Annotated in this window: 52 protein-coding genes and 1 pseudogene (1 of these 53 running past the window's edge); 29 read left to right on the top strand and 24 right to left on the bottom strand. The window is 48.8% G+C overall.

Annotated elements, in window-relative coordinates; genetic code table 11:
• Positions 1 to 207: 207 nt before the first annotated feature.
• The 5 genes from A6301_RS09505 to udp form a co-directional block, all read right to left on the bottom strand.
• Positions 208 to 948, bottom strand: coding sequence for a DUF1266 domain-containing protein (locus tag A6301_RS09505; RefSeq protein WP_234257648.1), 741 nt, complete (start codon positions 946 to 948; stop codon positions 208 to 210).
• Positions 945 to 2,996, bottom strand: coding sequence for a tetratricopeptide repeat protein (locus tag A6301_RS09510; RefSeq protein ID WP_234257649.1), 2,052 nt, complete (start codon positions 2,994 to 2,996; stop codon positions 945 to 947). The genes A6301_RS09505 and A6301_RS09510 overlap by 4 nt, the downstream gene beginning before the upstream one ends.
• Entirely contained in the window at positions 2,993 to 4,690 is a 1,698-nt protein-coding gene (locus tag A6301_RS09515; RefSeq protein ID WP_234257651.1) for an Hsp70 family protein, read from the bottom strand. Before A6301_RS09515 ends, A6301_RS09510 begins: the two co-directional genes overlap by 4 nt.
• 145 nt (positions 4,691 to 4,835) lie before the next feature.
• Positions 4,836 to 5,624, bottom strand: coding sequence for a tyrosine-protein phosphatase (locus A6301_RS09520; protein ID WP_107169103.1), 789 nt, complete (start codon positions 5,622 to 5,624; stop codon positions 4,836 to 4,838).
• 149 nt (positions 5,625 to 5,773) lie between these two features.
• Complete coding sequence (gene udp / locus A6301_RS09525) at positions 5,774 to 6,544, bottom strand: uridine phosphorylase (RefSeq protein ID WP_107169102.1); 771 nt, start codon at positions 6,542 to 6,544, stop codon at positions 5,774 to 5,776.
• A 327-nt stretch (positions 6,545 to 6,871) separates the two neighbouring features.
• On the opposite strand from udp, the gene A6301_RS09530 reads away from it, so the two are divergent.
• Entirely contained in the window at positions 6,872 to 7,699 is an 828-nt protein-coding gene (locus A6301_RS09530) for a dienelactone hydrolase family protein (protein WP_234257652.1), read from the top strand.
• A gap of 89 nt (positions 7,700 to 7,788) precedes the next feature.
• On the opposite strand, the gene A6301_RS09535 is transcribed toward A6301_RS09530, so the two are convergent.
• The 3 genes from A6301_RS09535 to metE form a co-directional block, all read right to left on the bottom strand.
• Positions 7,789 to 9,453 carry a methyl-accepting chemotaxis protein gene (locus A6301_RS09535; RefSeq protein ID WP_234257654.1) on the bottom strand — a complete coding sequence of 555 codons (1,665 nt, stop codon included), beginning with the start codon at positions 9,451 to 9,453 and terminating at the stop codon, positions 7,789 to 7,791.
• A 687-nt stretch (positions 9,454 to 10,140) separates the two neighbouring features.
• Positions 10,141 to 11,763, bottom strand: a complete 1,623-nt coding sequence (locus A6301_RS09540) for a methyl-accepting chemotaxis protein (RefSeq protein WP_234257655.1) — start codon at positions 11,761 to 11,763, stop codon at positions 10,141 to 10,143.
• A 546-nt stretch (positions 11,764 to 12,309) separates the two neighbouring features.
• On the bottom strand, positions 12,310 to 14,574 hold the full coding sequence (metE, locus tag A6301_RS09545) for a 5-methyltetrahydropteroyltriglutamate--homocysteine S-methyltransferase (protein WP_234257657.1): 2,265 nt from the start codon (positions 14,572 to 14,574) through the stop codon (positions 12,310 to 12,312).
• Positions 14,575 to 14,678: 104 nt separating this feature from the next.
• On the opposite strand from metE, the gene metR reads away from it, so the two are divergent.
• Positions 14,679 to 15,614 (top strand): HTH-type transcriptional regulator MetR, encoded by a 936-nt coding sequence (gene metR / locus A6301_RS09550; RefSeq protein ID WP_107169097.1) that lies wholly within the window; start codon positions 14,679 to 14,681, stop codon positions 15,612 to 15,614.
• Here metR and A6301_RS09555 read toward each other — a convergent pair.
• The 6 genes from A6301_RS09555 to A6301_RS09580 all read right to left on the bottom strand — a co-directional run bounded on the left by A6301_RS09555 (position 15,520) and on the right by A6301_RS09580 (position 20,737).
• Positions 15,520 to 16,419, bottom strand: coding sequence for a carboxylate/amino acid/amine transporter (locus A6301_RS09555; RefSeq protein WP_205540496.1), 900 nt, complete (start codon positions 16,417 to 16,419; stop codon positions 15,520 to 15,522). The two genes, metR and A6301_RS09555, sit on opposite strands and share 95 nt — an antisense overlap.
• A gap of 247 nt (positions 16,420 to 16,666) precedes the next feature.
• The gene (pagP, locus tag A6301_RS09560) at positions 16,667 to 17,305 is read right to left on the bottom strand and encodes a lipid IV(A) palmitoyltransferase PagP (RefSeq protein ID WP_205540497.1); all 639 of its coding nucleotides are present in this window, start codon (positions 17,303 to 17,305) and stop codon (positions 16,667 to 16,669) included.
• Positions 17,306 to 17,592: 287 nt separating this feature from the next.
• The gene (cysE, locus tag A6301_RS09565; protein ID WP_014701938.1) at positions 17,593 to 18,414 is read right to left on the bottom strand and encodes a serine O-acetyltransferase; all 822 of its coding nucleotides are present in this window, start codon (positions 18,412 to 18,414) and stop codon (positions 17,593 to 17,595) included.
• A gap of 214 nt (positions 18,415 to 18,628) precedes the next feature.
• Positions 18,629 to 19,648, bottom strand: a complete 1,020-nt coding sequence (gene gpsA, locus A6301_RS09570; RefSeq protein ID WP_107169093.1) for an NAD(P)H-dependent glycerol-3-phosphate dehydrogenase — start codon at positions 19,646 to 19,648, stop codon at positions 18,629 to 18,631.
• Entirely contained in the window at positions 19,648 to 20,118 is a 471-nt protein-coding gene (gene secB / locus A6301_RS09575) for a protein-export chaperone SecB (protein ID WP_014913761.1), read from the bottom strand. Before secB ends, gpsA begins: the two co-directional genes overlap by 1 nt.
• 187 nt (positions 20,119 to 20,305) lie before the next feature.
• On the bottom strand, positions 20,306 to 20,737 hold the full coding sequence (locus A6301_RS09580) for a rhodanese-like domain-containing protein (protein ID WP_015842174.1): 432 nt from the start codon (positions 20,735 to 20,737) through the stop codon (positions 20,306 to 20,308).
• A gap of 244 nt (positions 20,738 to 20,981) precedes the next feature.
• Here A6301_RS09580 and envC point away from each other — a divergent pair, with 244 nt between their 5' ends.
• Positions 20,982 to 22,283 carry a murein hydrolase activator EnvC gene (gene envC, locus A6301_RS09585; RefSeq protein WP_107169092.1) on the top strand — a complete coding sequence of 434 codons (1,302 nt, stop codon included), beginning with the start codon at positions 20,982 to 20,984 and terminating at the stop codon, positions 22,281 to 22,283.
• A gap of 2 nt (positions 22,284 to 22,285) precedes the next feature.
• On the top strand, positions 22,286 to 23,233 hold the full coding sequence (locus A6301_RS09590; protein WP_234257658.1) for a divergent polysaccharide deacetylase family protein: 948 nt from the start codon (positions 22,286 to 22,288) through the stop codon (positions 23,231 to 23,233).
• Between the two features lie 26 nt (positions 23,234 to 23,259).
• On the opposite strand, the gene tdh is transcribed toward A6301_RS09590, so the two are convergent.
• Positions 23,260 to 24,291 (bottom strand): L-threonine 3-dehydrogenase, encoded by a 1,032-nt coding sequence (gene tdh / locus A6301_RS09595; RefSeq protein ID WP_234257660.1) that lies wholly within the window; start codon positions 24,289 to 24,291, stop codon positions 23,260 to 23,262.
• A 10-nt stretch (positions 24,292 to 24,301) separates the two neighbouring features.
• Positions 24,302 to 25,498 carry a glycine C-acetyltransferase gene (locus A6301_RS09600; RefSeq protein WP_234257661.1) on the bottom strand — a complete coding sequence of 399 codons (1,197 nt, stop codon included), beginning with the start codon at positions 25,496 to 25,498 and terminating at the stop codon, positions 24,302 to 24,304.
• A gap of 242 nt (positions 25,499 to 25,740) precedes the next feature.
• Between A6301_RS09600 and rfaD the strand changes: the two genes are divergently transcribed.
• From rfaD to A6301_RS09660, 12 genes and pseudogenes are all read left to right on the top strand, one after another.
• Entirely contained in the window at positions 25,741 to 26,673 is a 933-nt protein-coding gene (gene rfaD, locus A6301_RS09605; RefSeq protein ID WP_107169088.1) for an ADP-glyceromanno-heptose 6-epimerase, read from the top strand.
• Between the two features lie 23 nt (positions 26,674 to 26,696).
• Positions 26,697 to 27,746 (top strand): ADP-heptose--LPS heptosyltransferase RfaF, encoded by a 1,050-nt coding sequence (gene rfaF, locus A6301_RS09610; protein ID WP_234257662.1) that lies wholly within the window; start codon positions 26,697 to 26,699, stop codon positions 27,744 to 27,746.
• Complete coding sequence (gene rfaC, locus A6301_RS09615) at positions 27,743 to 28,726, top strand: lipopolysaccharide heptosyltransferase RfaC (protein WP_234257663.1); 984 nt, start codon at positions 27,743 to 27,745, stop codon at positions 28,724 to 28,726. The genes rfaF and rfaC overlap by 4 nt, the downstream gene beginning before the upstream one ends.
• Before the next feature lie 26 nt (positions 28,727 to 28,752).
• Positions 28,753 to 30,006, top strand: a complete 1,254-nt coding sequence (locus tag A6301_RS09620; RefSeq protein WP_234257664.1) for an O-antigen ligase family protein — start codon at positions 28,753 to 28,755, stop codon at positions 30,004 to 30,006.
• A gap of 235 nt (positions 30,007 to 30,241) precedes the next feature.
• Positions 30,242 to 31,312 (top strand): lipopolysaccharide core heptosyltransferase RfaQ, encoded by a 1,071-nt coding sequence (rfaQ, locus tag A6301_RS09625; RefSeq protein ID WP_234257665.1) that lies wholly within the window; start codon positions 30,242 to 30,244, stop codon positions 31,310 to 31,312.
• Positions 31,309 to 32,424, top strand: coding sequence for a glycosyltransferase family 4 protein (locus A6301_RS09630; RefSeq protein WP_234257666.1), 1,116 nt, complete (start codon positions 31,309 to 31,311; stop codon positions 32,422 to 32,424). Before rfaQ ends, A6301_RS09630 begins: the two co-directional genes overlap by 4 nt.
• Positions 32,425 to 32,501: 77 nt before the next feature.
• A complete protein-coding gene (gene waaO / locus A6301_RS09635; RefSeq protein ID WP_234257667.1) occupies positions 32,502 to 33,512 on the top strand; it encodes a lipopolysaccharide 3-alpha-galactosyltransferase in 1,011 nt (336 codons plus the stop codon).
• Positions 33,513 to 33,564: 52 nt separating this feature from the next.
• Positions 33,565 to 34,581 carry a glycosyltransferase gene (locus tag A6301_RS09640; RefSeq protein ID WP_234257668.1) on the top strand — a complete coding sequence of 339 codons (1,017 nt, stop codon included), beginning with the start codon at positions 33,565 to 33,567 and terminating at the stop codon, positions 34,579 to 34,581.
• 20 nt (positions 34,582 to 34,601) lie between these two features.
• Positions 34,602 to 35,498: a protein YibB gene (yibB, locus tag A6301_RS09645; protein WP_205540508.1), complete on the top strand. Its 897-nt coding sequence runs from the start codon at positions 34,602 to 34,604 to the stop codon at positions 35,496 to 35,498.
• 81 nt (positions 35,499 to 35,579) lie between these two features.
• Positions 35,580 to 36,387, top strand: a pseudogene (locus A6301_RS09650) (CatB-related O-acetyltransferase).
• A gap of 189 nt (positions 36,388 to 36,576) precedes the next feature.
• On the top strand, positions 36,577 to 37,365 hold the full coding sequence (locus A6301_RS09655) for a hypothetical protein (protein ID WP_205540509.1): 789 nt from the start codon (positions 36,577 to 36,579) through the stop codon (positions 37,363 to 37,365).
• 64 nt (positions 37,366 to 37,429) lie between these two features.
• Complete coding sequence (locus A6301_RS09660; protein WP_205540510.1) at positions 37,430 to 38,404, top strand: hypothetical protein; 975 nt, start codon at positions 37,430 to 37,432, stop codon at positions 38,402 to 38,404.
• A 140-nt stretch (positions 38,405 to 38,544) separates the two neighbouring features.
• Here A6301_RS09660 and A6301_RS09665 read toward each other — a convergent pair whose 3' ends face one another.
• A complete protein-coding gene (locus A6301_RS09665; RefSeq protein WP_205540511.1) occupies positions 38,545 to 39,294 on the bottom strand; it encodes a glycosyltransferase family 25 protein in 750 nt (249 codons plus the stop codon).
• Between the two features lie 86 nt (positions 39,295 to 39,380).
• Here A6301_RS09665 and A6301_RS09670 point away from each other — a divergent pair, with 86 nt between their 5' ends.
• From A6301_RS09670 to coaD, 4 genes are all read left to right on the top strand, one after another.
• The gene (locus A6301_RS09670) at positions 39,381 to 40,145 is read left to right on the top strand and encodes a glycosyltransferase family 2 protein (protein WP_205540512.1); all 765 of its coding nucleotides are present in this window, start codon (positions 39,381 to 39,383) and stop codon (positions 40,143 to 40,145) included.
• Positions 40,146 to 40,238: 93 nt separating this feature from the next.
• The gene (locus A6301_RS09675; RefSeq protein ID WP_234257670.1) at positions 40,239 to 41,099 is read left to right on the top strand and encodes a glycosyltransferase family 32 protein; all 861 of its coding nucleotides are present in this window, start codon (positions 40,239 to 40,241) and stop codon (positions 41,097 to 41,099) included.
• Positions 41,100 to 41,328: 229 nt separating this feature from the next.
• Positions 41,329 to 42,606, top strand: a complete 1,278-nt coding sequence (gene waaA / locus A6301_RS09680) for a lipid IV(A) 3-deoxy-D-manno-octulosonic acid transferase (protein ID WP_234257671.1) — start codon at positions 41,329 to 41,331, stop codon at positions 42,604 to 42,606.
• 39 nt (positions 42,607 to 42,645) lie between these two features.
• A complete protein-coding gene (gene coaD, locus A6301_RS09685) occupies positions 42,646 to 43,134 on the top strand; it encodes a pantetheine-phosphate adenylyltransferase (protein WP_107169073.1) in 489 nt (162 codons plus the stop codon).
• A 5-nt stretch (positions 43,135 to 43,139) separates the two neighbouring features.
• Here coaD and A6301_RS09690 read toward each other — a convergent pair whose 3' ends face one another.
• The 5 genes from A6301_RS09690 to radC form a co-directional block, all read right to left on the bottom strand.
• A complete protein-coding gene (locus A6301_RS09690) occupies positions 43,140 to 44,129 on the bottom strand; it encodes a glycosyltransferase (protein ID WP_234257672.1) in 990 nt (329 codons plus the stop codon).
• A gap of 53 nt (positions 44,130 to 44,182) precedes the next feature.
• Positions 44,183 to 44,992, bottom strand: a complete 810-nt coding sequence (gene mutM, locus A6301_RS09695) for a bifunctional DNA-formamidopyrimidine glycosylase/DNA-(apurinic or apyrimidinic site) lyase (protein ID WP_234257673.1) — start codon at positions 44,990 to 44,992, stop codon at positions 44,183 to 44,185.
• 219 nt (positions 44,993 to 45,211) lie between these two features.
• Positions 45,212 to 45,379, bottom strand: a complete 168-nt coding sequence (gene rpmG, locus A6301_RS09700) for a 50S ribosomal protein L33 (protein ID WP_002208990.1) — start codon at positions 45,377 to 45,379, stop codon at positions 45,212 to 45,214.
• Between the two features lie 11 nt (positions 45,380 to 45,390).
• Positions 45,391 to 45,627, bottom strand: a complete 237-nt coding sequence (gene rpmB, locus A6301_RS09705) for a 50S ribosomal protein L28 (protein WP_005967968.1) — start codon at positions 45,625 to 45,627, stop codon at positions 45,391 to 45,393.
• A gap of 237 nt (positions 45,628 to 45,864) precedes the next feature.
• Positions 45,865 to 46,530, bottom strand: a complete 666-nt coding sequence (gene radC / locus A6301_RS09710; RefSeq protein WP_107169070.1) for a DNA repair protein RadC — start codon at positions 46,528 to 46,530, stop codon at positions 45,865 to 45,867.
• Positions 46,531 to 46,683: 153 nt separating this feature from the next.
• On the opposite strand from radC, the gene coaBC reads away from it, so the two are divergent.
• From coaBC to slmA, 3 genes are all read left to right on the top strand, one after another.
• Positions 46,684 to 47,961, top strand: a complete 1,278-nt coding sequence (gene coaBC, locus A6301_RS09715; RefSeq protein WP_370642208.1) for a bifunctional phosphopantothenoylcysteine decarboxylase/phosphopantothenate--cysteine ligase CoaBC — start codon at positions 46,684 to 46,686, stop codon at positions 47,959 to 47,961.
• Positions 47,939 to 48,397 carry a dUTP diphosphatase gene (gene dut, locus A6301_RS09720; RefSeq protein WP_005967975.1) on the top strand — a complete coding sequence of 153 codons (459 nt, stop codon included), beginning with the start codon at positions 47,939 to 47,941 and terminating at the stop codon, positions 48,395 to 48,397. The genes coaBC and dut overlap by 23 nt, the downstream gene beginning before the upstream one ends.
• 128 nt (positions 48,398 to 48,525) lie before the next feature.
• A complete protein-coding gene (gene slmA, locus A6301_RS09725; protein ID WP_005967978.1) occupies positions 48,526 to 49,122 on the top strand; it encodes a nucleoid occlusion factor SlmA in 597 nt (198 codons plus the stop codon).
• A gap of 44 nt (positions 49,123 to 49,166) precedes the next feature.
• Here slmA and pyrE read toward each other — a convergent pair whose 3' ends face one another.
• Both pyrE and rph read right to left on the bottom strand, forming a co-directional pair.
• Positions 49,167 to 49,808 carry an orotate phosphoribosyltransferase gene (gene pyrE / locus A6301_RS09730; RefSeq protein WP_137741229.1) on the bottom strand — a complete coding sequence of 214 codons (642 nt, stop codon included), beginning with the start codon at positions 49,806 to 49,808 and terminating at the stop codon, positions 49,167 to 49,169.
• A gap of 221 nt (positions 49,809 to 50,029) precedes the next feature.
• Positions 50,030 to 50,746: a ribonuclease PH gene (rph, locus tag A6301_RS09735; protein ID WP_205540517.1), complete on the bottom strand. Its 717-nt coding sequence runs from the start codon at positions 50,744 to 50,746 to the stop codon at positions 50,030 to 50,032.
• 244 nt (positions 50,747 to 50,990) lie between these two features.
• On the opposite strand from rph, the gene ycjG reads away from it, so the two are divergent.
• From ycjG to A6301_RS09765, 6 genes are all read left to right on the top strand, one after another.
• Positions 50,991 to 51,956 carry an L-Ala-D/L-Glu epimerase gene (gene ycjG, locus A6301_RS09740; RefSeq protein ID WP_234257681.1) on the top strand — a complete coding sequence of 322 codons (966 nt, stop codon included), beginning with the start codon at positions 50,991 to 50,993 and terminating at the stop codon, positions 51,954 to 51,956.
• A 44-nt stretch (positions 51,957 to 52,000) separates the two neighbouring features.
• Positions 52,001 to 53,872 (top strand): ABC transporter ATP-binding protein, encoded by a 1,872-nt coding sequence (locus A6301_RS09745; protein ID WP_234257674.1) that lies wholly within the window; start codon positions 52,001 to 52,003, stop codon positions 53,870 to 53,872.
• A gap of 87 nt (positions 53,873 to 53,959) precedes the next feature.
• The gene (locus tag A6301_RS09750) at positions 53,960 to 55,501 is read left to right on the top strand and encodes a glutathione ABC transporter substrate-binding protein (RefSeq protein ID WP_107169065.1); all 1,542 of its coding nucleotides are present in this window, start codon (positions 53,960 to 53,962) and stop codon (positions 55,499 to 55,501) included.
• Positions 55,502 to 55,519: 18 nt separating this feature from the next.
• Positions 55,520 to 56,440 (top strand): ABC transporter permease, encoded by a 921-nt coding sequence (locus A6301_RS09755; RefSeq protein ID WP_014913740.1) that lies wholly within the window; start codon positions 55,520 to 55,522, stop codon positions 56,438 to 56,440.
• Between the two features lie 8 nt (positions 56,441 to 56,448).
• Positions 56,449 to 57,348: an ABC transporter permease subunit gene (locus A6301_RS09760; protein ID WP_234257675.1), complete on the top strand. Its 900-nt coding sequence runs from the start codon at positions 56,449 to 56,451 to the stop codon at positions 57,346 to 57,348.
• An 8-nt stretch (positions 57,349 to 57,356) separates the two neighbouring features.
• Positions 57,357 to 57,671 carry the 5' portion of a P1 family peptidase gene (locus A6301_RS09765; protein WP_370642210.1) on the top strand. It continues 786 nt past the right edge of the window, so only the first 315 of its 1,101 coding nucleotides appear in the window; it begins with the start codon at positions 57,357 to 57,359; the stop codon falls past the right edge of the window.

A 57,671-nucleotide genomic window follows, 5' to 3' on the forward strand; every position in this document is an offset into this window, starting at 1 on the left:
GATGCGCCAATGGGCATGATAGCCCGTAGTGGATGCTTGGTACTCACCTGGCGGATTTCATCATGGTTCGGGGCGCAGAAGCTCCATCAGAAACCGGATATATGCCTGCAGTTACCGATTTTACATCTTGCTGAAAAACGCCTTGTTCAACCGGGAGCGTCCATATATGGCGCAAGCCGAGCGCACAAGGACGTGTTTACAGCGTCTTTACGATCTATCCGTTACCCCCGCTCTGCGGACTTTGTCAGCAACCTCGATAACCGCCGTGACGTCATCTAACGGTAAATGCCAGTCCAACGTGTTCCACGGGCTTTCTGGATTACCCGTTAAACGACGCAGAATATCCATCTGATCGTTAACAAAATCTTCCGTCGCCAGTGAACGCCAATATTGCCGCCCAACCACGTAGCTAATGGCAAAGTGATACCAGCTGTCATATTTCTGTTGCGCATTCCGCGCCATAGACATGATCATATCCCATCCTTCCTCTTCGCCCACCATACCCACCGCCATCCCCCAGCGGCACAGATTGACGCTACGCCCTTCGTCCCAGGCATCAATCCCGGTACGATCCAACGCAAACCGATTGAGCCTCACGATCAGTAATTCACTGTGATGTTCTTCATCATGTTGATGGCGCTGGATATACGCATCCATCTCCGCTTCAGACATCGCAGACAGCCGATGCTGTAGACGGCGGTAACCCGGCCCGTGTCCGTGACCATTGAGCAGGCGATGGATCTGGCGCAGCAGCGCTTCACGCGTTTCAATGCCCCAATCCCGTTTCAGAATATGTCGAATCGCCCTCAGCGCTTCCTGTTTATCACCACCACCATCCAGCACATCATGCCGATCGTAATTCATTTCCGTCAGAATGGCTGACAGCGCCAGCCCCCATAGCTGAGTTTTGGATAAAGGCTGCGTATTTTCCTGATTTTCTACGGTCATGCGTTATCTACTCCCTGCCGCCCCGGTGCTATCTGCTCCAGCTTCATCAACCACTCGCCGATCTCATCCATATCGCCGCCGTATTCCTGATATAGCTTCACGCCACGCTGAGCCTTGTCATACAGGCCTAATTCGCAGGCAGATTTCAACAATTCTAACGCGGCATCAGGATCCTTAATATTCCAGTCGATAGCTTCTTCCAGGCTCTCTATCGCCTCTCGATGGCGTCCTAAACGACTCAGACAGATCCCACGTCGATACCATACCGAAGAGAAAGATGGCTTACATCGCACAATAAAATTCAGGTCCGACAAGGCTTCCTCATAGCGCTCAAAGATATAGTGCAAAACGATCGAACGAACAGAAAAATACACCCAGTGCGATGCATCCAGTGCAATAGCCTGATTCACATATTCCAGCGATTTGTCATATTCATCCGTAAAACGAAAAGCCTCTGATAGCATGAAGCAGATTTCAGAATCATTACGGTGGTAGCCCTGTGCCTTTTCCAATAGAGGGATAACATCTTGGTAGATTTTCAGCTTCAACAGAACACGCGCTAAACAAACACTCGCACCGTAGCCATTTTCGCCTTGTCGTTGCGCTTCCTCCAGCGCCCAGGTATATGCCTGCCGGGCATCCTCATATTGATCCAGTTGATAATGAACATCACCGAGCGTCATGTAGAGCGTAGAGGAAAGCGTGCGCTCATTGAAATCGCCATGTTTGACAAAAAACGAGCGGTATATCACCTCAAAAATACTGCCTCTGATTAAGCGCGGCAGCGGCTTGGCATTATATTCAGCACGAGCCATCAGGTGTTGTATAAAATCGATACACAGAGTGTAAGCCCCATTTTGCAGATAACATTCTGCGACTTCTTCACAGTACTCCATGCTGTAACGCTTTGGTTTAATCGTCGCGAAACCACCAGCAATGGTTTGCGCATTGATTTTCAGCACCTGAATCTGCGCTTCTACGTCATACGGCACCAAGGTGCAGAGATAGCGATACAGTTCCCGAGCTTCAAAGAGCATCCCTTGAGCCAGGAAACAGCCAGCCAATCCCTTCAACGCCACGGCATGGTCGCTTTGCATCTCCAGCACCTGATTAAACGCATCGGCAGCGCGTAGGTACTGTCGGTCATCCAGCTCAATCTGCGCTAACCGCAAATAACCGTCTATTTGCTCCGGCACCATTGCAATTAACTGACGACAGCATTCACGAGCAGGGGAAAAATCACCAAGGCGATGGTAGTGGGCGATAGCCCAACAGAGCAGCTCTGGATCGCAGATCTGTCGGGATAACATCTGCGCCAGTTGCCGATCAAATGCGGCATTGTCATGTTGATAAACGATGCGAACCAGCTGCTCCCGGTCGTGAAAATAGCGGTCTACGTCTTCACCAGTTATACCGGAAGGAAACCGCAACCCCCGCACAGGGATATGCCAGACATCTTCGTCATTCAGCCATTCCAGTACATCTTCCACCTGCTGTGAAGAATAGTGTCGCCTGAGCAACAGCAAGTTGTGTTCCCAGTCAAACGTCTCCAATAAGCATTGCTTCACCGAGTCTGGCAAGAAAGCACAGTGGCCTAAAAAGCCAAACAGCCACAGTGAAACAGGCTGTTTGATTTCAAGACGATCGAGTACCGATGTTGATAGCACGTCACGCCAAACCCCATCGTCGATACGGCACTGAACATCCGCATAGATTGCCGCCACACGCTGCTTTATCGCTTCAATTTGCTGCATCGTATCCTGCATTACAGCAATGTCATCATTCGCCGTGTTAGCCGCAGGATTGCTCATCTTCTCAGCCTCTGCTGCCACCTCTGACGCAGGGTTTTCCTGCTGCTCGGCATCCCCTTTAGCCACCAGATAGCGCGCCTGTAAGAGCGCGTCTTCATACGCTGCACGGAGCGCCTTAAACGCTTCGGCGTCATCTTCTGGATTATGCTGCCGCAACAAACGCGCATACGCACGTCGAATGGCCATTTGGTCGACCGTTTCCTCAATCCCTAAAAATACCCAGCACGACGTTTTCATAACGAATGAGGCTCCATCTCATCAAATACGCTCTGTATCTCTTTTGTTACCCGGCGAATGTGCAAGGAGTCCTGCGTTTCCAATGCATCTTCAAAGGCTTGCAATTCATGTGCGATACGCTCTCGCGCTTCACCCATCAATTGCTCATATAAACGCTCACCGCGCGCCAGTAACAGTCGACTTTCCATACGCTCACGCGGGTGTATTTTTATCTCTGCCAACTGCTGTAAGCGCGCCTGTATCTCAGCGTCCGACAAATCACAGCTATCATTGCGGATAATCGTTGATTTACTGTTGCCCTCATGGAGGTCTGTCGCCTGCACTTCCAAAATGCCGTTGATATCGTAGGTATAACGCACACGCACAATGGGTTCGTCTTCCGGTGTGGGCGGAAACTCAATTTCCAGCTCACCCAATTTGACGTTATTGCGCGTCAGGCGACTTTCCCCCTGATAGATTTGCAGCAGCATGTTGGTTTGCCCTTCATGACAGGTGCTGAACACTTTTTCCCGGCTCACGGGGACGACCGTATTACGATCAATAATCGGCGTATAATAACCGCTTTCCAGATGTCCATTCGGTAAGCGGCGTGCCGTTTCTAATCCTAGGGTAAACGGGCAGACGTCAGTCAGCACGACCTCCGCTAGCCCTTGGCTACGCGCCTTGAGCCCAGCCTGCACAGCCGCACCCAACGCCACGATTTCATCAGGATTTAGCGTCGCGATCGGGTACTGACCAAATAGTCTGGCAGCCAGGCTTCTCACCACGGGCATACGGCTGGCTCCCCCGACCAGAATGACGCAATTCAAATCACGCGGGGTAATAGCCGCATCATTCAATGCCCGCTCGATAGGCTGCCGTAACGCATCAATTAAAGGGGCACAAAGTGATTCGAAATCATCGCGGGTAAGGTGCCACGGATACGCTACGCCACCGAACTCTGGCGCTATCGTCGCCTCATGTTGCAGCGTTAACTCCCGTTTCATCCCTTCGATATGCTGGCGCAGGCGACTCATTTCTGACAAGTCGAGCGACGTCAGCGTATGCGCATTCAGAAACGCTTTTACCAGCGTATCGACAAAATCTTCGCCCCCCAGTGTGTTGTGCCCTGCTGTGGCGTTCACTTCCATAATGCCGTCAAATAGCGTCAGGACTGACACATCGAAGGTGCCACCGCCTAGGTCGAAGACTAAAAAACGGCTTTCTGGATCATTAACATGCAATCCGTAACTTAGCGCAGCCGCTGTCGGTTCATTCACCAGGCGCTCCACCTTAAGACCGGCTAGCTGCCCTGCAATCTGCGTTGCTTTACGCTGTTTATCATTAAAGTAGGCAGGCACGCTGATGACCGCTTCTGTCACAGGCGCACCAAGAAATGCCTCAGCATCGGCTTTCAGCACGCGTAGCAGAAAAGAAGATAATTCTTCAGGCTGGTAGGTTTGTACACCGCCGAGCGAGTAGGCCTTTTTCGTCCCCATGTAGCGTTTGAACAACGCTGCGGTTTTAAGTGGGTGGGTAATCAAGCGTTCTTTGGCAACACGCCCTACCAATAGATCGCCGTTATCATCAAGGCCGATAACTGAAGGAGTGAGGTAATCACCGTGTGCATTGGGAATCAGTACGGCTTTCTCGCCATCCCAGAATGAAACCAAACTGTTTGTCGTGCCTAAATCTATCCCTATGATATGAGACATGTTCCTCCCTGATTTAACAAACGCAAAACGCCTGATGAAATTCATCGGGCGTTGGTTAGACTGAGTAAAATTAACCGATAAGAGAACTAATTATGACCACAATAACGGATTCGAAAAACGCATTATTGTAAAGTAAAGCAGGTAATTATCCTGCAATCAGGTATTTATCTTGTAAATAATTCCGTGCGTGATTATCCAGACCGTATTCCACTTCAAGCCAGCTATCGATAGAACCATGTCGTTCATAGATCGCCTGCAACGCCGTCACAATGAACTCTTCCTGCACAGAGAGCACATAAGAAAACTGTCCTAATGCTTTCTCATTCAGCGTTTCTGACAAATGTGCCAGTAACTGCTGACGGAATGGCGTCAGCGTCGTATCCGTGAGCAGGTAATCTTCCATCACGGTCTGCTCATCGGCCCCCAGCGCAAACATCACCAGCGCAGAACCGATACCTGTGCGATCTTTACCGACGGCGCAGTGCTGCACCAGCCCGCCCTCATCCGGCCGCAATAGCAGCGATACCAGCTGTTTATAGGCTGAGTTATTGAAAGGCAGACGGCGGTAGAGTTCCAACATAAACGCACGGGAATCAAACGCTGCCAGCACATCGGATCCCAATGAATCCAGATTGGCTGTTACTTCGTGGCGCAATGGGTTGGCTGGGTAAGCGTGATAATTAGCCCCCGTCCACAAGACGTCGGGCTTCTGCGCAATTTCATCGGCATCCCGATAGTCCACCACGTGAGAAATAGGCACGCCAGCAAGGTGTTCACAATCCGCCTGGCTCAGCAAATCCAGCGAACCGGAGCGAAAAAGTTTACCGTGTCGGATAAGCCGCCCATCAGCAGCCCGGTTACCACCTAAATCACGGAAGTTGATTCCACCGTCCAGCGGTAATAAAGAGGGATGAAGCAACGTTGGTTCGGTCATACATCTCCTTGCGAGGTTGAAAGGCGAGCAAGGCAACCATATTACATACGCAGGCGCGTCGCAGGTTAACCCAATAAACCAGAACAAGTTTATTAGGATAAAGGCTGGCCTCTGCGATGACCAGCCCAAAATACCATCAATTTTTGTACTTATTCAGCGGCTAACAAACGGCGTGTCGCGTCCAGCAACACCTTGATGACGGTGGTTTCGGCCAGCTTCATGGTCGCCGCATCCGGGATTTCCTGCTGAGTACGGTTCACGATCACACCCGCGATCATGCCCGCTTTTAGCCCCTGGCTGGCGCACATGGTCAGCAGCGTAGCAGACTCCATTTCATAGTTCAGCACCCCCATGCTCTGCCACTCCTCCATCGAACCGCGGAAGCGACGAACCACGCGTCCAGAGAAGGTGTCATAGCGTTCCTGACCAGGATAGAACGTATCGGAAGATGCCGTGATGCCAACGTGCAACGCGGCACCCGACGCTTTCGCGGCTTCCACCAACGCGGTAGTACAGCCGAAATCAGCCACAGCAGGGAACTCCATTGGCGCGAAGTGCAGACTCGCACCGTCAAGGCGGACGGCTGCGGTGGTCACTAACACATCACCGACATTGATACCGGACTGAATCGCCCCCGTCGTACCAACGCGCAGAAACGTGCGGATGCCAAGCTGCGCCAATTCTTCTACCGCGATTGACGTTGACGGACCACCGATACCGGTCGAGCAGACAATGATTGCCTTGCCGTCCAGTTCTGCACGCCAGGAGGTAAATTCACGGTGTGATGCCAGATGAACCGGGTTATCCATCAGGCGGGCAATTTTTTCGACACGCTCAGGATCGCCGGGCACGATAGCCAGCGTCGCGCCCTGTAAATCGTTCTTAACCAGACCAAGATGGAACACATCAGATGTAGACATAACTGCCTCCCGGGCAATCAATTGGGTATTCAGAGAAATCGTGCCGAATGCCTCATCTATGCTGCTTGTCGCAGTCTGTAAGCATCCGCGTTATAAAAAGACTCTAGCGCATCATTGCGTTTTTTTAAGTGACAGGAGTCACCTATAAAAAAGAAACAAACATAAACATACATAAAAAATGTGATTTAAATCACTATTTATTGGGTGAGGAATTCATTTTTGCCGATTAATTGTCTTCTAGTGTAGATTCTTTAATCATTGATAGTATTTATCATGACATCCCTCTTTCACATGAAACTCGGCAGACCGATAACAGGAGAGCGCGTAATGAAGACTGATGAACAGACGACCTTCAAACATCTTCCTCAAGGGTTATCCCCGGCGGTAAAACCGCAGGGCTTCTCCATCATTACAACGGATTCTGTCGGTATCGTTGCCAGTGAAACCACCATTCCTTCCCAAGGTGAACAGCTACCTGCCTATATCGCCAGGCCAGCGAACCATAATGGGCCGCTCCCTATCGTCCTGGTGGTACAGGAAATTTTCGGCGTTCATCAACACATTCAGGATGTGTGCCGCAGGCTAGCTAAGCAGGGCTATATAGCCATCGCCCCAGAGCTGTATTTCCGTCAGGGCGACCCCAGCCACTATAACGACATTCAGCAAATCCTGACCGAGCTGGTGCATAAGGTTCCTGATTCACAGGTGCTGTCCGATCTCGATCACACAGCCAACTGGGCGATTAAACAGGGCGGCGATGCCAGCAAGCTGGCGATAACGGGATTTTGTTGGGGCGGGCGTATCACCTGGCTCTACGCCGCGCACAATCCACAACTCAAAGCGGCCGTGGCCTGGTACGGCAAATTTACCGGTGAGAAAACGCTGAACAGCCCCAAACATCCGGTCGATATTGCAACGGAGTTGGAAGCGCCCGTGTTGGGGCTATACGGAGCGAAAGACGAGAGTATTCCGCAGGAAAAAGTGGATATTATGCGACAGGCGCTACGCGCTGCGAACGCGGCGGCAGAAATCATCGTCTACCCCGATGCCGGCCATGCTTTCCATGCCGATTACCGTCCCAGCTATCATGAAGAATCCGCACGTGACGGCTGGCAACGGATGCTGGCATGGTTCCAGAAAAACGGTGTAGCGTAGCGCCATCACACGCGTCCGTTCTTACCTACGATCTAAAACGCCACCGAACAACGGTGGCGTTTGTGTTTCAGCGTGTTACACCGACGGCCTTAGAACGTCGTCCAGTCACCGTTGTTGCCTTGATCTTTCGCAGGCGTCACGGGTGCTAAAGACAGCGTTGGGGTACGTGTTGGGGACGATGCATAAGAAGCGGCTTTGCCGTTGCCATATGACAGCAGTTTAAACGCGCTCACCGCTTCCGCCAGCACGGAAGCCTGTGCTTGCAGAGAAAGTGCCGCAGAGGCAGATTCTTCAACCAGAGCCGCATTCTGCTGGGTCGTGGTATCAATTTGCCCAACCGCCAAATTCATCTGGTTAATCCCGTCGCTCTGCTCACGACTGGCCTGCGAGATTTCACTGATGATCTCATTCACATCCCGCACATAGCCGGTTAATCCGCCCATGGTTTCTTCAGCAGTATCAACCAGCGACATGCCTTCCTGGATTTTGCTCACGGAGTCGTCGATCAAATCCTTGATCTCACGCGCGGCTGTCGCACTGCGCTGTGCCAGAGAACGCACTTCACCTGCTACCACCGCAAAACCACGCCCTTGTTCGCCCGCTCGCGCCGCTTCAACCGCCGCGTTCAATGCCAGGATATTGGTCTGGAAGGCAATACCATCGATCACACCAATGATTTCCGCCATTCGCTGGGATGAATCACGAATACCGCGCATTTTCTGCGTAACAGAAACCATGACGTCACCGCTTTGCTTGGCAGCACCAGAAGCTTTATTCGCTATGTCTGTTGCCTGCTGCGTATTTTCCGCCGTATTTTTAATGGTAGAAGTCAGCTGTTCCATTGAAGCTGCCGTTTCTTCCAGCGAGCTGGCCTGTTCTTCGGTGCGTGCTGACAAATCCTGATTACCCGCGGCAATCTGCGAGGCGGCCGTCGAGATCGTTTCCGCTCCGTCACGTACCTGCCCAACAATTTCGCTCAGGCTGGTGTTCATATGATCCAACGATTGCAGCAGTTGTCCCGTTTCATCTTTGCTGGTAACAGTAATGCGTGAGGTCAGGTCGCCCTGCGCTACTCTATCTGCCACTTGCAAAGCCTGCTGTATCGGCCGGGTTACGCTGCGCGTAATCGACCACGCAATCAATGCGCCAAATACGACACCCAGCGCTAAAATGAGCAACAGAATAATACGCGTCTCGCTGTATACCTCAGCCATAGCTTCAACGGAGGTGTCCATCGCATCATCTTGGTAGTTCACTAATTGTTTCACTGCATCACGATATTGGCGTTGAACCACGTTCAGGTTGTTGTTGAACTCATCGATCGCCGCTTCCCGATTGCCCGCCACCACTTCACTAATGATTTTATCGCCAGATTTCAGAAACTCGGTACGAATCGCGCGAATCGCCCGTAGCTGGCTAACCGAACGATCTTCAACCGTTTGGCTTTCTAGTTTATCCAGCAGGCGACCAATTTCCTGACGGAACTCATTCACGCGAGTCACGTTTGTCTGGATCTGTTCCTCACCCGAAACCAGCATCAGCCGCTGATACGCCACCAGAATACCATTTACATTGTCGATGAGATTATTGGCATCAATCGTTTGTGGATAGACGTCTTTGACAATGCCTCTGGCACCGTCCTGAAAGCCGGACAACTTAGACAGGGAAAAAATACTTACGGCAAATAACATCAGAATCAGGATGGCAAATCCAGCCCCCAATCGATAACCAATACGCCAGTTTGCTAAATTCATGTCTCACTCCTTTTAGGTAATGCATAGCAAGGTCAGTTGCGCACATGTCGCAACTTGATGGACCACAGGGCGGAGAATGGCTGGTTATCCAAAGGAAAAAGCGGTTTCCTTCTGACATACCAGAGATACCTTGAGGCAGGCATTTTTACGCACGCTCTCAGCATGAGAGGTGCGATCAAAAATCAAATAATTTTCCTCAGGTGTTGAGGTGCAAAAGTGGCAATAAATCTAACAGTGGTACAAATACGATTGATAAGACCGAGGAGACGTTATCGAGGTGAGATGATGACCTTCCCTCTCCGTATTCGTGCATCCATAGCCGTTCCTGTGTGATCCATTTTATCGGCAACTTGTTTCTGAACTTTACAAATTGATCGTTTAAATCATTCAAAAACATATAATAAATAGACTGCAACTATCAAAAATTAAGTTTCGATCGGAAAAATCACAGATTAATTCAACGGCGATTAACAAAAATAACACCACAACTACATTAAATGATAGTCAGACATATTTGATATTAAAAATAAAGAGAGGGAATTTTTCTTAAAAAAGGACAACAAACTGAATAAGCAAAGGAAAAAACAGATTTGCTCTATATCGCGAGATAACGGAATCAGGGAGGCCATTACCCCCCCTGATGAAATAGACGTTGCACAGCAACACAGGCAAATTATGGCAGCAAATTTACTCTTTATTTGCCAGCGCCAGCAGTGGTGTACTCATCGGCCTCGGTGCATAAGACCCGGCATCACTACGGCTAGATGACTGTACTTTAAACGCGCTCACGGCTTCTGCCAGAACGGAGGCCTGCGCTTGCAAGGACAAAGCAGCAGAAGCGGATTCTTCAACCAAGGCCGCATTCTGCTGGGTCGTGGTATCAATCTGCCCAATCGCCAGATTCATCTGGTTAATCCCGTCGCTCTGTTCACGGCTAGCCTGTGAAATCTCAGTGATAATGTCGTGCACATCCTTCACATGGGATGTTAAGCCACCCATGGTTTCTTCGGCGGTATCGACAAGCTCCATGCCTTCGCGAATTTTGCTGACGGAGTCGTCGATCAAATCCTTGATCTCCCGCGCGGCTGTCGCACTGCGCTGTGCCAGCGAGCGGACCTCTCCTGCCACTACCGCAAAGCCGCGCCCCTGCTCACCCGCACGCGCAGCTTCAACCGCCGCGTTCAGTGCCAGGATATTGGTCTGAAACGCAATACCGTCAATCACACCAATGATTTCTGCCATACGCTGGGATGAATCGCGAATACCGCGCATTTTCTGCGTCACGGAAAGCATGACATCACCACTTTTTTTCGCGGCACCGGTCGCCTTATTGGCAATCTCCGTCGCCTGCTGAGTATTTTCCGCCGTGTTTTTAATGGTCGATGCCAGTTGTTCCATTGAGGCTGCCGTTTCTTCCAGTGAGCTGGCCTGTTCCTCTGTGCGTGATGACAGATCCTGATTCCCTGCGGTGATTTGCGATGCCGCCGTCGAAATGGTTTCTGCACCATCACGCACCTGGCCAACAATCGAGCTCAGGCTGGTATTCATACGATCCAACGATTGCAGCAGCAATCCGGTTTCATCCTTGCTGGTTACAGTGATACGTGAGGTCAGATCGCCCTCCGCCACTCTATCCGCGACTTGCAAAGCCTGCTCAATCGGTCGGGTAACGCTACGCGTGATTGCCCAGGCAATCAGCGCGCCAAAAGCCGCACCCGACAGCAAAACAAGCAGTAAAATTATGCGAGTACTGCTATACACCTCTGCCATGGTCTCGACAGAGTTATCCATCGCTTCATTTTGGTAATTCACCAACTGCTTCACCGAGTCACGGTAATTGCGCTGAATCACATTCAGGGTGTTATTGAATTCCGCTACGGCGACGTCGTTATTACCCGCCAGCGCATCACTAATAATTTTATCGCCGGATTTGATAAACTCAGCACGAAACCCACGGACAACCCCCACCTGTGTGCGAGCACGCTCTCCTGAGGCATTGTTTTCCAGGTTATCAAGCAGGCGGCTAATTTCCTTGCGGTACGCCATAATCCGATCGACATATCCCTGACGCTGCTCCTGACCGGATACCAGCATCATCTGCAAATAAGCGACAAAATGCCCATTCACGTTATCAATGAGATCATTAGCCTCTACCGTTTGTGGGTAAACCTCTTTGACGATATCTCTGGCACCATCCTGAAAACTGGACAGTTTAGACAGGGAAAATAAACTCACGGCAAATAACATCAAAATCAGAACGGCAAACCCGCCTCCTAATCGATAGCCAATACGCCAATTCGCTAAGTTCACATCTCACTCCTTTTAGGTAATAAATAATAATGACTACTGCGCACAGCACGCCGTCGAATAACGTCGCAGAGTGGGGAAATAATCGTTTTTCGGGAAAGGAAATATGCTTTATAGGTATATTTAATCTACCCATAAGAGAGTAATTACAGGTGCACTTCCAACATAAAGAAAATATTAAAAATAAAAAATCCTCGCGCTATTGGTACGTCCTGAGCCGCCTCCATGCCGTTTACCTTATCGGCACAATATTCTCTAGCTTTATGACCGTGTCGATTTACCCCAGCGAAAAATAGAGACATAGATAGCGGATGAATATTCATTTTCGGAAGATAACCTACCAGTTGATGCAGAAAAACAAGGGGGATAGCGCGGCGATTTTATTAAAGAAAAGACAATATAGTTAATTTTTAGGAAGAGAGAATATTTGCAGTGAGAAATAATGAAGAAGCGTGAGGAAAAGCAAAATGACGCGTATTTTATCTATTCGTGAAGGGTACAAAAAATCAGGGAGAGCATAGCCTCCCTGATTTCATCAGTCATTAACGATTACTGGGTTTCACGCAGACGCTGTGCTGCCTGAACCATGTTTGCCAAGGCCTGACGCGTTTCCGGCCAGCCACGCGTTTTCAGACCGCAGTCTGGGTTCACCCACAGGCGCTCAGCAGGAATACGCTGAGCCGCTTTTTTCAGCAGGGCTTCCATCCATTCCACACTCGGTACGTTCGGAGAGTGAATGTCGTAGACGCCTGGACCAATTTCATTCGGGTATTCGAACTCTTCAAACGACTCCAGCAACTCCATATCGGAGCGAGAGGTTTCAATCGTAATCACGTCTGCATCCAACGCGGCGATAGAATCCATGATGTCGTTGAACTCGCAATAACACATGTGAGTATGGATTTGCGTATCATCTTTCGCTACAGCGGCATTCAGACGGAAAGCATCCACTGCCCAGGCCAGATAAGCGTCCCAATCAGAGCGGTGCAGCGGCAGACCTTCACGCAGCGCCGGTTCATCAATCTGGATGATACCAATGCCTGCGGCTTCCAAATCGGCCACTTCATCACGCAGCGCCAGCGCAATCTGCTTGGCAATGGTTTCACGCGTGACGTCTTCGCGCGGGAAGGACCAGCACAGGATGGTTACTGGACCTGTCAACATGCCTTTCATCGGCTTGTCAGTCAGGGACTGTGCGTATTTCGCCCACTCAACGGTAATCGCTTCTGGACGGCTCACATCACCAATGATAACTGGCGGTTTCACACAGCGAGAACCGTAGCTCTGCACCCAGCCATTCTGGGTAAAGACAAACCCATCAAGATGCTCACCGAAGTATTCCACCATGTCGTTACGTTCAGCTTCACCGTGCACCAGTACGTCAAGCCCCAGACGCTCTTGCTCAACGACAGCTTGCTTGATGTGCTCGGCAATGCCGGTGCGGTAGTTATTACCGTCCAGACGACCCTGCTTGAAATCCAGACGCAGACCGCGAATTTCGGTGGTTTGCGGGAAAGAACCAATCGTCGTGGTCGGCCATGCTGGCAGATTAAAGCGCTCACGCTGAGCATCGGCACGCACGGAATACACGTTCTGACGCTGGCTGTCCTGTGCGGTGATGGCCGCCAGACGCTGCGCAACAGCGGCGTTGTTGACACGCGTAGAGGTACGACGAGCACGAATCGGCGCGCTGTAGGCTTCCAGTGCCTGACCGTTGCCGCTGTTAAGTGCCTGAGACAGCAGTGACAACTCCGCACATTTCTGAATCGCAAAGGCAAACCAGCTCTTCACTTCATCATCCAGGCGCACTTCCACACTCAGATCGATAGGGCTATGCAGCAGTGAGCATGAACTTCCCAGCCATAGAGCGCGCGTCCCCACCAGCGGTTGCAAACGCTCGAACCAACTGCTCAGGTCAGCACGCCATACGTTACGGCCGTTAATCACCCCCAGCGACAATACCCAGTTAGCTGGCAGTTGGGCGCTCAACGTCGCGGCATCGTCCTTCCCATGAACCAGATCGATATGCAGCCCCTGAACCGGCAGCGCTTTGATCGTTTCCAGATTCTGGCTAACGCTGTCGAAATAGGTCGTCAGCAGCAATTTCACCTGACCTTGCAGCGCATCGTAAGCGGGTTTAAACGCGGCCAGCCACGCTTGCGGCAGTTCCAGTGCTAGTGCCGGCTCATCAATCTGCACCCACTCAATGCCACGCTTCGCCAGTTCAGCCAGCACTTGCTGGTAAACGGGCAGAATGCCTTGCAGCAGTGATAAACGGTCAAATTGATCGCCTTTCACTTTGCCCAGCCACAGGTAGGTAACCGGGCCTAACAGAACAGGCTTCACCTTATGGCCCAGCGCCAGTGCTTCATCCACTTCATCCAGCAACTGCGTCCAGGTCAGCGCAAACTGCTGCCCTTGAGTGAATTCTGGTACCATGTAGTGATAGTTCGTGTTAAACCATTTGGTCATTTCTGCCGCAGCGGCAGGCTGACCGGTTGGTGCCCGTCCACGGCCAATACGGAACAGCGTGTCCAGATCGACCGATCCATCTTCATTCTGATGACGCGCAGGTACATTACCCAGCAGCAGACTCGTGGTCAGCACATGGTCGTACCAGGCGAAATCACCCACTGGCAGCAGATCAACGCCAGCATCCTTCTGTTGTTGCCAATGACGCGCACGCAGCTCACGTCCAACGGTCAGCAACTCTTCCTGTGTTGCGTTACCTGCCCAATAGCTTTCCTGCGCTTTTTTCAGTTCACGGCGTAACCCAACGCGCGGAAAACCCAGTGTGTGATTCACAATCGTCATCGTTAATTCCTCATTTAGCCGTCCAGATGTTTACACATCCATAATCCGCAGGTACTGTAGTAAGCACAAGCGCAATTTATTCACTGTCACTGTGAAGGACTCTCATGATCGAATTTAAACACCTGCGAACGCTGCAAGCACTGCGCAATACGGGATCGTTAGCCGCCGCTGCCGCTGCACTTCACCAAACCCAATCGGCGTTATCCCACCAGTTCAGCGATCTGGAACAGCGTCTTGGGTTCAGACTATTCGTGCGTAAAAGCCAGCCGTTGCGCTTTACGCCTCAGGGAGAAATTCTGTTGCAGTTGGCAGAGCAGGTGTTACCGCAAATTCAGCAGGCGTTGCAGGCGTGCCATGAGCCGCACCAAACCATGCTGCGTCTGGCCATCGAGTGCCATAGCTGCATTCAGTGGCTGACGCCTGCGCTAGATGAGTTTCATCAGCACTGGCCACAGGTCGCGATGGATTTTAAATCAGGCGTCACGTTCGACCCTCAGCCCGCACTCCAGCAAGGCGAATTGGATCTGGTTATGACCTCCGACATCATGCCTCGCAGTGGGCTGCACTATTCACCTCTGTTTGATTTTGAAGTCCGACTGGTACTGGCTCCCGAGCACCCACTGGCAAAAAAAGAAAAAATCGAACCGGAAGATTTCAGCGCAGAAACCCTAATGATCTACCCGGTACAACGGCAGCGGTTGGACGTCTGGCGTCATTTTTTACAACCCGCAGGCATCAGCCCTGCGCTGAAAAGCGTGGATAACACACTGCTGCTGATTCAGATGGTTGCCGCCCGTATGGGCATTGCCGCGCTCCCCCACTGGGTGGTGGAAAGTTTTGAACGCCAAGGGCTGATTGTGACCAAATCGTTGGGTGATGGGCTTTGGAGCCGGTTGTACGCCGCCGTCCGCGACGGAGAACAGCGCCAACCGGTCATTGATGCGTTTATTCGTTCGGCGCGCCAGCACGCTTGTGATCATTTACCGTTCGTGAAGGATGCTTCACGACCCAATGCTGGTGTACCCACAACGAGGACGTAATGATTGCTGTCCCTATGATAAAGCTCAGCCAGTCTGGCGTTTTATGCCAGATGGCGAAGTTGACCAGTAGCCCAGCCGGCACGTGAAAGTTATTCATTATGCTGAGCGTTCCGGCATCCACTTGGGTTGCGCCATAGTTCCACATAAAATAACCCAAGCCTGAAGCGCCAATCCCCAGCCAGGCCAGCACACCCCACTGCAAGGTTGTGGTGGGTAACTTAGCCATGTTGCCGAAGAGCAACCACGCGGCTATCGTCACGATCGCGGCTCCCAGATAAAACCAGGAAAACGCGCAGTGCTGCGGTACAGGATGAATCTCCATCAGACGCTTATAGCCAACCTGACCTGCGGCAAAACACACGTTCGCCACCTGCACCAGCAGGAATCCCCACCAGAAATGCTCACTCACGCCGTGATAGTGGATTACGGCTGCGCCGAATACTGCCAGAAGCGCACTCATCGCGTAGCCCCAGCGTAGGCGCTGTCGGGCAAGCAGATCGTAAATCAGCGTGACGTACAACGGCGTCATCACCGTGAAGAGTAAAAACTCAGGCACAGTCAGGTACAGGTAAGCCTGGAATACGAACAGGTACATGATACCCAGTTGGCAAGCGCCCACTAACATATACAAGAAAATGACGCGCGGCGCGTAGCCCCGCCAGCGTAAGAACGGCAAAAATACCACTGCCGCTGCCGTCAGACGAAACATCGCAGAAAACCAGCTATCGACCTGACCCGCCAGATATTCGCCAATCAGGCTGAATGAAAATGCCCACAAGATCGTGGTGATAATAAGTAATGGCACGACAGCATCCACTGAGAAAAAAGTATCGCCATTGTAGCGGAGATGGCTGAATGAACATCAGTCAATATGGTTTACATCAGGATAAATAACGAGCAAATAGAAAGTAAACGTAGAGAAGAAAAGATGTGACGTTAAATACCTTTATCCAGATAACACTTACGCCATTCAATATATTTCATCAATGCGCGATCTACAGAATAAACAGAGCCTCGTTTTGTAAAACAAAAGAGGCTCGTTAATCTAAGAATTAAATCTGCCACCTGAGCCAGGCAAAGAAAACATTACCGTTATTGTATGTTCCGGGAATATACGTCGCCTGAAAAGAAAGTTTGCTATAACTTATTGACGCCAAAGGCAACAATACAGGGATCGGGATATAGTTCCAGTTATCACGCATCGTGAAACCTGCCGTAAAGCCCAGACCCAGTTGAAAATCCTGATCGCGGGTGGGTCGCCAACGCTTTTCATAACCGTAGCCACCAATAGGCTCCCATTTGTTATAGGAGTCTTTGAACGCCATGAGATAAAGCCCGTGCCAGTCCCCATCCTGATCCAGGCGAGAAACACCGTAACCCGCGCCCCATGGTCTTTCATTATATCTGTCAGTCTTTTCTTTATCGTACGTCCAGCGGTTATGCCAGGTGATAGCAGGGATATAAATATCGTGACTCTGCGGCGCATTCCAGGTCGTAGACAGGTTATTTTTACTTCTCTGCCACCAACTTTCATCCTGCTTATTCGACGCAGAATCAGTAGAGTCCGCCGTGACGGATACAGGGTTTTCCATGCTGCCCGTATTATTTATGCTTTCTACTGCGTAACTCGAAAAAGGGATGATGGGTAGTGTAATCAAACTCAACGTGATTAAAGTTCGCTTCAAATGCATATAAGGTTCTCTGTAACAGCGTCACGATTCCATTCAAACAAAGGTGATCCAAGCAAAGCTATTCTGATGGTTACCAAAATATATATAGTTTAGTTCACGTAATCTGCCTATATAACCGATGAAAAACTCAAACGACCTATTATGAAGGGTTAAACAGCGGCAGTGCTTAAATAGATAGCGAACCAAGCGTTGCTTTCAGACGTTTCTTAGCTGCAATAACAAAAAACCACCTTATTTGTCGGTGGTTTATATTCAGCAGAGGGTAATGAAGAACCTATGTCGCGAGGTTAGATACCATCACCGTATTCGAAACCGCGGTTGATACCGTTGAAATACTGATCCATATCCATCGCAGGTTTATCGCTTTCCGGGCGACCGACGATACGCGCCGGAACCCCTGCCGCCGTCGTGTGTGGTGGAACGGATTGCAACACGACAGAGCCAGCACCAATTTTTGCGCCACAACCGACCTCAATATTCCCCAGAATTTTAGCGCCAGCGCCAATCATCACGCCTTCGCGAATTTTAGGGTGACGATCGCCACTGGTTTTACCCGTTCCGCCCAGCGTGACGGATTGCAGAATGGAGACATCATTTTCAACCACAGCGGTTTCGCCGATCACAATACCTGTTGCATGATCGAGCATGATCCCGCAGCCGATTCTCGCCGCCGGGTGAATATCCACGCCGAAAGAAACCGATATCTGGTTCTGGAAATAGACCGCCAACGCTTTACGATCCTGAGACCAAAGCCAGTGACCAATGCGATAAGCCTGCAATGCATGAAACCCTTTCAGGTAGAGCAATGGCGTCGAGTATTTATCCACCGCAGGATCGCGCAGACAGACAGCCTGAATATCGCGTGCGGCAGAAACGATCATCTGCGGCTCGGCGCGGTAGGCTTCTTCCACCACCTCACGGATAGCGATCGCGGGCATAATAGAATTGGCTAGCTTGTTCGCCAGCATGTAGCTCAGCGCACTACCTAAATTCTCGTGCTTCAGCAATGTGGCATGAAAAAAGCTGGCCAGCATCGGTTCACAGTCCGCGAGATTGCGCGCTTCTGTTTTGATATTGCTCCAGACCAGCTCCAATTCTTCTGTCGACATTGCCTTACTCTCCGAGACACCACAACATATATCTGTTCTAAAACAACAGGCTTATTAGCACTACCGCGCGTATACAAGAAAATGAAGATACTATGAGCCCCCAGGATTAGGAAGCCCAGCATAGACTCGTCATACTTCGAGTTGCATGTACATTATTAAAAACGTTAACATTTTTAATAAAACTCGAATTATTTAGAGCATAGAACGACGTGTTTTATAATTTGGCGGTTTCGTCTTTACGCGTACGTCCTAACAGACTCAGCGCGGCCTCTCGGGCATCTTTCCCACAATACAGAACCTGCCAGAGTTGCTCCGTAATCGGCATTTCAACGCCGTAGCGCTGCGCCAATGCCAGAACCTCTTTCGTATTGCGGTATCCTTCAACAACCTGACCAATGCTATCCTGCGCGCTCTGCACATCCATTCCCTGCCCCAACATCATGCCAAAGCGTCGGTTACGGGACTGATTATCAGTACAGGTCAGCACCAGATCGCCAAGCCCAGCCATCCCCATGAAAGTGGTAGGGTCTGCACCCAGTGCGGCTCCAAGCCGGGTCATTTCCGCCAATCCGCGAGTAATCAAAGCGGTACGTGCATTAGCACCAAACCCAATGCCGTCAGACATTCCGGCACCGATAGCAATGACGTTCTTCACCGCGCCGCCCAACTGCACCCCGATAAAATCCGGGTTGCTGTAAACACGGAAGCTCTTCCCGCAATGTAGTAGCCGTTGCAGGTCGTCGGCAAACTCACTGTCCGTTGATGCCAGCGCAATCGCCGTCGGCATACCCGCCGCTAATTCTTTGGCAAATGTCGGACCAGAGACCACCGCAAGCGGAATAGCTTCGCCCAATGCTTCGCGTGCGACATCCTGTAACAAGCGCCCCGTTTCCGCTTCCAGCCCTTTGGTCGCCCACACGATACGCGCATCGGCACGCAAGTGAGGTTTCAACTGACGCAGAACATCACCGAATACGTGGCTCGGCACAACAACCAGCACGTTTCTGCTGGCAGCGAGCGCCTGTGCCAAATTAGTTTCCAACTGTAGGGAATCAGGAAAAGGCACATCAGGCAGGAATGCCTGATTACAGCGAGCGGCCTGTAACGCCTGAATGTGCGTAGGGTTGTGGCCCCACAGCACGACTCGATGGCCATTACGCGCCAGCGTAATGGCTAATGCGGTGCCGTATGAACCGGCACCGATGACGGTCATGGAAGCGTCAGACGCGTTCATCAGGCATCCTGATGCTGCGCAGCGCCTTCACCTTCGGTCTGCTGTTGCAGGTAATTCATGAACAGCGCATCAAAGTTAACCGGCGCCAGGTTCAATTGCGGGAAAGTACCGCGAGAAACCAGGCTGGTGATGCACTCACGCGCGTAAGGGAACAGAATGTTCGGGCAGTATGCGCCCAGGCAGTGCGCCAACTGAGTCCCTTCGATACCGCCAACGGTAAAGATACCACCTTGTTGAACTTCACACAGAAATGCCGTTTCTTCGCCCAGAGATGCCGTTACGGTCACACGCAGTACGACTTCATAGATGTCATCAGCCAGTTGGCTAGAAGCCGTATCCAGATCCAGTTTTACTTCTGGCTGCCATTCCTGTTGGAACACCTGAGGCGCATTCGGCGCTTCGAAAGAGATATCTTTGGTGTAGATACGCTGGATTTGGAAAGCCATTTCTGTGTTGTTTTGTTCAGACATGTTAAGTAATACCCTTTTGTTGGATTTTCTTGACGTCTTCCGTCGTCATAAGTAGGCGGACGTCAGCACATTTTTGTCATTGTCGTACTGCAATCAGCCTGTCGGTTATCCTGCAAAATCGTCGCCATTTTCGCAGTGTATAACTGACGCACATGGCACGATGCGGATAGTTTTACCACAAACCGTTTTATTTGCCGCGGACTAAAGGCAGATTCTCACCGCTCCAGCCAGCCAAACCGTCTTTCAGTACCTGCACACGCTCAAAACCCGCTTTATGCAAGTTCTCGGCCGCTTCGCGTGAAGAGAGGCCGTTGGCGCAGACCACGATAATCGGCTGCGACTTATGTTTTTCAAGTTCACCTACGCTGCCGTTTTTAATGTCGTTCGGCAACAGGTTAAATGCGCTGGCAATATGGCCACGGCGATAGTCGTCACGGTTACGGATATCAACGACGACAGCATCTTCTTTATTAATCAGTCGGATCGCTTCACCACGAACCACTTCTTTCACGTTCGACAGTTTACTCTTCACAGTAAGTACAATTACCGCAACCAACAGCGCAACCCAGGCGATGCTCAAAATAGGGTTCTTGCTAACGAATGGCATAATCTCTTGCATGGGGTGTAACGGCTCCCGGATCAGTTAAGCAACAAAAATATAAGGTTCCTGAGTATACCTGCGCGATACGGCAATTACAGCCAGTAAGCCAACATAGCGTATCGAATCTGCGGCGCGCTTTCCATTTATCTATCATTGATACGCATAGACATGCGCCTTTGTGCCATGCTTGTCACGTCTGGAAATAGAAATCAGACAAGAGACAACTGGTAAGCCGCTGTTCATCGTGGAATAATTTATCGATATGAGTAAAAACGCGTTATTTGTACAGAGTCGAGTAGCATGTAGCGCCGATCGCCAGTTATCCGCATTACACAGGCTACTCACCCGCTGCGTCAGCGCGCTCTGCGTTGGCGTTTTGCTGTTGCCCGCGCTCGGCCAAGCGGAAGATAACCAGGCACAGCTTAAGACCCTGCAACAAGATATCGCCGCGAAAGAAAAAAGCGTCCAACAGCAGCAACAGCAGCGCAGCACCTTAGTGCAGCAGTTGAAAAAGCAGGAGCAGTCTATCTCTCAGGCCAGTCGTCAACTGCATGAAACGCGCAATACGCTGTCTACGCTCAATAAAGAATTAACCAGCCTCAGTGCCTCTATCGCAAAACTGCAATCTCAGCAGGATAAGCAACAAACGCTTCTCTCCCGTCAGTTGGATGCCGCCTTCCGACAAGGCCAGCACAGTGCGCTGCAGCTCATGCTGAGCGGAGAAGAAAGTCAGCGCAATGAGCGCATCCTCGCTTACTTCGGCTACCTGAATGAAGCACGGCAGAAATCTATCAACGAATTGCAGCAAACCCGCGTAGAGCTGGCTAATCAAAAACGTCAGTTGGAACAAAAACAGACGCAGCAAAAAACGCTATTAAGTGACCAACAACAGCAACAGCAAACGCTGGAACAGGCACAGTCCGACCGGAAGAAAACGCTGTCGACGCTGGAAAGCTCGCTGGAAAAAGATCAGCAGCAGTTGACGGAACTGCGCCAGAATGAAACCCGCTTACGCGACCAGATCGCCCGCGCCGAGCGAGAAGCAAAAGCCCGTGCCGAACGGGAGGCACGCGAGGCCGCCAAGGTTCGTGCCAAAGAAGAGCAGGCCAAACGCAGTGGGAGCAGTTACAAACCCACTGAAGGTGAGCGCTCACTTATGGCGCGCACTGGCGGTTTAGGCCGACCTTCTGGTCAAGCTATCTGGCCAGTTAACGGGCGTATTGAGCACCGTTTCGGCGAGCCGCTACAGGGTGAGCTACGCTGGAAAGGTCTGGTCATTACCGCACCGGAAGGGACTGAAGTGAAATCTATCGCCGATGGCACGGTGTTGATGGCCGACTGGCTACAAGGTTACGGACTGGTGGTGGTCGTGCAGCATGGTAAAGGTGATATGAGCCTGTATGGCTATAACCAGAGCGCGTTGGTTTCCGTTGGTACTCAGGTCAAGGCCGGTCAAGCCATTGCGTTAGTCGGCACCAGCGGCGGGCAGAGCAAACCTGGACTGTATTTTGAAATCCGTCGCCAGGGTCAGGCGGTCAATCCACAACCTTGGCTGGGAAGATAGTCTTGTCTTATTTAACCAAAACACCGTTATTGGCATTGAGTCTGTTAGCGCTTTCTCCTTTGGCACTGGCCGGAAAGCTTTCCATCGTGATCGATGATTTTGGCTATCGCCCACATAATGAGAACCAGATTCTGGCGATGCCGACGGCAATTTCCGTCGCGGTATTGCCCAACGCACCGTATGCCCGTGAGATGGCAACCAAAGCCCACCAGCAAGGGCGCGAAGTGCTAATCCACCTACCGATGGCGCCAATGAGCAAGCAGCCGCTGGAGCGTGACACGCTACGCCCAGATATGAGCAGTGACGAAATTCAGCGCATCATTCGCCAATCGGTCAATAACGTGCCTTACGCCGTGGGGTTGAATAACCATATGGGCAGCGCGATGACCGCCAGCCTGCCCGGTATGCAAAAAGTCATGCAGGCGCTGAGTGCCTATCAGCTCTACTTCCTTGATAGCATGACCATTGGCAGCAGCCAATCGAGTCAGGCTGCGGCAGGAACGGGCGTCAAAGTCATCAAACGCAAAGTCTTTCTGGATGACTCGCAAAACGAAGCCGAGATTCGCAAACAGTTTACCCGTGCGGTGCAAATCGCCCGTCGTAGCGGTTCCGCTATCGCTATCGGGCACCCACATCCTTCAACCATCCGTGTCTTGCAGCAGATGCTGCCCACGCTGGATGCCGATATTGTCTTAGTGCGTCCCAGCCAGTTGCTGAATGAACCAACGCGGCAGTATGAACCTCAGCCGCAGCCGCCAGTCAAACCGCGTAACCCGTTCCGTGGCATACCGCAGTGCCAAGTCAAACAGCCGCCGGAACCGGTGAAGAACGATGTGTTCTTCAAGCTAGTGAGCAGTAGCATTCAGGAAAGTGCACCCGTGCTGTTTATCAAGCACCGCTGGCAGACCTGGATTGCCCCAGCCGACACCGAAACACACAAGCAGCCGTAATGCCGCGTGGACTCGCTACGGCAGGGTTACTCTTCATCCCAATTGAGAATAACCTTGCCCGACTGACCCGAGCGCATGGCATCGAACCCTTTCTGAAATTCATCAATGGGAAAGCGGTGGGTGATAATCGGTGACAAATCCAGCCCAGACTGAATCAGTGCCGACATTTTGTACCAGGTTTCGAACATTTCCCGTCCGTAGATCCCTTTGATAAATAGCCCTTTAAAAATCACCTCTCCCCAATCAATCGACATCGGTTCATGCGGAATGCCCAGCATGGCAATGCGACCACCGTGATTCATCGCTTTCAGCATGGCACGAAAGGCCGAGGGTGCGCCCGACATCTCTAACCCAATATCAAACCCCTCGGTCATGCCTAGTTCTATCATTACATCGGCCAGTTTTTCCTCTGCCACATTGACGGCGCGCGTTGCGCCCATTTTGCTGGCTAACGCCAGGCGATACGCGTTCACATCGGTAATCACGACATTCCTTGCGCCAACGTGACGGCACACCGCCGCCGCCATCATGCCGATCGGTCCCGCTCCGGCAATCAACACATCTTCTCCCACTAAGTCGAAGGAAAGTGCGGTATGCACGGCGTTGCCGAAAGGATCGAAAATGGCAGCCAGCTCGTCAGAAATATTGTCGGGAATACGAAATGCGTTGTAGGCAGGGATCACCAGATATTCCGCGAACGAACCGGGACGGTTTACTCCAACACCGATGGCATTACGGCATAAGTGACGTCGCCCGGCACGGCAATTGCGACAGTAGCCGCAGGTAATATGCCCTTCGCCCGAGACTCTGTCGCCAATATGAAAGCCGTTAACTTCCTGACCGATAGCGACAATTTCCCCCACGTACTCATGTCCGACGACCATCGGAACGGGAATGGTCTTCTGTGACCATTCGTCCCAGTTATAGATATGCACATCCGTTCCGCAAATCGCGCTTTTGCGGATTTTAATCATGATATCGTTATGTCCGAGCTCCGGCGTGGGGGAATCCACCATCCAGACACCCTCTTCTGGCCGCAGTTTTGCCAATGCTTTCATGACGATATCCTCAGATGATCACACCCAGGCGTTTGCCCACGCGGATAAACGCCTCGACGGCGAATTGGATTTGCTGCGGTGTATGAGCAGCCGACATTTGGGTACGAATACGCGCCTGGCCAAGGGGAACAACAGGGTAGAAAAAGCCCGTGACATAAACGCCTTCCCGCTGTAGTGCCTGCGCAAAATCCTGTGCCAACTGTGCCTCACCCAGCATAACGGGAATAATGGCGTGATCGGCTCCCGCCAGCGTGAACCCTGCGGCGGTCATCTTTTCACGGAATAAACGAGCGTTTGCCCACAGACGCTCACGCCGTTCTCCGCCATGTTCCAACAGAGCCAGCACCTTGAGCGACGCGGTGACAATGGCTGGCGCAAGTGAATTGGAAAACAGATAGGGCCGCGAGCGCTGGCGCAACCAGTCGATCACTTCACGCCTGCCCGCCGTATAGCCGCCTGACGCACCGCCCAGTGCCTTGCCTAACGTGCCAGTGATGATATCGACACGCCCCATTACTCCGCGATGTTCATGCGTCCCACGACCATGTTCACCGACAAACCCCACCGCATGGGAATCATCAACCATCACGAGCGCGTCATAACGATCGGCCAGATCGCAAATTTCCTGCAAATCCGCAATCACGCCGTCCATCGAGAAAACGCCGTCGGTGGCAATCATGATGTGTTTCGCTCCTTCCGCTCTGGCCAATTGCAGCTGTGCTTCCAGTTGGTTCATATCGTTATTGGCGTAACGGTAGCGCCGCGCCTTCGATAGCCGAACACCATCAATGATCGAAGCATGATTGAGCGCATCGGAAATAATCGCATCCTCCGGCCCCATCAGCGTTTCAAACAGCCCGCCGTTGGCATCAAAGCAGGAGGAATAGAGAATCGCGTCCTCCATGCCCAGAAACTCCGCCAGCTTACGCTCCAGCTGTTTGTGGATATCCTGCGTTCCACAGATGAAACGCACCGAAGCCATACCAAAACCGTGGCTGTCCAATCCAGACTTTGCGGCGGTAATCAACTCAGGGCTGTCCGCCAGGCCAAGATAATTATTGGCGCAGAAGTTGAGCAGGCGGTCGCTGCCCATTACCCCGATTTCAGCCTGCTGCGCAGAGGTAATGATGCGCTCCTCCTTGAACACGCCTTCGGTGCGTGCAGCCATAATTTGTGCAGTAAGTTGTTGATAAAACGCGGCAGGCATAGCGTCACTCTCCCATAAAAAGATTGCGTTATGGTTTTTAAGCTAGCGGATGTGGGCAAAAATGCGGGGTAAACAGTCTGAAAATGCTGGCGTCGTCACGGCCTGAATCATCTTAAAAAAGTTGGCGCAACACGGGATAAATTAAGCTCTGGCTGCTTGCGGTAAAATGAAATGCTATTATAGCGGTCATAAACAGTGTGGGGCGCGGTGCCTCACCGGCAAGATTAACAAAGGTCGCGCCCATGATTATCGTTACTGGCGGTGCCGGTTTTATCGGCAGCAATATCGTAAAATCTCTGAATGACATCGGCTATCGGGACATTCTGGTTGTCGATAACCTGAAAGACGGCACCAAATTCGTCAATCTGGTCGATCTGGACATCGCAGATTACATGGATAAAGAAGACTTTATCGCCAGCATCGTTGCAGGTGACGATCTGGGTGATATCGATGCCGTATTCCATGAAGGTGCTTGCTCTTCCACGACAGAGTGGGATGGCAAATACATGATGGATAACAACTATCAGTATTCCAAAGATGTGCTGCACTATTGCCTCGATCGCAGTATTCCGTTCTTGTATGCCTCTTCTGCCGCGACCTACGGTGGTCGCAACGATAACTTCGTCGAAGACCGTCAATACGAGCAGCCGCTGAACGTCTATGGCTATTCCAAATTCCTGTTCGATCAATACGTGCGTGAGATTCTGCCGGAAGCGGAATCACAGATCTGCGGTTTCCGCTATTTCAACGTCTACGGACCGCGTGAAGGTCACAAAGGCAGCATGGCGAGCGTCGCGTTTCACCTGAACAACCAGATCAATCAGGGTGAAAATCCGAAGCTGTTCTCCGGTAGCGAAAATTTCAAGCGTGATTTCATCTACGTCGGTGATGTCGCCGCCGTCAACCTGTGGTTCTGGCAAAACGGTGTTTCCGGCATCTTCAACTGCGGTACCGGCCGTGCCGAGTCCTTCCAGGCCGTTGCCGACGCCACACTTGCCTTCCATAACAAAGGCAGCGTGGAATACATCGAATTCCCTGAGAAGCTGAAAGGTCGCTATCAAGCCTATACGCAGGCCGACCTCACTAACTTGCGTGCTGCGGGCTACGATAAGCCGTTCAAAACCGTCGCCGAAGGCGTAGCGGAATATATGACCTGGCTGAACCGTACCGTTTAATCGGATAAGGATTCATAAGCGGTATGAAAATTTTGGTCATCGGCCCTTCCTGGGTCGGCGATATGATGATGTCGCACAGCCTTTATCGCACATTGAAGGCTGAACACCCGGAAGCGGTCATTGACGTGATGGCACCGGCCTGGTGCCGTCCGCTGCTGGCACGGATGCCGGAAGTCAATCAGGCGTTAGCTATGCCGCTAGGGCACGGCGCACTTGAGCTGGGGGAACGCCGCCGTCTTGGCGTATCGCTGCGTGATGCGGGCTATGATCGCGCTTACGTGTTGCCCAACTCCTTTAAGTCTGCGCTGGTGCCGTTCTTTGCCAACATTCCGCAGCGCACAGGCTGGCGCGGCGAAATGCGTTATGGGCTATTGAACGACGTACGCGTGCTGGATAAAGCCGCCTTTCCGCTGATGGTCCAACGCTACACCGCATTAGGCTACGATCGTAGCCGTATTCATCGTGCAGAGGATCTGCCACAGCCGTTGCTTTGGCCACAGTTACAGGTCAGCCAGACCGAAATTGCGGACATGACGCAGACCTTTGATCTCAGCGATACGCGCCCTATCATCGGTTTTTGCCCTGGTGCCGAATTCGGCCCTGCCAAACGTTGGCCGCATTATCACTATTCAGCCTTGGCGCAATCGCTGATTGAACGCGGCTACCAGATAGCACTGTTCGGTTCAGCCAATGACCACTCGGCCTGTGACGATATCCTTCAGGGATTGACGGAAGATACCCGGCAATATTGCACCAATCTGGCGGGAAAAACCTCGCTGGAACAGGCCGTGGTGCTGATTGCCGCCTGTCATGCTGTCGTCAGCAATGACTCAGGGCTCATGCACGTCGCGGCGGCGCTTCATCGTCCGCTTGTCGCACTTTACGGCCCCAGCAGTCCCGACTTTACTCCGCCGTTATCTCATCAGGCCGAAGTGATTCGCCTGATAACCGGTTATCACCGGGTGCGTAAAGGGGATGCTGAGCAGGGTTATCACCAAAGTTTGATCGATATTCAGCCCGAACGCGTGCTCAGCGCGCTAGATAAATATCTGCTGCCGAGAGCAAATGCATGAGAGTGCTGATCGTGAAAACATCGTCAATGGGCGATGTGCTGCATACTTTACCCGCCTTGACCGACGCGATGCAGGCTATTCCCGGTATCCAGTTCGACTGGGTGGTTGAAGAAGGTTTTGCACAAATTCCAAGCTGGCACCCGGCGGTTTCCCGCGTGATTCCGGTAGCGATCCGCCGCTGGCGCAAAAGCTGGTTCAGCGCCCCGATTCGTCAAGAACGTGCAGAATTTAAGCGTCAATTACGCCAGTATCGCTATGATGCCGTTATTGACGCACAAGGGCTGATTAAAAGCGCGCTGCTGGTAACACGACTCGCCAACGGAAAGAAACACGGATTGAACTGCAAGAGCGCACGTGAGCCGCTGGCAAGCTGGTTTTATAACTATCGCCATCCGGTAAGCCGTCGGCAACACGCCGTAGAGCGCGTACGAGAATTGTTTGCCGCGAGTCTAGGCTATAGAAAACCCACTGAACGCGGCGATTATGCGATTGCCCAGCGCTTCCTCTCTCAATTACCCGCAGATGCCAATCGCTATCTGGTGTTTCTCCATGCCACCACGCGTGATGAAAAGCACTGGCCTGAAATGCACTGGCGTGAACTCATTGCCCTATTGGCACCGAGTGGGCTGCGTATCAAACTCCCCTGGGGAGCGGAACATGAGCACCAGCGTGCATTACGGCTGGCGGAAGGGTTCCCACACGTTGAAGTCTTACCACGTCTGACGCTGCAACAGGTCGCCGAGGTGCTGGCAGGCGCTAACGCTGTCGTCTCCGTCGATACCGGGCTTAGCCACCTAACTGCAGCGCTGGATCGCCCGAATATCACGCTGTACGGACCGACCGATCCAGGGCTGATTGGCGGTTATGGGATGAACCAGGTGGTGGAAATGTCTGAAAGCCAGAAAATGGAGACAATTCCCGCTAGCCTCGTCCATCAGAAATTAGAGAAGCTGATAGAATTACCTGCATCAGGCGAGTGATATCGCTCCCGACTGTGAACAAATACATGCTTAATGAATTAAGGTACGAACTGGGCAAAACGCCCAGTATAAGTTCGGCTGTCGCACTTAACGCCGTCTTCCCCGGCTGTTTACTCACATTAGCCATTATGCCATTTAGTAGCATTCTTGCCGGATGGCTTTTTTATCTCACTGCCACGCTATCCGTTTTCTATGTAGTGACACACCTAAAAGCTATCGTGGGCGCTAAGCGACGTCTACTTATTCCACTTTGCCTGCTCGCTATCGGTATAACCAACCTCATTTGGTATCACCACTATTATCAACCCGATAGTCTTTTCCCCTATGTGTATAACGCCTACAAGACATCTGCGCACGCCGGGATTTTGGGCGCGTTTATCCTGCTGACGGCACTGCATATCACCCAAAAACAACGAAAGCAGTCGCTCTTCTACATCATCGCAATTTGTGTATTAGCGCTAGGTTATGCGTTCTATCAGTCGCTGTTCAGTGGAATGCATCGCATTGGGTTGATATTTGGCACGGCAACCAGCGCCGCCTATTTTCTTACTTTTATTGGTGCGTTAAGCGCACAGGCGCTGCTGAAGCTCGATTCAACCTATAAGTATTATCTCTATCTGGTACATTTTCTGTTAGTCACGATAGCCATTCTACTGACAGAAACCCGGGCAGCTATGTTTGTCTACCCTATTGTGGGCGCAACCATTTTATTGTCAGAAGTCAGACACGATAAACGTTTGTTCATAAAGGCATTCATTGGTTCAGTAACAACACTTCTCCTATGCTTATTCCTGTTTCAGGAGACGATTCATCAACGCGTCAACGACCTGTTCAACGACGTACATAGCTACAGCATGAATAACAGCAAAACATCAGTGGGTGCGCGCATCGCCATGTACCAATCTGGTATAGAAGCAGGAGAAGACGCATTATTGGGGCAATCTGCCGAACAGCGTGCCGCCCAGATCATTACACAAGCGGAACAAAAGCCGAGTTTAGCGGGTGCTGTCGAGTATCTGAATGTCCATCTACATAATGAAGTGGTTGATGCCTTTTCCCTTAAAGGGTTACCGGGGGCGATATTACTAATATTGCTCTATGCCTCCTTATTCTATTTTTCATTTTTTGTTCTACGCAGCCACCTCTCTGTCGCGCTACTTTTTGCTCTGATTATGTATGGACTTAGCGATGTCATCCTTTATTCACGGGATATGCTTATTACGTGGCTAATGACGTTTTGCCTTGGCACAACGCTGACCGGAAAATGGTTAAAGAATTAACCCTGTTATAATTAGCAGGTGGCAATAGCATTTACCCCTGTGAGAGAAATGTGGGTTCTAGTACCATACGGAGGTTTAGCACAATATGTGCTGTAGCAACATCGCGAGATAAATTTGCGTTCCGCAAATCGCTATGAAGTCTTGAATCATCTCAGTTAACTGGTAGCTGTCGAGCCAGGGGCGGTAGCATACCCGCAATAAAATAATAACCTTTTGATTAAATGAAGGAAAACGAGTGAGTCAACGCATCATTTCTTATCACCGGATTCTTGTAGTAAAGCTCAGATATCATGGCGATATGCTGCTGACCACTCCGCTCATCAGCACGCTGAAAGCAAATTATCCTGACGCCAAAATCGACGTATTGCTGTACCAGGATACGATGCCAATTCTCTCCGCAAACCCAGAGATACATCAGATTTATGGGCTCAAGAGAAAGACTGGCACGCTTTTAGAAAAAATCCGTAATTTCACAGAAACCAGGCAAGCGCTTAAACAAAATAATTACGATCTGATCGTCAATCTAGCTGACCAGTGGCCGATTGCTCTATTAGTCAAATCATTGGGATGTCGCAGTATTGCTCTTGATCGGGGCAATAACCTGAAAGGAAAGATATGGCGTTCATTTTTCAGTGATTGCGTTCCGCCAATAGGCGCGCATATTGTTGAGCAAAATCTTTATCTCCTCACCCCGCTCAACTTACCAGCGTCAAATACGCGCTCCCGGTTATCCCTGTATTATCGTCAGGAAGATGCCCAAAGCATCATAAATCAACGCCCTACACTGTTAACGCAGCGCTACGTTGTCATCCAACCCACAACTCGCCAATACTACAAATACTGGGACAACGACAAATTCGCTCAGGTCATTGATTATCTTAAAACCAAAAATCTGGAAGTCGTTTTAACCTGTGGTCCTTCTGAAGACGATTTAAATGTGGTGCAAGATATTCACGCACAGTGCACACATAAACCCGATATGACCTTCGCAGGTAAAACGAGTTTTCTGGAGTTGGCCGCACTCATTGACAACGCTGTATTGTATATCGGCGTAGACTCGGCCCCGATGCATATGGCGGCCGCGTTGGATACACCACTCGTAAGCTTATTTGGTCCAACAGACTATAAATTATGGCGTCCGTGGTGCGAACACTATAAACAGATTTGGGCCGGCGAATACCAACAGATGCCAGCCCAACAGAATTACGATCAGACTGTTAAGTATTTATCCTGCATTCCTGCGGAAGATGTCATTCAGGCATCAGAACAGATGTTGAATACTACGCCGCAAAGAGATAGCCAATGAAAATCGCCTTCTGTGTCTATAAATACTTTCCTTTCGGCGGGCTACAGCGGGATTTTCTAAGCATCGCACAAACCTGCCAAAAACAAGGCCACGAGATTCGCGTTTACACGAGCGAATGGCAAGGTGACAAACCAGAAGGGTTCGACATCGTTCTCGTACCGATATCAGGACTCGGTAACCATACTCGCCATCGCCGTTTTTCCGACTGGATACAACGCCATTTACAGAAACACCCTGCCGATCGCGTTGTCGGGTTTAGCAAAATGCCAGGGCTGGACTTCTACTATGCCGCAGAGGGATGTACGGCAGAAAAAGCGGTTCAGGAAAAAGGCTTTTTTTATCGACTAACACCCCGCTACCGCGGATATGCGGCGCTAGAACGCGATGTGTTCGATAGAAACAGCCACACGCGTATGCTGATGCTAACACCGCGGCAAATTGCCCATTTTCAGAAGCATTACGGCACACAGGATGAACGCTTCTTTATGCTGCCCCCAGGTATTTCATCGGATAGAAAGTACAGCACGCGTTCTCCAGATACGCGTACTCAATTTCGCCAGCAGCATAAGCTGGATGAAAACGGATTCGTTCTGTTACAGGTAGGCTCCGACTTCAAACGTAAGGGCGTTGGCCGCAGCCTGATCGCTATCGCTAGCTTGCCACAGGAATTACGTCAACAGGTCGTGCTGCTCGTTGTCGGCCAAGACGATCCAAAACCGTTTCAACAGCAGGCTGAACAACTCGGTATCGGTAAACAAATACATTTCTTTTCAGGTCGAGACGATATTCCTGACTTTATGGCAGCGGCGGATCTGTTACTGCATCCGGCTCATCAGGAAGCAGCCGGCATTGTCTTGCTCGAAGCTATCGCAGCAGGATTGCCGATACTCGTTACCGATGCATGCGGTTATGCTTTTTACATTGAGCGCTCGCAGGCAGGACAAGTTATTTCCGAGCCTTTTAGCCAGACAGAACTGAATCACGCGTTATCACACGCGCTCAGTCAGCCAAAAACGCTCAAACAGTGGGCGGAAAATGCCCGCCACTTTGCCGACACGGAAGATATTTATAGTCTGCCAGAAAAAGCAGCGCAGTTGATTATCGAATCATAATGAGAAATAAAAACATATTCTGACCTGTTTCTTACAACACGTTATTCTCTTCGCTATTCATCCAACACGGTAAGCGCATGTACTTTGACAAAGAAAAAGTCATAAAAAGTGTACACTCATTCTCCTATTCTAAAAAAGATGCCGAGTTAGACATAGCCTTTGGCACTGATGAAAAATTCATTTATGGCTGCGCCATCGCTATCGCATCTATTTTATTAAAGAATCCGGATTACTGTTTATCCTTTCACGTGTTTACCGACAAACTCAGTGATGGTGATAAAGCCAGATTTCAAGAGATGGCAGAGCAATACAATACAACCATTAACATTTATATCGTTGATTGTTATTGGTTAAAAACGTTACCAGAAACAAAACTCTGGAGCTATGCCATTTATTTTCGTTTTATTATTGCCGACTATTTCTATCAGATACTCGATAGAGTTCTCTACCTTGATGCGGACATTATATGTAATGGCTCGTTGCAAGAATTAATAAAATTAGATATTAGTAGCCATATTACCGCTGCTGTTTTAGATGGTGATAGCAGTTGGTGGGAAAACCGTGCACAAAAGCTTCAACATCCTGAACTCAGCAATGGCTACTTTAATTCCGGCGTTTTGTTAATTGAAATAAACAACTGGCATCAAGCATCTGTAACAGAAAACAGCATGCGTTTTTTGATCGATCCAGAGATGAAGAAAGTCATTACTCATCCTGATCAGGATGTTTTAAATATACTTTTGGCAGGGAAATTTTATCAACTGGGCTATAAATACAACACCCAGTTTAGTATTAATTATGAATTAAAATACAGTCATGGCGAGTCTGCTCCTATGCCGATTTCCAATGAGACTATTTTTATTCATTACATTGGCCCTACTAAGCCCTGGCATAAATGGGCTGCTAATTACACTTGCACAAAATATTTTTTAAACGCCAAAGACAATTCGCCATGGGGAAATGAGCCTCTCTTAGAGGCTGTGACAGCAAGTAACATGCGATATTGTGCTAAGCATCAGTTTCATAACAGCCAATTCATTTCTGGCACAATTAGCTACTTAAAATATTTTTATAAAAAAGCATTTTAAAAACGAACGCTAAAGTCCAAACGCTAAATTTTTCTTCTTTTAAGGTGATGTAATGGTCTTTTCATCGCATATTAATGTTCTTTCAGTTTTCGAAAATAGACATCAGCCAATCGCCGATAATGACACTCTAAACGTTGCTTATGGTATAGATAAAAATTATGCTATTGGTTGTGGAATATCAATAGCATCAATTCTCATCAATAATGACATCGATTTTACATTCCATGTTTTTTCTGATGATTTTGATGATGACTTTATTAAAAAATTAAATGTTCTTGCTGAAAAATTCAAAACTAAAATCGTCTTATATAAAATAAATTCTGAAATGTTAAAAACATTGCCTTGTACTGATATTTGGTCGCATGCGATGTATTTCAGGTTATTAGCTTTTTCCCACCTTTCAGAAAAAATATCAAATCTCCTTTATCTTGATGCTGATGTAATGTGCAAAGGTTCTTTAGCACAGCTTCACAAGTTGGATACGGCACCACATGTTGCGGCCGTAATTCGTGATTTACCTGAAACACAAAAAAAATCAGCAAATCGATTAAAGATTGCTGCCTTAGAAGGGAAGTATTTTAACTCTGGCGTTTTATTCGTAAATTTAACTATCTGGAATGAATTGGATTTAACACAAAAGATATTTGATAAATTAATAAGTGGTGAAGAGTCAATCCAATATCCAGATCAAGATGTCATGAATATATTATTACACGGTAACGTAACCTTCCTTCCCAGGGAATATAATACTATTTATTCTATAAAAAATGAGTTGAAAGATCCAAGCCATCAAAAATATAAAGAAATCATAAAAAATACGACTATTCTCATACACTATACAGGTGTAACTAAGCCTTGGCACAAATGGGCAAACTATCCGTCAACATCATACTTTCAACACGCTCAGCAAGAGTCTCCCTGGTCAGTCAACGACCTAAAGGATGCCAGTAGCTTTGTAGAAAGAAAAAAGGAATATAAACATTTATTAAAACAACATAAATATCTTTCAGGATTAGCAGCCTCCTTTTCATACGGAATAAAAAAGCTATTAATCAAGATAAAAAATTAATATATTATTAGGATTTTTAAATGACATCTTCTATTACTATAGTTACTGCATTTTTTGATATAGGAAGAGGAAATTGGACCACTGAAAACGGGTACTCTCCATATTTCCATAGAACAAGTCAAACTTACCTTGACTATTTCAAAAATCTTGCAACCCTTGAAAACGACATGGTTATTTTTACTTCAAAGGAGTTTGAGGATAAAATAAGAAAAATTAGAGGCGAAAGGCCAACAAAAATAATAGTAATGAATCCTGTCAAGAGATTAATTAAATTAAGAGAAAAAATAAAAAAAATTCAAGATTCTGATAAATTTAAGTCATTATTAAATAAAGAACAATCTATTAGCCCAGAGTACTTCTCCCCAGATTATATTTTAGTTTGTAATCTTAAAAGCTACTTTGTATCTAAAGCAATAAATTTAGAACTAGTTAAAACAGAAAGTGTGGCGTGGGTTGATTTTGGATATTGCAGAGATTTAAAAACATTAAATAATATTGTGAGATGGGATTATCACTTCCCAGAAGAGAAAATTAACTTCTTCACGATAAAAAAAGGACTGAAAGTAAATTCCTTAGATGATGTTTTTGATAAAATGTTAAACAACGATGTTTATATAATAGGAGGGGCCATAGTTGGAAAAAAAGAAAAATGGAATGAGTTTTCTCGTCTCGTCTGGGCTTGCCAGCGATTGACATTAAAAAGAAAGATGATAGACGATGATCAAGGAATTTTCATCATGTGCTACTACAAAAGAAATGACTTGATAAAACTTAATTATCTCGGTAAAAACAATTGGTTTTATTTATTTAAAAAATACAACCATAGCCAGTTGATGTTATGGTATATAAAAATTAAATTAATTATATTCTCAAAGTTGGGAAACAACACTGAAAATAAAAAATCTCTGAATAGTTAATTATATAAATCCAATCTTACATATTATAATTAAAAATATAAAGATCACCACACCAATGATTTATTAACGAACTATATAAAAATGACTAAGAATTTATTTTCTTTCAAAGACTATAAAAAAACTCGACTCTACTTTCCGCTGAGCAAAAAGTCACTATGAATATAGTATGGATAACAAAATATTCCTTAGTCATGTGAGCAATAAAACTCACGAAGAAAATAATATATTTTCATTTAGAAAAGGAGATAATATTGAAATTTATGGCAATGTTTTTTCCGAAAAATATTCAATAATGGCACATCGATTTTTTTCTAGCCTAGGCGCGTTTTTGTTCCCAACATGCTCCTTCCGGGTAACGTAAAAATGGGTAGATTTCGTAGTATTGCCAGTAATGTAAAAATCATGGGTGGCAGTCATCCAATAGATGGATTTACAACACACATGCTTACTTATAATAGAAATTATGATGAGTATGCAAAAGAAAATTTAATGGCATATGGATATTGAAAGATTTTTACACACCCTAGAATTAGTCATTGGTCATGGTGTTTGGATTGCAAATGATGGTGTTTTAAAGGGGGGATAACTGTAGGCGATGGGGCAGAGATTGCTACCAATTCTGTGGTTACAAAATATGTCCCACTATACGCTGTAAGTAGCAGGCATCCCAGCAAAAATAATCAAGTACAGATTTAGTCGCGATATTATTAAATCTAAAGTCGTGGAATTACAGGTACACAGACCCACCTGATAACAAAAATTGCGATAACGTAAATTACTTCATAGATGAGTTAAAAACGAAATATCAAGTCTCAGTATAGAAGAACATCAATATAATAAATTCAATCTTTCAAAATATTTTTTAAAATTATCAAACGTAACCATCTGACACTAATAACCCGCAATAATCGTCTGGCACATAAAACTATCTGCTCTCACGTTCAATTGAGGTACATAAAAAAGTGTTCGGAACCTTCATAGGAAAATACATTTTCTAATAATTGGTAATCACTACCAAATATTTTATAATTAGAGAAAAGTATTGGGTATAGCAACGTTTAGTTAAATGGAGTAATTCATGACCGACACTTTCCTACCTAATTATAGCAATGTTCGAATACTATCGTTGTATTGGAATAATGTAGACCCACGTTTAGTTAATGCACAACGGCAAGTCTTTAATAAATTAGGTTTTCATATTGAACAACAAAACCGCCACAATGTAGATCATGCAATATGGATGATGGAAATATTTGACAATGCATCAGATGATGATGTAATTATTATCGTTGATATTGACTGCATTCCTTTAAACTCAGCAGCAGTACAAAAAGCAATAGCCAGTGCACGTAATGGCCGGATTTATGGTTGTACGCAATCAGCTAATCATATTGATTATCATTATATTTATGTAGCTCCAATGTTTCTTGCTTTAACAGGAAAAACATGGCGTGGCATAGGATGTCCATCATTAATTGCAGATACCGAGTTTGATGTTGCTGGTAGGATAACATTAGCAGGAAAAAATGCTAACTACACGATAGATTTCGTTTACCCAACTATTTCTGCTGTCCCTAAATGGTTATTAGGTGACAGTCATGTGTATGGATTATTTACGATATATAATAACGATTACTTGCATCTATTCGAGTCAAGAAATAAATTTCTTATTGAATGTTTTATCGATTTATCTGATGAAATAATTCGAGCAGGCGGTAACATAGACTATCGAAAATATGTGGTAAAAGCATCAGAAGAAAGTCATAGTTCATATTTAAAAAATTATTTAGACAAGAAAAATATTTTAAAAAAAATAAAAAGAGAGTGGTCTCGATTCAAGAAAAGGAGATTAGTTAAACACCCTTAAATAATTATCTAATGAAGCATCTATTTTGCTATTAATAAATATAAAATTTCACTTTGGTAAATATATGAAAGTCATATTCCATGAAAATCAATTGTGTTATCGAGGAACAACCAATGCAATGTTCCATTATGCGTTAGAAAATCAACGAGCTCTAGGAAATGAATCTATAATTATATATGAAAAAGATAATCCAAATAATTTCCCCCAAGCAGTTGAATTATTCAAAAAAAACTTTGCAGTATATAGTTACTCTCATCTTTCTGAAATAAAAAAAATAATAAAAGAAACGCAATCAGACGTTTTATATGTAATAAACTCAGGTAAAAAATCTGATGTAATTAGTGATGATATTAAAACTGTCGTTCATGCTGTTTTTAAAAATCATGAGCCGCATGGTGATGTATATGCTTATGTCTCGAAATGGCTTTCAGATGAAATGACTTCAGGTAAGGCTCCCTATGTACCTCATATGATATCCTTACCTGATGACGAATCAGATCTGAGAACCACCTTAGGAATTCCTAAGGACGCAATTGTTTTCGGTAGACATGGCGGTGCAGAAACATTCGATATAAAATTTGCTAAAAATACTATTAAGAAAATATCAAGAAAGAGGAAGGATATATTTTTCTTATTTCTCGGAACAGATCCGTTCGTTAAAATTAATTTCTTCTATAAATACGATAACATTATTTTTCTTAATGGAACATCAGATCCGAAATATATATCAAAATTTATAAATACATGCGACGCTTATCTTCACGCTAGAACTAACGGAGAAACATTCGGTATAGCTATTGGTGAGTTCTCGATAAAAAACAAACCGATTATAACATGGGGGTTATCCGATGAACGTTGTCATCTTGATATCCTAGGAGATAAGGCAATAATATATAATAACGCTGATGACCTTCACCGTATAATCAGTGAATTTGATAGGGAGTATATGAAAAAACAAGATTGGGATTGTTATACTAAAGAATTTAACAAATTGTCAGTCATGAAAAAATTTGATGATGTTTTTCTAAAAAATAGTTAAAAATAACAAAATTAATATATGTGTATAATGAATCAATCGAAAATAATTTAACTAAAACCACCATGAGTTATAAAATTAATCCACTACCCTAAAAATGCTCTTTATACTGTGCATCTTGAATAGTGGATTCTATATAGTCATTAAGCCTTTTCTTTTTTAAGAAAAATCCTTCTAATATATTTATGATAATATTTTATCACATAATAAAAAGGTTGCTTTTTTATTACTCCCATTTGGTATTTTTCTTTTTCATTTAACAGCAATAATCTTTCAGTCTCTATGGAAGACAGCGATTTATCAATATCATATGCCTTGACTAATTCTTTATTCAACGCATAAACCTTTAATAAAGATACTTGATAAAACCATAGCCATGCATCAGCCACTAATATGACAGGATTATTTATTCGTATAAGTTTTTTAGCAGCCTTACTTGAAATAATATATCCATGAGTACATGATGCATTATAAACCTCATAAAAAAAATAATCTTGGGTGACATTTATTTTTCTATTAGTAAATCTTAATCCTGAAGGGTACAGTAAAAAAACATCTCCTTGCCTCTTGTCTTTAATATTTAAAAACTGTCCTAAAAACACATTAATATCTTGGGGTATTTCAACATCATCTTCTAAGATGAGAGCATAATCGATGTTATCATCTACTATTTTTTTATATATTTTTTGATGACTCAATGCACAACCAATTTCTCCCTTAGAAAGATAATTAATACTAATATGATGAACTTTTGAACTCAACTCACTGTTACTTAGCTCTCTGCCATCAACTGCACTAATTATTTCGTAATCAAGTTTAGCTTTTTTACATTCATCCTGTATCTGATCTTTTTTATTTTTATCTCTCTCCAAGTTTACTACGAATGTCTTCACGGTAAATACCTTATGATAATATTAATTGATTAGCGTATATCAATAACAATGAAAAAATCAAGAGTAACTTACATCATAGGTGTAGTATGAATAAAAAATTATCTATAATAATAATCACAAAAAATGAATCAGAATTAATAGAAGAGTGCCTACAATCCGTTAGTTGGGCAGATGAAATCATTGTCGTCGATTCTGGCAGTACCGATTCTACGGTAGAAATAGCTCGTCAATATGGTGCTAGAGTCTATCAACACAATGACTGGCAGGGATATGGCAAACAAAGGCAACGAGCACAGAGCTATGCCAGCGGAGACTATATCTTTTTCATTGATGCTGATGAAAGAGTAACCCCTGAACTACGTCAATCCATTGAAAGCGTGCTACTCAACTCCAATCTAGACGATAAAATCGTCTACTCTTGCGCGCGACAAAATCTCTTTCTTGGCCGCTTTATGAAACATAGCGGTTGGTATCCCGATAAAGTAATACGACTCTACGCAAATCATCACTACCAGTATAATGACAACCGCGTACATGAATCATTGGATTATGGTGATGCTCCTATTCAGCATTTATCTGGAGATCTTAAGCATTTAACCTGTCGTGATTTTTCGGCATTCCAAGAAAAACAGTTACGTTATGCTTCTGCGTGGGCAAAAGAACGTTATGAAAAAGGTAAATCTTGCAGTTATATTGCGATATTTACTCACACCATTTTCTCATTTTTAAAAACGTGGATATTCAGAGCGGGTTTTTTAGATGGAAAGCAAGGATTGTTACTCGCATTTGTCAATGCTCAGTATACCTTTAACAAATACACCGAACTGTGGTCACTAAATAACAACAAATAAAGCGAAATATATTTTCCATAAAATATAAATTAAATTTTAAAATCATCAATAGATATATTTTTTATTTTTTAAAAAACCAAGGACGACACAGTGATGAAAATACCTAAAAAAATTCATCAAATATACACTAAAGGCATACATGAGTTGCCTGAAGAAATATTAGCATCTATAGATAACCTGAAAAAAATAAATCCTGAATGGACCTATTTTTTTTATGATGAAAATAAAATATTAACATATATAGAAAATAATTACGGGAAAGAAGTTCTGAGTCTCTATTTAAGTATAGATCCTAAGTATGGTGCAGCCAGAGCTGATTTATTTCGCTATCTATTGATTTATATCGAAGGCGGTGTTTATCTGGATATTAAAAGCTCATGTTTGATCCCACTTAACGATGCCATTGCAGAAGATTGTGAGATACTGCTATGCAGTTGGGATAATAAAGCATGTGGCTGTGATAAAAATATGGGGATACACAAAGAGTTAGATTTCTTAAAATGTGGCGAATACCAACAATGGAACATAGCCTCAGTACCTAGGTCTCCTTATATAAAATCTGCAATAGATGAAGTTATTCATAGATTAAAAAATTACAAACCCTGGATTTACGGTGTAGGAATGAAAGGCGTGCTAAATACTACAGGCCCAGTTCCATTTTCTATTGGTATTGAGAAAATCAACAAAACCGAATTCTTCTACCATGAAGAAAACCATCGAAACATCGGATTAAAATATCGTAATGTTACCGATGATATAATAAGAAAGTTTAACAGTAATCATTACAGTAAGCTAAAAGACTCCATTGTTATGCTAGAAGGGAAAGATAAATTATATTATAGATTATGGTTATTACTGGTTCACCCACTACAGCGGCTAAAGAAAAACATTATTAATGAAAGCAAAGGCGTAATAAGAAAAATAAAACGTATCTTCTGTGAAAAATCCCAATAGCTACAAACGTCTTATAAATCAAGGTCCGGGCAGATAGCACAGTTGGCTCTTCTAATTCGTTCGATTGACTGTTTAATCCGAACGCTATCCAATAGCCACAGCCATGTACGTATCTGTCCGCATTTTTTAGGAAATGCGTCAGAGGAATAAGCGCATCCGTTTTACAAATAGCCTTATCCTCACGAACCCGATAAAATCCCCCCAGCGATAACCGATAACAGTAGATCTTATGTTACAAACTCTCTACACCATCATCCTGTACCTCATCCAACCGTTGATTTGGCTTCGCCTGTGGCTTCGTGGCCGCAAGGCACCCGCTTATCGTCGGCGTTGGGGTGAACGCTACGGTTTTTGTGCAGAGAAGGTTAAACCAGACGGTATCATGCTGCATTCGGTCTCAGTGGGTGAAACATTAGCAGCCATTCCTTTAGTGAGAGCATTGCGTCATCGTTATCCTAATCTGCCGATAACGGTAACGACAATGACACCCACTGGCTCTGAGCGCGTGCGTTCCGCTTTTGGTGACACGGTCTATCACGTTTATCTGCCTTATGATTTACCTTGTGCCCTGAAACGTTTTTTTGATCAGGTTCGTCCAAAAATCGTCATCATTATGGAAACCGAACTATGGCCGAATCTGATCGCGGAGCTGCATAAACGCGAAATTCCGCTGGTCATTGCCAATGCTCGGTTATCAGAACGCTCTGCGGCGGGTTACAAAAAGATCGGTAAGCTAACGCGTCATATCTTGCAACGTATCACGCTCGTCGCCGCACAAAATCAGGAAGACGGGAATCGATTTATCGATCTTGGTCTGAAACGCTCAAGCCTGAAAGTAACCGGTAGCCTCAAATTTGATATTTCCGTTACACCGGAGCTAGCCGCCCGAGCGATCACATTACGCCGGCAATGGGCACCGCATCGCCCAGTATGGATAGCGACCAGTACGCATGAAGGTGAAGAAGCAATCGTTCTGGCCGCGCATCGCCAGTTGCTTAGTACCTACCCCGATTTATTGTTGATTCTTGTTCCTCGCCACCCAGAACGTTTTTCTACCACACAGGTGTTGGCAGAAGATTTGGCATTCACCTACACCTTGCGCAGCAGTGGTGAACAGCCTTCTGCGAACACTCAAGTGGTCATTGGTGACACCATGGGCGAGCTGATGCTGTTGTACGGCATCGCCGATTTGGCCTTTGTCGGTGGAAGTTTGGTTGAGCGAGGCGGACATAATCCGTTAGAAGCGGCAGCTCATGCTATCCCAGTATTGATGGGGCCACACACGTTCAATTTCAAAGATATCTGCAACAAACTAGACCAGGCTGACGGGCTGATTACCGTTACCGATGCAGACTCACTTGGAAAAGAAGTAGGGAAACTGCTCGCTGACGAAGACTATCGCCTCTACTATGGCCGACACGCCGTGGAAGTGTTACATCAAAACCAAGGCGCACTACAGATGCTGCTAACGCTACTGGAACCTTATTTACCCCAGAGAACCCAGTGAAACAGTGACCACCGAGACAGTGAATGAAGGGCTAACGTGATGACAACCAAAGCGATTTATCCTGGCACATTCGATCCATTAACCAATGGTCATTTGGATTTACTGACGCGTGCGTCACGCATGTTCGATCAGGTGGTGCTGGCTATCGCCGCCAGTCCGAGTAAACATACGCTTTTCACACTGGATGAGCGCGTGGCGTTAGCAAAGGGCGCAACACAACATTTGTCGAACGTCGAAGTCATCGGTTTTAGCGATCTCATGGTGCACTTCGCGCAGCAGCAAAAAGCGAATATTCTTGTGCGCGGTTTGCGAGCCGTTGCCGATTTCGAATATGAACTTCAGCTCGCGAAAATGAACCATCACCTGATGCCGACGCTTGAAAGCGTTTTCCTGATGCCATCGGAAGAATGGTCATTTATTTCATCTTCTTTGGTCAAGGAAGTCGCTCGTCACGGCGGCGATGTGTCACATTTCTTACCCGACGCCATCGTTAGTGCACTACACGATAAATTAGCGAAGAATCTGTAGAGACATTATTTTTTCTTTGAAAATAGATAAACAGTAAGATTAAAACGTAGGGCATACCAAAAGTCATTAAATGAGCCCATTTCCTTGAATAAATTCCCACCAATGCCAGTAGCAATAACTTTCTGGGCTAACTGTTTCCGAATGGCATGAGATGATATTTTTTTACGCAAAAGCCCAAACAAATGGCGACTCTCTCGGTTTGCATGACGAATTAATGCTTTATTTAAAATAGCGTTGTCTTTTTTTCGATGAGCAAGAGCAATTAGGCCATGCATGATATCAATATAACTGTTTGCTCTACGTGATATTTTCTCAATCGACACTGATTTTGTTATCGAATTCGTATTACCGATTCGATAACCATAACCTACCTTTTCACAGAAGCCCACTCGTTTAGCAACCAGCGCTAAATTCGCCGTCCATAGAATGTCTTCATGCATCATATCCGGAATAAAACTTAATTTATTCAATGATATGACATCATGGCGTATTAGCTGCAACCATGCAAAGTGGCACCATTCATTATTTCTTACACTACGAATGATCCATTCATCTCCGCTAATTACCTCATCCCATGGCTGCTTTGTTTGAATAGGCTCTTTTACTTCTTGTTCTGGATTTTCATTAAACTTAAAACCATTGCCTATCAATAGATCAAGGCGTTGTTCCTTGGCTTTTTCAAGCCATGTCGATAGCGTACTTTTTTCCAACCAGTCATCACCATCAACGAATGCAATCCACTCGCCACTGGCGTGCCGAATCCCTGTGTTTCTCGCTTCAGACAACCCTTTATTCTCTTGACTGACAATAATCAAATTTGTAGCCGACTTGCCTATCTCATTCAATTTCAGAAGGCTGCCATCTGTGGAACCATCATTTATCGCAATAACTTCAAAAGCGACATTATCCTGGGCAAGCAAAGACGAAACAAGAGGCTCGATATACTCTTCACAGTTATAAATAGGAACAATGACGCTAATATCCACACGACTCATAATGCCCTCTAAAGCACCTTATATTTAAGCGAAAAAAGCTAAATTAAACAATATTAACGCTGACAACGGCGGCAAAAGAATGTGCTACGCTGCCCATGTTTCGCGGTTTCTATTGGTGTTCCACATGTTCGGCAAGGTTCACCGTTGCGGCCATAGACCCGCAACTCCTGTGCGAAATAGCCAGGCTTGCCATCTGATTGCAAAAAGTCACGCAGCGTCGTGCCACCCTGCTCAATCGAAAGCTGTAACACCTGTTTAATCACGTGCACCAAGACGGCTGCATCATTCTCATTTAGCGATCCGGCCGTTCTATCAGGGTGGATACCCGCAGCAAATAGCGATTCACTCGCATAAATATTGCCTACGCCAACGACCACTTTTTTATCCATAATCCACTGTTTTATCGACGTTTTTTTATTTCGTGACGCCTGATAGAGATAATCTGAGGAGAATTCTGACTCTAATGGCTCCGGCCCTAGATGTGCCAATACCGAGCAAGTTTCTATATTATCCGTCCACAGCCAGGCGCCAAAACGCCGGGGATCGGTGTAACGCAGCACTTTACCGCTGTCCATCACCAAATCAACATGATCGTGCTTTTCTGGTTCGCTATATTCCGGCAATACCCTCAGGCTACCAGACATACCAAGGTGCACGATAATCCAGCCACGCGTAAGCTCAATCAGCAGGTATTTTGCCCGTCGACGCACGCTTAGCACTGGCTCATCGCTTAGTGAGAGAACCTCAGCCGATATCGGCCAGCGCAGGCGCGTATTCCTCACTTCTGCATAAAGGATGGTATGACCAACGAGATAGGGTGAAATTCCCCGACGACTGGTTTCAACCTCAGGTAATTCAGGCATGTGCGTCTCCTGATAAAGGTGGCTACATTAGCATAAACAACAGGATACCATCTGTGATGGCCCCCAAAACAGGGGATACGGCGGGAAACAACGCTATCGCTGACATATTTTACCCACAGCGATTAAAACAAATCAGTTAAGACAAATCGACACGTGCCTGACAGACAACTGCCAAAAAAAAACCCAGCCTTGGCTGGGTTTTTCATAAAGGAGCAAAAATTACTTAATTTTAGCTTCTTTGTAGAGAACGTGCTGACGGACAACTGGATCGAATTTCTTCAGTTCCAATTTTTCCGGCTTAGTACGTTTGTTCTTCGTAGTGGTATAGAAGTGACCAGTACCAGCAGAAGAAACAAGCTTGATCTTCTCGCGAACACCCTTAGCCATGATTCAGTTCCTTAATACTTTTCACCACGGGCACGCAGATCGGCCAAAACCGTCTCAATACCCTTCTTATCAATAACACGCATACCTTTAGCAGATACACGCAGTGTTACAAAGCGCTTCTCGCCTTCAACCCAAAAACGGTGTGAATGCAGGTTCGGCAGAAAACGGCGTTTGGTCGCATTCAGTGCGTGGGAACGGTTGTTCCCGGCCACCGGACGCTTGCCAGTAACTTGGCAGACTCGGGACATGTCTATTCTCCAAAAATCAAATCAGCTCGAGCTTCGTATAGGGTTTGGCCGCCTCGTCAGGCTTTAGAGCCCATCTCAGCAACTTCACTGAAAAGACTCTGTCATCAGGATAAACCTGCTGAGATAGGCTCTTAACGCCACACCCAAGATTCTCAAAGGTGGCGTAGTATACGCTCTGAAGCGTAAGTGCTCAAGTCCCGAACAGCTAAAGATCCCATTGGATCGCGGAAATATCTGTTAAATCCAGCCACGCTCGGCAAAAGAAACGTATTCGCCATGCCCAATGACTAAATGATCGAGCACGCGGATCTCCATTAACAGGCACGCTTTGACAATCTGTTCGGTTATCGCACGGTCAGCCTGACTCGGCTCCGCTTTTCCCGACGGGTGATTATGCGCCAAAATCAGCGCGGCGGCATTCGCCTTTAGCGCTTCACGCACAATTTCACGCGGGTGTACTTCCACGCTGTTAATCGTACCAACAAACATCTCCTGATGGCGAATAACATGGTGTTGATTATCCAAAAACAGGACTAAAAAAACCTCGCGCTCACGTCGCGACAGTAGCAACTGCAAATATTGACCGGTCGCTGCCGGGTTTAGCATCGCGTCCTCTTTTGCCAGGCGAGAGAAAAACAACCGCCTCGACAGCTCTGCTATCGCCTTAAGCTGCGTATATTTTGATATTCCCACGCCTTTGGCGCTATGAAACGCAGACTGCTCGGCCGTCATCAGTTGATATAACGACCCAAATTGCACCAACAAACTTTCTGCCAGCTGCATCACATGCATACCGGGTAGCCCTGTGCGTAAAAAAATCGCCAGCAGTTCGGCATCCGTCAGCGATTCCGCCCCTAAACGCACCAGTTTTTCACGCGGTGCCAATCCCTTTTCCCAACCCATCAGCCTCTCCCTGTACCGCTCGACGGCATCATGTCACGCCGGCAAAAATAGGACGATATCGCCGATAAAAGGCTGCGAGGTGCCTCGCAATCTTCTCAGGTAAACCCTGGCAACGACCTTAAGGTTCTTATCTGACCGCAAGGTTATGGTAAAATGATGCCTCTTCGGACTTTTAATCGGACCATGATGATGACGGAATTTTCCAGCCTGAATGCACTCTCCGGCAAACGAATCGTACTGGGTATCAGTGGCGGTATTGCTGCGTACAAGTGCCCGGAACTGGTACGGCGCCTGCGCGATGGCGGTGCCGATGTACGGGTTGTCATGACATCTGCCGCTAAAGCTTTCATCACGCCACTGACGCTACAGGCTGTCTCTGGCCATCCCGCATCAGACGACCTGCTCGACCCCGCGGCAGAAGCCTCAATGGGCCACATCGAGTTAGGAAAATGGGCTGATTTAGTCATTCTTGCCCCAGCCACCGCCGATCTGATTGCCCGCGTCGCCGCTGGCATGGCAAACGACCTGCTGACCACCCTTTGCCTCGCAACGTCTGCCCCTATCGCCGTCGTCCCTGCGATGAATCAGCAGATGTATCGCGCAGAGCCCACGCAAGACAACCTGCGCACGCTGGCGGCAAGAGGGCTACCAATCTGGGGGCCGGATAGCGGCAGTCAGGCGTGTGGCGATGTTGGACCGGGTCGTATGATCGACCCGATGGACATTGTTGGGCTGGCGCAGCGTCATTTTTCTGCCATCAACGATCTGCAACATCTGAATATTCTGGTCACCGCTGGGCCGACGAGAGAAGCGCTGGACCCGGTGCGCTTCATCTCTAACCACAGTTCCGGAAAAATGGGCTTTGCTATCGCACAGGCCGCTGCCGCTCGTGGCGCTAACGTCACACTAGTAAGCGGCCCAGTCTCGCTTGTTACACCGCAAGGCGTCACGCGTATTGATGTCGGCAGCGCGCTGGAGATGGAGCACGTGGTGATGGAACACGCAACACAGCAGCACATTGTTATCGGCTGTGCTGCGGTTGCAGACTATCGCGCCAAACATATCGCTGATGAAAAGATTAAAAAACAGAATCAGCAGGGTGATGAAATGACTCTCACCCTGGTCAAAAATCCAGATATCATCGCTGGTGTCGCAGCCATGACAGAAAATCGTCCTTATGTTGTCGGGTTTGCTGCCGAAACCCAGAATGTGGAAGAATACGCCCGGCAGAAACTGGCGCGTAAAAAACTGGACCTGATTTGCGCGAACAACGTCTCTCTTTCCGGGCATGGTTTTAACAGTGAAACCAATGCGTTACATCTTTTTTGGCATGATGGAGACACCGCGTTGCCGCAGTGCGACAAACGTCTTCTTGGCCAAAAATTAATCGATGAGATTATCAGCCGTTATGATGAAAAAAATCGACGTTAAGATTGTTGACCCACGTGTTGGACAACAATTCCCGTTACCAACCTATGCTACTCCGGGTTCTGCCGGGCTCGATCTGCGTGCATGTCTGGATCAGGCGATTGAGCTCAAAGCAGGAGAAACCACCCTGATTCCAACCGGGCTGGCGATTCACATTGCCGATACCGGGCTGGCGGCGGTTATTCTGCCTCGTTCTGGGCTAGGCCATAAGCACGGCGTGGTGCTGGGGAATCTGGTTGGTCTGATCGATTCCGACTATCAAGGGCAACTCATGGTTTCCGTCTGGAACCGGGGTCAACAATCGTTTACGGTTGAACCGGGCGAACGCATCGCGCAGATGGTTTTTGTGCCCGTCGTTCAAGCTGAGTTTAATCTGGTCGAAGATTTCGTCGGCAGCGAACGTGGAGAAGGCGGCTTCGGCCACTCCGGCCGTAGCTAACGCGCTCCAGCCACCCTGTAGTGTAAAAAATTCATATAAGCCACAGCGCCGCCTATCCAAAAGGAAATGGCGACTGTGGCGCTAACGGGTGCTTGTCAGTCAAATATTTAGCAAGGGTCTTTTCAGACATGGCAGAAAAAGAAAATACGAAAAGGAATCGCCGCGAGGAAATTTTGCAGGCGCTGGCGCAGATGCTGGAATCCAGCGACGGTAGCCAACGCATCACCACGGCAAAACTAGCTGCGAACGTCGGCGTATCCGAAGCAGCGCTCTACCGGCATTTTCCCAGTAAAACGCGGATGTTTGATAGCCTGATTGAATTCATTGAGGATAGCCTGACCACCCGCATTAACCTGATTCTGCAAGACGAAAAGGAAACGTTTAATCGTCTTCGTCTGATTTTGCTGCTGATTTTAGGGTTTGCAGAACGGAATCCTGGTCTGACTCGCATCATGACGGGTCATGCGCTGATGTTTGAACAAGATCGCTTACAGGGGCGAATTAACCAACTGTTTGAGCGTATTGAATCGCAATTGCGTCAGGTATTGCGCGAGCATAAGCTACGTGATGGCAAAGGTTTCCAGCATGACGAAACGCTGCTGGCTAGCCAACTGTTAGCGTTTTGCGAAGGGATGCTGTCGCGCTTTATTCGCTCTGAATTCCGCTATCGTCCGACGCAGGAATTCGATACCCGCTGGCCGCTGCTGGCTGCGCAATTGAACTAAACACCGCCATTACCCGCCAGACATCTCTGGCGGGTCTCACAACGTTAAATCCCGTACTGCTCACGATAGGCTTTCACCGCATCCAGATGCGCCGCCATTTCTGGTTTTTCAGCCAGATAAGCGATCAAATCCGTCAGCGTAATAATCGAGATCACCTTGCACTGATAATCACGTTCAACTTCCTGAATCGCAGACAAATCAGCACGACCGCGTTCCTGACGATCCAACGCAATCATCACACCCGCCAGCGTCGCGCCGTGCGCACCGATGATCTCCATCGACTCGCGAATCGCCGTACCCGCCGTGATCACATCATCCACCAGCATCACGCGACCCTGCAATGGGCTGCCGACCAGACTGCCGCCCTCGCCATGGTCTTTAGCTTCTTTGCGATTAAAGCAGTAAGGCAGGTCACGATCGTGGTGTTCTGCCAGCGCTACCGCTGCGGTGGTGGCAATAGGAATACCTTTGTAAGCTGGCCCGAACAGCAGATCGAACTCCACACCAGAATCAACCAAAGCTTCGGCATAAAAACGCCCTAGTAAGGCCAAATCGCGCCCGGTATTAAACAGCCCGGCGTTAAAGAAATAGGGACTGATACGCCCGGATTTCAGCGTAAACTCGCCGAACTTCAATACCTGCTTGCTGAGTGCAAACTCAATAAACTGGCGCTGGTAGGCTTTCATTACTGCATCTCCTCGTCTTACGGATTAATCATGTTGTTGAGTAATTTATATATACCCTAAATAATTCGAGTTGCAGGACAAAAACGGCAAGGCGTTTTTGAACAGTGCTTGCGCTGACCCCGAAGGGGCGAGGCCATAAGTTGGCCGAGTAACAAAGCCAACGCACATGCAGCTTGAAGTATGACGGGTATAAAAAAGCGACCAATTGGTCGCTTATAAAATCAATCAGCTAAGGCAGCTTTCTGCGCCTGAACGATGGTATCGATTCCCCCTCGGGCGAGCGCCAGCAAGGTAAGCAATTCTTCGTGGCTGAACGGCTCGCCTTCGGCCGTCCCCTGCACTTCAACCATACGGCCATCTTCAGTCATGACCACATTCATGTCGGTTTCAGCAGCAGAATCTTCCACGTATTCCAAATCGCACAGCGCTTCGCCGTTCACGATGCCGACGGAAACCGCTGCGACCATGCCTTTCATCGGGTTCTTTTTCAGCTTACCGCTGGCAACCATCTGATTTAACGCATCTGCCAGCGCTACGCAGGCTCCGGTGATGGACGCGGTACGCGTGCCGCCGTCTGCCTGCAAGACATCGCAGTCGAGCGTAATGGTGTATTCGCCGAGCACTTTCAGGTCGATAGCCGCGCGTAGGGAACGTGCGATCAGGCGCTGAATCTCTAGCGTCCGCCCGCCCTGCTTGCCTTTAGCCGCTTCACGCGCGTTACGGCTGTGCGTCGCACGCGGCAACATACCGTATTCGGCAGTGACCCATCCTTGCCCCTGGCCTTTCAGAAAGCGCGGAACACCCTCTTCTACCGTGGCATTGCATAACACTTTGGTGTCGCCAAACTCGACCAAAACGGAACCTTCGGCGTGCTTCGTGTAATGACGGGTGAATGTAAGGGGGCGTACTTGCTGTGCACTTCGGCCTGTTGGGCGCATGGCTCATCTCCGGCGGGTCAATGAAAACTGGCGCGCATTATACGTTTTTCGCAGCGCGCTGCCTAATCTTACCCTGCGCCAGTACCGATAAATTTGCAAGATTAGCGGTTAATTCTTCACCAGCCATACCTTATCCTTATGGTATAACCTGAGGTTATACCCTACTCATAAACAAGTATTCGTCAGTGATGATGCATCATGAAATAGTCCGTTCATCCCTTGAGCGTGAATGAGAAAAATCATGATGCGGCATATGCACATTGAAACCGTCAATCTGCCACTGGCCCGCCCCATCACGGCCGATAACGGCACGCGTCATGTCGTCACCGTTATCCGCGTCTCGCTGGAAGAAAAAGGATTTATTGGCCAAGGCGAATGCACGCCTGCCGCCTATTATGGCGAGTCTGCCGACAGCGTATGCCACCAACTTTCTGCGATCCGTGAGGCGGTAGAAAACGGCCTCACCATTGAACAACTTCAACAGAATTTATCGGCAGGCGCGGCCAGAAATGCGCTGGACTGCGCGCTGTGGCGGCTCAACACCGCATTGAAAAAACAGACGCTGTGGCAACACCTCGATATTCGTCCGCCGGCATCCGTAGTTTGCGCGCAAACGTTGGCGCTCGACAGCGTGGAAAAAATGGCCGCTACTGCCTCAAATGCCGTTTCTCACGGCGCACTGCTACTGAAAATCAAGCTGGATCGTGAACTGATTCTGGAGCGGGTTGCCGCCATTCGTGCCGCCGCGCCCAATGCCAGATTGATTATCGACGCGAGAGCAAGCTGGAGCGGACTGGATTTACACAGCCTATCCAAGGCTCTGCTGCCTTATCAGGTTGCGATGATCGAACAACCGCTTCCCGTCGGTAAGGACGAGGATTTACAGCGCTTTGCCCATCCGATTCCCATCTGCGCAGATGAAAGCTGCCGCGACAGCGGTGACATCGTCGGGCTGCGCCGTCGTTATGACATGATCAACATCAAGCTGGACAAGTGTGGCGGACTGACCGAAGCGCTGGCAATGGTACGTGAGGCGAGATTCCACGGCCTGCGCATTATGGTCGGCTGCATGCTGGGTTCATCAATGGCAATGGAAGCCGCTTTGCCGATCGCGGCAGACGCCGAACATGTCGATCTTGACGGCCCTATCTGGCTGGCAGCCGACAGCTCGCCTTATCTGACCTATAACCTTGGCCGAATCTGGCTATGACGCTCTCAACCGAAGCAACCCTAAAACCCTCAACCGGAGTGACCATGACGGATATCATGCACGCGGGTGCCGCCACAGCACCCGGTAACGCCCCCAGACCTGTACTGGAAATCGACGATCTGAACGTTAGCTTTAGCGGCCGTTCCGGCACGCATCAGGCACTAAAAGGCATTTCCTTTACCGTCAATAAAGGGGAAGTGGTCGCCGTGGTGGGCGAAAGTGGTTCAGGCAAATCCGTGACATCACTCACCGTGATGGGGTTGCTAGCAGATTCTGCCAACATCGAACGTGGCGCACTCCGTTTCACCGCGCGCGACGGTCAACAACACGACCTGTTAAGTATGAAAGCAGATGCACGCCGTAAGCTGCGCGGTCGCGATCTCGCCATGATTTTTCAGGAACCGATGACCTCACTCAATCCGGTGCTAAAAGTCGGCGATCAGCTTACCGAAGCCCTGCTTGATCACAAAATCTGTGATGCCGCCAGTGCAGACAAAAAAGCCCGTGAGCTACTGCGCAAGGTGCGCATTGCAGACGTCGATCGCGTGATGAAAAGCTACCCGCATTCGCTGTCCGGCGGAATGCGCCAGCGCGTGATGATTGCACAGGCGCTGGCCTGCGACCCACAACTGCTGATTGCCGATGAACCGACCACCGCGCTGGACGTCACCGTGCAGGCGCGCATTTTGCAAATCCTGCGCGACCTGCAACAACAGAGCGACATGGCGGTATTGTTTATTACCCACGATATGGGCGTCGTCGCAGAAATCGCTGACCGCGTCGTAGTGATGTATCGCGGCGAAATCGTAGAGCAAGGCACTGTCGAACAGATTTTCGCTGCACCGCAGCACCCATACACCCAATCGCTGCTGGCCGCCGTACCGAAACTGGGCGACATGCGCGATAGCCTGTGGCCGAAACGTTTCCCACTGTTGGGACAGGCTACCGACCCAGACAATATTGAACAAGTCACCGCCCGCTATGATGCCGAGCCGCTGTTAGATATTCGCGGGCTGCGCGTCTATTACCCCATACGCAGCGGGATTTTATCTACAGTGACCCACCACGTTCACGCGGTAGAGCAGATCGATTTCAACGTCTGGCCGGGCGAAACGTTGGCAATCGTCGGTGAAAGCGGCTGTGGTAAATCGACTACCGGACGTGCCTTACTGCGTCTGGTTCAGAGCGAGGCCGAAAGCATTCACTTTCAGGGCAACGAAATATCCCAGATGAAAGAGCGTGATTTCCAGCCTCTGCGCCGGGAAATGCAAATGGTGTTTCAAGACCCGTATGCCTCGCTCAATCCACGTCTGACGGTCGGTTTCACCATCGCCGAACCGCTGCTGCTACACGGTCTGGTGAAATCACTGGAAGAGGCGACACCGCAGGTGCAGGCGCTGCTCAAAAGCGTCGGCCTGCTGCCTGAGCACGCCCGTCGTTACCCACACGAATTTTCCGGCGGACAGCGCCAGCGTATCGCGATCGCCCGTGCGATGGCATTGCAGCCGCAGGTCATCATTGCTGACGAAGCCGTCTCGGCGCTCGATGTGTCAATTCAGGCGCAGGTCGTCAACCTGATGATGGATCTCCAGAAGAAAACCGGCGTGTCATGGATTTTCATCTCGCACGATATGGCGGTGGTTGAGCGTATCGCTAACCGCGTCGCGGTGATGTACCTCGGCCAAATTGTAGAGATCGGCCCGCGTCAGTCGGTGTTTAACGATCCGCAACATCCGTATACCCGCCGCCTGTTGGCCTCGGTTCCGATTGCCGATCCAACCCGTCGCGGCACACGCCAGTTTGACGACAGCGAAATCCCCTCCCCCTTGCGTAAAGCAGGTGAGGCCGTCGCCAAAACGCGCTACCGAGAGGTTGCGCCGCAGCACTGGGTCGCCGACAACGAATCGGCAGCCTGAAATACGATGTAGCTATAAAAAATAGTAAAAAAACACGACACATTCATAAACACAACACACGTTCATTGCTGACCAGGAGAGATAACCATGAAGCCATTCGTTCGCCGCTCCGCCGTTGCCCTCGGGCTCTCACTGTGTCTGGCTGCTGTTGCCCAGGCGCAAGACCTTCGTATTTCCATCTATGCCGATATCACCGGACTCGACCCGCACGATACGTCGGACACGCTGAGCTACTCCATTCAGAGCGGCATCTTCGAGCGTCTGTTCCAGTTCGATAACAAAATGAAGCTGGTACCGCGTCTGGCGACGGGTTACACCAGCAACGATACCGCCACCGAGTTTGTCGTTACGCTGCGTGAAGGCATCACCTTCCAGGACGGCGCGCCATTCAACGCTGATGCCGTTAAAGCCAACCTCGACCGTCTGGCGGATCAGAGCAAAGGCTTAAAGCGCAACAGCTTGTTTAACATGGTGCAAACCGTCACCGTGCTGTCGCCAACACAGGTCAAAATCGAACTGAACAAATCCTTCGGTGCCTTTGTGAACACGCTGGCGCACCCGTCGGCCGTGATGCACAGCCCGGAAGCACTGAAGAAATATCCAGACGAAGCACAGCTGCGCGTACATCCGGTCGGGACGGGTCCGTTCAAGTTCACCGAATGGCAGCAGGGTAAAGACGTGAAGCTGGTGAAATTCGACAACTACTGGCAGAAAGGCTGGCCGAAAGTCGACAGCGTGACCTTCTACCCAACGCCGGAAGATTCCACCCGCGTAGCCTCACTGAAATCGGGCCAGGTTGATGCGGTCTATCCGCTGCCTTCCGACCTGATCGGCACCGTACAAAACGACAGCAAGCTGGCGATTCAGCGCGACCCAAGTATTTATCAGTTCTGGCTGGCGATGAATAACCTGCGTCCGCCGCTGAACGATATCCGCGTACGTCAGGCACTCAACTACGCTATCAACCGCGATATCTGGCTGAAAGTGGGCTTTGCTGGCATGGGCGTTCCGGCTTCCTCTGCAATGGCACCGGACGTACAGTTCTTCGCACGCCAGACCTCGCCGAACTACACCTACAACCCAGAAAAAGCCAAGGCGCTGCTGAAAGAGGCGGGCTACGCCAACGGCCTGAGCCTGAAACTGTGGACGACGAACCGCACCGACTACATCCGCAGTGCACAGTTCTTCAAACAGCAGTTAGAGCAGGTTGGTGTCAAAGTCACCGTCACCCCGATGGATTCCGGGATGCGTAACGCCAAGCTGTTCGGCGTAAAAGATCCGAAAGATGCCGAATTTGACCTGTTCTACAACGGCTGGTCTCCGTCTACCGGTGATGCTGACTGGGCGCTGCGTCCACTGTTTGCTACAGAATCCTGGGTGCCGGTTGCTTACAACGTCTCCTACTACAGCAATCCGGTCACGGATAAAGCGATTACTGCTGGGTTAGCGACGGCCGATGCAGACAAACGTGCTGCCGCTTACGCTGATGCACAGCGCCAGATTTGGCAGGATGCACCTGTGGTCTTCCTGGGTTCACCAGACAACGTTGTCGGTAAAACCAAGAACCTCGACGGCGTGTACATGCTGGCAGATGGCTCGCTGATCTTCGATCAGGCTGAATTTAAGTAATCGGTCAGGGAGAACGCCATGTTTGCTTATATCGTCCGACGTTTGCTGGAAATGATCCCGGTTCTGCTGGTGGTCTCCCTGTTAGTGTTCGGTTTTATCAAACTGCTGCCGGGTGACCCGGCACGTATTTACGCCGGTGCTGACGCGACCATTGAGGCGGTGGAAGCCGCCCGTCAGCAGTTAGGGTTGAACGATCCGCTGCCGCAGCAATATGTCCACTGGCTCGGCGGCCTGTTCAGCGGCGATCTGGGTGTGACATACCGCACGCAACAGCCCGTCATCGATGTCATCAGCAAGAGCTTCATGCCAACCATGTGGCTGGCGCTGGCGGGCTTCGTCTGGTCGGTGCTGCTCGGCCTGCTGATCGGCGTGGTATCCGCGCTCAAGCGGGGAAAATGGCAGGATTGGACGCTGATGAGCTTCGCGGTCGGTGGGATTTCCATGCCGCCGTTCTGGCTCGGCCTGTTGCTAATCCAATTTGTGGCCATGCCGTTCGGCGTCTTCTCCGTCAGCGGCTTTAATCAGCCCAGCGACATCATTCTGCCGGCGCTGACGCTCGGGGCATCGGTCGCCGCCGTGATGGCGCGTTTTACCCGCTCCGCGTTTCTGGAAGTCGCACAGGAAGATTACGTGCGCACCGCGCGCTCTAAGGGGCTACGCAATCGGCTGGTCACCTGGAAGCATGTGATGCGGAACGCGCTGATCCCTGTTATCACCATGCTCGGGCTGCAATTCGGCTTCCTGCTCGGTGGCTCCATCGTGGTGGAGAGCGTATTTAGCTGGCCGGGACTGGGTTGGCTGTTGATTGAATCGATCAAAACGCAGGATCAGCCGGTCATTCAAGCGCTGGTGATGCTGTTCGTATTTGAATTTATTGTCATTAACCTGTTGGTGGACCTGCTGTACGCGGTGGTCAATCCGGCGATTCGCCTACGTTAGGAGACACGATGAACCTGCCTTCCGAACCCGTCGTGGCCGCTGCCACGCTTGATGAAGAGACGATACGTTCGCCGTGGCGCGATTTCGTTCAGGTCTTTATCCGTAACCCGATGGCGCTGGTGTCCAGCGGCTTCGTCCTGCTGCTGGTACTGGTCGCGATTCTCGCCCCTTGGCTAGCACCGTGGAACCCGATGGAGCCCGACTGGATGGCGCTGGCTTCACCGCCTTCGGCGGCGCACTGGATGGGTACCGACGACCTTGGACGCGATGTGATGAGCCGTATCATTTACGGCGCACGCATCTCGTTATACATCGGTATTTTCTCCGTCACGCTCGGCATGCTGGTCGGTATCGTGCTCGGCCTGCTGGCGGGGTACTACGGTCGCTGGGTGGATACGCTGATCATGCGCGGTTCCGACGTGCTGTTCGCCTTCCCCGGTATGCTGCTGGCGATTGCAGTCGTTGCTATTCTCGGCCCTGGCTTGAATAACGTGATTATCGCTGTCGCCGTCTTCAGCGTGCCCGTCTTCGCCCGCATCGTGCGTGCCTCCACGCTGTCGCTGAAACAGGCCGCTTATGTGGAAGCCGTGCGCTGCGCCGGTGCGCCGGATCGCGTCGTGCTGATGCGCCACATCCTGCCCGGCACGCTGCCTAACGTGATCGTCTATTTCACCATGCGTATCGGCACCAGCATCCTGACCGCAGCAGGGCTGAGCTTCATCGGCCTTGGCCCGGAGCCGGACGTGCCAGAATGGGGCAATATTCTGGCGATGAGCCGTAGCCTGATGATGGCGGGCGCGTGGCACGTCAGCGTGTTCCCCGGTCTGGCGATTTTCTTCACCGTGCTGGCGTTTAACCTGCTCGGGGATGCGCTGCGTGATACGCTCGACCCCAAACTGAAAAGCTGAGGAAGGCGATGCACGGCGATCATCCGATGAACGACTATCACCAGCAGCAGCAGGCGCTGTTGCTACAACGCTGGAAGACGACGCGGCAACTGGGTACGCCGCGCTCGGCCAGCGGGCCGCATAACAGCATTAGCGATGTGGCAGGCGTGCGCGTCGGCCACTGCACGCTGGCGGCAGGCGAAGTGCAAACCGGCGTCACGGCGATTGTGCCGCCCGGTGAAAACCTGTTTACCCAACCTCTACCCTGCGGCGCGGCGGTGCTAAACGGCTTCGCTAAACCCATCGGGCTGGTGCAGATTGAGGAATTGGGGCAACTGCAAACG

This window comes from Pectobacterium sp. IFB5596 (assembly GCF_021432585.1).
Lineage (GTDB): Bacteria > Pseudomonadota > Gammaproteobacteria > Enterobacterales > Enterobacteriaceae > Pectobacterium > Pectobacterium punjabense.

Excerpts from the sequence above, each read along its gene's own strand:
- A6301_RS09520 (WP_107169103.1), bottom strand. The coding sequence starts at position 5,624 with ATGACCGAACCAACGTTGCTTCATCCCTCTTTATTACCGCTGGACGGT.
- tdh (WP_234257660.1), bottom strand. The coding sequence starts at position 24,291 with ATGAAAGCATTGGCAAAACTGCGGCCAGAAGAGGGTGTCTGGATGGTG.
- A6301_RS09530 (WP_234257652.1), top strand. The coding sequence starts at position 6,872 with ATGAAGACTGATGAACAGACGACCTTCAAACATCTTCCTCAAGGGTTA.
- A6301_RS09745 (WP_234257674.1), top strand. The coding sequence starts at position 52,001 with ATGACGGATATCATGCACGCGGGTGCCGCCACAGCACCCGGTAACGCC.
- A6301_RS09580 (WP_015842174.1), bottom strand. The coding sequence starts at position 20,737 with ATGCAAGAGATTATGCCATTCGTTAGCAAGAACCCTATTTTGAGCATC.
- waaO (WP_234257667.1), top strand. The coding sequence starts at position 32,502 with ATGTACTTTGACAAAGAAAAAGTCATAAAAAGTGTACACTCATTCTCC.
- rph (WP_205540517.1), bottom strand. The coding sequence starts at position 50,746 with ATGCGCCCAACAGGCCGAAGTGCACAGCAAGTACGCCCCCTTACATTC.
- yibB (WP_205540508.1), top strand. The coding sequence starts at position 34,602 with ATGACATCTTCTATTACTATAGTTACTGCATTTTTTGATATAGGAAGA.
- envC (WP_107169092.1), top strand. The coding sequence starts at position 20,982 with ATGAGTAAAAACGCGTTATTTGTACAGAGTCGAGTAGCATGTAGCGCC.
- gpsA (WP_107169093.1), bottom strand. The coding sequence starts at position 19,648 with ATGAACGCGTCTGACGCTTCCATGACCGTCATCGGTGCCGGTTCATAC.
- coaD (WP_107169073.1), top strand. The coding sequence starts at position 42,646 with ATGACAACCAAAGCGATTTATCCTGGCACATTCGATCCATTAACCAAT.
- A6301_RS09535 (WP_234257654.1), bottom strand. The coding sequence starts at position 9,453 with ATGAATTTAGCAAACTGGCGTATTGGTTATCGATTGGGGGCTGGATTT.
- pagP (WP_205540497.1), bottom strand. The coding sequence starts at position 17,305 with ATGCATTTGAAGCGAACTTTAATCACGTTGAGTTTGATTACACTACCC.
- A6301_RS09620 (WP_234257664.1), top strand. The coding sequence starts at position 28,753 with ATGCTTAATGAATTAAGGTACGAACTGGGCAAAACGCCCAGTATAAGT.
- rfaC (WP_234257663.1), top strand. The coding sequence starts at position 27,743 with ATGAGAGTGCTGATCGTGAAAACATCGTCAATGGGCGATGTGCTGCAT.
- A6301_RS09660 (WP_205540510.1), top strand. The coding sequence starts at position 37,430 with ATGAAAGTCATATTCCATGAAAATCAATTGTGTTATCGAGGAACAACC.
- A6301_RS09510 (WP_234257649.1), bottom strand. The coding sequence starts at position 2,996 with ATGAAAACGTCGTGCTGGGTATTTTTAGGGATTGAGGAAACGGTCGAC.
- dut (WP_005967975.1), top strand. The coding sequence starts at position 47,939 with ATGATGAAAAAAATCGACGTTAAGATTGTTGACCCACGTGTTGGACAA.
- metR (WP_107169097.1), top strand. The coding sequence starts at position 14,679 with ATGATCGAATTTAAACACCTGCGAACGCTGCAAGCACTGCGCAATACG.
- A6301_RS09675 (WP_234257670.1), top strand. The coding sequence starts at position 40,239 with ATGAAAATACCTAAAAAAATTCATCAAATATACACTAAAGGCATACAT.
- rpmB (WP_005967968.1), bottom strand. The coding sequence starts at position 45,627 with ATGTCCCGAGTCTGCCAAGTTACTGGCAAGCGTCCGGTGGCCGGGAAC.
- radC (WP_107169070.1), bottom strand. The coding sequence starts at position 46,530 with ATGGGTTGGGAAAAGGGATTGGCACCGCGTGAAAAACTGGTGCGTTTA.
- ycjG (WP_234257681.1), top strand. The coding sequence starts at position 50,991 with ATGCGGCATATGCACATTGAAACCGTCAATCTGCCACTGGCCCGCCCC.
- A6301_RS09670 (WP_205540512.1), top strand. The coding sequence starts at position 39,381 with ATGAATAAAAAATTATCTATAATAATAATCACAAAAAATGAATCAGAA.
- A6301_RS09760 (WP_234257675.1), top strand. The coding sequence starts at position 56,449 with ATGAACCTGCCTTCCGAACCCGTCGTGGCCGCTGCCACGCTTGATGAA.
- pyrE (WP_137741229.1), bottom strand. The coding sequence starts at position 49,808 with ATGAAAGCCTACCAGCGCCAGTTTATTGAGTTTGCACTCAGCAAGCAG.
- A6301_RS09515 (WP_234257651.1), bottom strand. The coding sequence starts at position 4,690 with ATGTCTCATATCATAGGGATAGATTTAGGCACGACAAACAGTTTGGTT.
- rfaF (WP_234257662.1), top strand. The coding sequence starts at position 26,697 with ATGAAAATTTTGGTCATCGGCCCTTCCTGGGTCGGCGATATGATGATG.
- A6301_RS09630 (WP_234257666.1), top strand. The coding sequence starts at position 31,309 with ATGAAAATCGCCTTCTGTGTCTATAAATACTTTCCTTTCGGCGGGCTA.
- A6301_RS09640 (WP_234257668.1), top strand. The coding sequence starts at position 33,565 with ATGGTCTTTTCATCGCATATTAATGTTCTTTCAGTTTTCGAAAATAGA.
- A6301_RS09750 (WP_107169065.1), top strand. The coding sequence starts at position 53,960 with ATGAAGCCATTCGTTCGCCGCTCCGCCGTTGCCCTCGGGCTCTCACTG.
- coaBC (WP_370642208.1), top strand. The coding sequence starts at position 46,684 with ATGATGCCTCTTCGGACTTTTAATCGGACCATGATGATGACGGAATTT.
- slmA (WP_005967978.1), top strand. The coding sequence starts at position 48,526 with ATGGCAGAAAAAGAAAATACGAAAAGGAATCGCCGCGAGGAAATTTTG.
- A6301_RS09755 (WP_014913740.1), top strand. The coding sequence starts at position 55,520 with ATGTTTGCTTATATCGTCCGACGTTTGCTGGAAATGATCCCGGTTCTG.
- A6301_RS09505 (WP_234257648.1), bottom strand. The coding sequence starts at position 948 with ATGACCGTAGAAAATCAGGAAAATACGCAGCCTTTATCCAAAACTCAG.
- A6301_RS09690 (WP_234257672.1), bottom strand. The coding sequence starts at position 44,129 with ATGAGTCGTGTGGATATTAGCGTCATTGTTCCTATTTATAACTGTGAA.
- rpmG (WP_002208990.1), bottom strand. The coding sequence starts at position 45,379 with ATGGCTAAGGGTGTTCGCGAGAAGATCAAGCTTGTTTCTTCTGCTGGT.
- A6301_RS09600 (WP_234257661.1), bottom strand. The coding sequence starts at position 25,498 with ATGCCTGCCGCGTTTTATCAACAACTTACTGCACAAATTATGGCTGCA.
- mutM (WP_234257673.1), bottom strand. The coding sequence starts at position 44,992 with ATGCCTGAATTACCTGAGGTTGAAACCAGTCGTCGGGGAATTTCACCC.
- metE (WP_234257657.1), bottom strand. The coding sequence starts at position 14,574 with ATGACGATTGTGAATCACACACTGGGTTTTCCGCGCGTTGGGTTACGC.
- udp (WP_107169102.1), bottom strand. The coding sequence starts at position 6,544 with ATGTCTACATCTGATGTGTTCCATCTTGGTCTGGTTAAGAACGATTTA.
- waaA (WP_234257671.1), top strand. The coding sequence starts at position 41,329 with ATGTTACAAACTCTCTACACCATCATCCTGTACCTCATCCAACCGTTG.
- A6301_RS09655 (WP_205540509.1), top strand. The coding sequence starts at position 36,577 with ATGACCGACACTTTCCTACCTAATTATAGCAATGTTCGAATACTATCG.
- secB (WP_014913761.1), bottom strand. The coding sequence starts at position 20,118 with ATGTCTGAACAAAACAACACAGAAATGGCTTTCCAAATCCAGCGTATC.
- rfaD (WP_107169088.1), top strand. The coding sequence starts at position 25,741 with ATGATTATCGTTACTGGCGGTGCCGGTTTTATCGGCAGCAATATCGTA.
- cysE (WP_014701938.1), bottom strand. The coding sequence starts at position 18,414 with ATGTCGACAGAAGAATTGGAGCTGGTCTGGAGCAATATCAAAACAGAA.